The organism is Mesorhizobium australafricanum (assembly GCF_033977265.1).
Classification (GTDB): Bacteria; Pseudomonadota; Alphaproteobacteria; order Rhizobiales; family Rhizobiaceae; genus Mesorhizobium; species Mesorhizobium australafricanum.
The window spans coordinates 1-56,231 of the sequence record NZ_JAVIIT010000025.1; the positions used below are offsets into that span (position 1 = coordinate 1).

A 56,231-nucleotide genomic window follows, 5' to 3' on the forward strand; every position below is an offset into this window, starting at 1 on the left:
AACCCACACACACGCAAAACCGGTAGCTGCAAAAGCCAAAATCCAGCCCGATCAGACCAAGCATTCCGACAAATGTCATCAAAATCGAAAAGGACGCGACTTTTGCAGCAGCCTGTTAAGTCTTTGTTTTGATGCATGTCGTTGTCCCAGAACCGCTGCACACTTCTGGGCGACATGCATTATCTGGTTGGCCCCGCGCACGCCAGGCTGCTGCTGTTCGTCAGAACCCGGTGCTGACGCTGTCGAAACCGCCGGTGCTGCCGGTGTCAAGGCCGCCGGTGCTGCCGGTGTCAGAGCCGCTGGTGCTGCCGGAGTCAGAGCCGCTGGTGGAGTTGCTGCTGCCGCCTTTGGGCTCGGGATGATCGCCGTCAGTGCCGCGCCAAGGCACCGGTCCGGTATCGTTCTGTATCGGCTTGACCGGTGTCCCGAAGACCGTTGGCGTGGGTATGCGGACGACCTTTATCTTCGTGACTATTTTTCGGACGATCTTCGGCTTGCACACCGCGACCGTCTGGGTACTGCGCCCGGCAAGACCGAGAATGCTCATCGAATAGACGTTCTGCCGCTCGATGCCGGCCTTGAGGAAAGCCAAGGCTCTGGCCGGATCGGCGGGCACGCTGTTGCGGCCTTCCTTGAAGATCATGGCGAGATCGGTCATGGCATTGACATGCCCCATCGCCGCAGCCTGGAGCAACAGGTCAAGCCCCTTGCCGGTGTCTCGCTGGACGCCGATGCCATTGAACAAGGCCCGTCCCCAGGCGGCCATCGCGTAGGGATCTCCCTTGTCGGACGCCTTGGAATAGAAGCCGTTCGCTTTCGTCGTATCCATGGCCGTCCCCAGGCCGGACGAGGCGATGTAGCCGAGTTGGAAGACCGCACGGACATGTCCCTTGTCGGCAGCATCTTGAATGGCCTGCCTTGCCTCGTCGACCTTGCCGGCCGCGAGCAATGCCCGCCCTAGCTCGTAATGGAAACGGGCGACATCGGGATAGGTGTCAACCGCCGCCGCGCAAGCCTCCACCGCCCCGCCGCCAATCTCGTTCGGCAACCGGCCGGGGACAACGCCTTGCAGGTCGAGCGGCTCGCCGGCGGCCTGGTCGCAGGGATCGACGCTTGGCGACAGCTTCATCGTCGCTCGCTTGGAGGTGCCGCCGCCGCCGATTTGAAAGCCGATTTCGACGGGAGCCGCCGCGCCGATCTGCGGTTCGTAGCGCAAATCATTGACTTCAGCGGCCATCAGGTCCGATTGCGGCGACAGGACGCGATCCGGCAGCGACAACGTCCCGGTTGCCGGGTAGTTCGCCAGCTTGAGGATGATCGAGGCATCGCTGGCTGCGAGACCAAGTTTCAGCGGAACCGGGCCGACGCCGACCGGGACGCTGATGTCGTGGTCTTCGATCGCCTTGGCGGCGGTGGCGATGCGGATTCCGCGTTCGGTCAACCCCTGTTGCTGCTGTCCGTCGGACGGGGCGATGACTTGCCGAGCCTCGGTGTTCGCACCGCGCATCAGCACCACGTCGTCAATCAGCGAGGAGTTTTCCCACGGCACCTGCTTGCCGTTGGTCGCCTTGACCACATCGCGGCGCACGGCCGCCATGATCGAGCGGATTTCCTGGTTTGGCGCCAGCGCGCGGCGGGAGAAGGCGGACGAAAACGGGCTGAGGTCGCCGCTGCCGTCATAGGCGACGGCGCCGGGCTCGGTGGCGAAGGCGATCAGCGTGTTCTGCGAGCCCGTCACTTGCGCAAGACCGGTGCCGCCGGCGACGATCATTTGATCGCGCAGCCAATAGTCCTTGCGCGGGAAAGGATTGTTGCGGCAGGCATCGAGGATGATCACCTGGATCTTCGATTTCGAGCGCAACTGCTGCAGAACGTCGTTGACCTTGATCGCCTGAACTTCCATGTCGGCCGGGTCCTTCAGCGACGCATCGACCGGGATAAGGAAATTCTCACCGCCGATCTGAAAGCCGTGACCGGAATAGTAGACGACCGCCAGATCGGCCCCGTCTGCTGCCGCGAGATAGTCGCGGAACTGCTCTTCGAACTGAAGCCTGGTCAGATCCTTCCCGGTGAACACCTCGAAGCCGGCCAGCCGGAATGTCTTCGACACATCCTCGGCGTCCTTGTCTGGGTTTTTGAGAGCCGGGATTTCGCGGTATTCCGAATTGCCGATGACGAGGGCGACCCTTCGATCCGCCCGGGCGTCCATCGTCATAAAGGCCACGAGAACCAGGGCCGCAAGGAGCACGCAGCATCGCAGCATGGCAAATCCCCCATCCGTTAGATTCTGGAGGCTTCAAGAAGGCCAATTGCGATGCAATGGTCTGTTAAAGACCTCACAATCCGTAACTATGGATGAAGGAAAATTGCCGCGATAGCGATATTTTCTTATTTACTAAATTTCTTAAAATCGAATTCGAGCGCTGTATCAGGCGGCTTCCGCGAGAAATTCAGGGTTCTGCTTCACCAGCGCCAGCTTCAGTTTTTCCATGGCGCGGGCTTCGATCTGGCGGACACGCTCCTTGGAGATGCCGAGCTGCTCCCCAAGCGATTCCAGCGTGGCGCCGTCATCGCTCAGCCGGCGCTCCTCGATGATCCGGAGCTCGCGGGCGTTGAGTGCGCTGAGCGCGCTCCTCAGCCAGACGGCGCGGCGCTGGACATCGATCCTTTCGCCGACGATCTCGTCGGGAAGCGGGTCTTCGGAGACCAGGAAATCCATCCGCTCGGCGGCACCGTTCTCGTCGGCCAAAGGTGCGTTGAGCGAGCTGTCGGGAGAGGACAGGCGCGAATCCATCATCGCCACGTCGGCTTCCGGCACGCCGAGCGCCACCGAGACCTCGTGGTAGAGCGAGGCATTGGAGATGGGCTCGGCGCCGTTGGCGAGGCGGGCGCGCAAACGCCTGAGATTGAAGAACAGCGCCTTCTGCGCCGAACTGGTGCCGCCGCGCACGATCGACCAGTTGCGCAGGATGTAATCCTGCATCGAGGCGCGGATCCACCAGGTGGCGTAGGTGGAGAAGCGCACTTCGCGCGCGGGCTCGAAACGGGCCGCCGCCTCGAGCAGGCCGACATGGCCCTCCTGGATCAGGTCGCCGAGCGGCAGGCCGTAGTGGCGGAATTTCGAAGCCATTGAGATGACCAGGCGCATATGGGCGACGGTGATCCTGTGCAGCGCTTGCTGGTCGTTCTCTTCCTTCCAGCGCAGGGCAAGGACATGCTCCTCGTCGCGCTCGAGATAGGGAGCCCTCATTGCCGCGCGGACCAGTGTCCGTCCTGCCGCGTCCTCGATCATGCCGGCTCCCTTTGGCGGTGATTGCGATGGTGGCGGTTGAAAAGGCGCCGCCGTGCCCTACAACAGCCATGCAACGTGTCAGGCGCATGGATGGTTCCGCCGCCCGTGGGGGCAAATGTTGCCAGCGGGAACATTTTGTTATCGGGCCCGGAAAGCCGCTTGGCGGATTACCGGATGATTTTGAGCATCAGATTTCTGGCAGAGCCGATTTTTGAAATCTGGTTCCTTAGTTCCCAACCTTCTATCTGTCAGTTTCCGGCTCTCACAATCGAGCCGGGGCACCGGTCAAAACGGGATCACAGAAAAATGAAATGGCTTAAATCGCTCCTTGTCGCCGGAACGCTGCAGGTTCTGGCGGTCACCGCCGGCCATGCCGGCGCCAATCTCGACCAGATCAAGCAGGCCGGCGTGCTCAAGGTCGGCACGGAAGGCACCTACGCGCCCTTCACATATCACGACGAATCCAACGCCCTGGTCGGGTTCGATGTCGAGATCGCCAAAGCCATCGGCGACAAGCTCGGCGTCAAGGTCGAGTTCCTCGAAGGCAAGTGGGATGGCCTGATCGCCGGCCTCGACGCCAACCGCTACGACGCCGTCATCAACGAGGTCGGCATCACCGATGCCCGCAAGGCGAAGTATGATTTCTCCGATCCCTACATCGCCTCGAAGGCCGTGCTGATCGTGCGCGGCGACAACACCGACATCAAGACCTTCGCCGACCTCAAGGGCAAGAAGTCGGCGCAGTCGCTGACCTCGAATTTCGGCAAGCTCGCCGAAACCAACGGCGCCGAACTGGTCGGCACCGACGGCTTTGACCAGTCGATCCAGCTTCTGCTCACCGGCCGCGCCGATGCCACCATCAACGACAGCCTGTCCTTCCTCGACTTCAAGAAGCACAAGCCCGACGCCAATGTGAAGATCGCCGCGCAGGAAGAGAACGCCGACTACTCCGGTGTCATCGTGCGCAAGGGCGATCCGGAACTGGTCGCGGCCATCAACAAGGCGCTGGCCGACATCAAGGCCGACGGCACCTACAAGAAGATCGCAGACACTTATTTCGGCCAGGACGTTTCCAAGTAACCACCGTTCTTTTGTTCGATACCGGCGGGCCGTCTTTGACGGCCCGCCATTTGTTGCGTGACATTCATCGGGGCCGTCTTTGACGGCCCGCCGGTCCTTGCATGATAGTCATTCCGTACGGGGGAGGTGCCGCCGTATCTGGAAAGGAGAAGCGCTCCGTGCCGCACTGGCTGCAATTGATGCTGGAATCGTTGCCGACGCTGTTGTGGGCGGCGCTGATCTTCACCGTACCGCTGACGCTCTTGTCCTTCGCGCTTGGGCTGATCGCCGGGCTGGTGACGGCGCTGATCCGGCTGTTCGGTCCGAAGCCGCTGGTCGCGCTGGTGCGCTTCTATGTCTGGATTTTTCGCGGCACGCCGCTGCTCGTTCAGTTGTTCCTGATCTTCTACGGCCTGCCTTCGGTCGGCATCCTGCTCAATGCCTTTCCCGCGGCGCTGATCGGCTTCACGCTCAACATCGGCGCCTATACGTCGGAGATCATCCGCGCCGTCATCGGCTCGGTGCCGAAGGGCCAATGGGAGGCCTCCTATTCGATCGGCATGACCTGGAGCCAGGCGATGCGGCGCACGATCCTTCCGCAAGCGGGCCGCGTCGCGGTGCCGCCGCTCTCCAACACATTCATCTCGCTGGTCAAGGACACGTCGCTGGCGGCCGCGATCACGGTGCCCGAGATGTTCCAGGCCGCGCAGCGCATCGTCGCCACCACCTATGAGCCGCTGATCCTCTATGTCGAGGCGGCGGCGCTTTATCTGGCGCTGAGCTCGGTGCTGTCGGCGCTGCAGGCGCGGCTGGAGGTGCGGCTCAACCGCTATGGCGGATTCCTGGAGGCCAACGCATGATCGGCCTCACTGCCATCGAAAAGCGCTTCGGCGACAATCTCGTGCTGAAGGGCGTCACCGTCAGCCTCGACGAAGGCAGCGTGACGGCGCTGGTCGGCCCATCGGGCGGCGGAAAAAGCACGCTGCTGCGCTGCATCAACCTGCTTGAAATCCCGACGTCAGGTGCCTTGCGCATCGGCGATGAAGCACTGGAATTCCATCCGGGCGGAAAAGTGCCGGCCAAGGAAATCCAGCGCATACGCCTGCAGACCGGCATGGTGTTTCAGAATTTCCAGCTCTTCCCGCATCGCACGGCGATCGAGAATGTCATGGAAGGGCTGGTGACGGTGCTGAAATGGCCTGAGCCAAGGGCGCGCGAGCGGGCGATGACGCTGCTCGAAAAGGTCGGCATGGCGCATAAGGCCGATGCCTGGCCGTCGACGCTGTCGGGCGGTCAGCAGCAGCGCGTGGCGATCGCCAGGGCGCTGGCGCCGTCGCCGCGCGTGCTGCTGTGCGACGAGCCGACCTCGGCGCTCGATCCGGAATTGGCGCAGGAAGTGGTCGACGTGCTTGGGCAGCTTGCCCGCGAGGGCACGACCATGGTGATGGCCACGCATGATCTGCGGCTCGCCTCCAAGATCGCGCAGGAAGTCGTCTTCCTCGATGCCGGCGCGATCGTCGAGAAAGGTCCGGCTTCGGTCGTGTTCGACAATCCGGAGCGCGAGCGGACCAAACGCTTCATCGCTTCGTTGCGGCAGGAGGAGGCACAGAAGGAATCTGGCGGCTGAGCTCCCTGCCTCCCCCTTGTGGGGAGGTCGGACCGAAGGTCCGGGCGGGGGTCCGCGCCGTAGCCTCGCCCCTGCTTCGCAGCGACTTGCCGGGGCGAGCCACGGGCCTCGCCCGTCCAGCCGGAAAAGCTGCCTATGTGTCAGCGGATCGGGATCTTTCATCCGCTCCAAAGAGAGTCCCGGGATAAGATTGGTTTCTCTGGGGCCCGGCTTCTCCGTCATCTCCAGACAGGTGACGGCATTTGCAAGCTTCCCCTTTGGGGACCAAGGAATATCCCATGGGCAAATGTGGATTGGAGTCATTCGATGTTTCAACAGTTTCCATAGCTATCAACCGGTTGAGATCCGCTGCGCCTCCCCTCGATTTCATGCATCGCAGGAACCGCTGACTTGCGCGAGGAATTTATAGTTAGAGATTGCGCGACAACTCGCGCTGAAGAAAGTCATACAGACATTGCGTTGCGGCCGGTGTCGATGCGGGACTGCGCAATACACTCATCTCCAATTCTCGAATGGACGGAAGCCCGTCGTACCCGCCGATTGTGCGCAGCGAGGGCGGGACGCTGCATCGCGGAAGACCGGCGATGGCAAGACCGGCTTCCACAACAGCGATCAGTCCTGAAAGGCTCGCGCTCGAATAAGCCACACGGTAGGACCGGTTCGCACCTTTGAGCGCTTCCAGAACATGTGCGTGTGCGGGTCCGCAGCCGGCCTCGAACAGCGCAATAGGGAGCGGATCGAGCTCCCAGGTTACGTGATTGGGTGAGGCTACCCAGACTAAGGGCTCTCGCCGCTGAACCGGGAACGTCTCGCCCGGCAGTCGCGTGACAATCGCCAAGTCAATTCGCCCGTTCTGCACGGCGGGGATGAGCTGGCGCGATGCTTCACAGATCAGCTCCACCGCGACCAGCGGATGCTCGGCTGCAAATTGCGCGAGCACCGGCGGCAGAAAATGGGCCACATAGTCCTCCGGTACACCAAGACGCACCGAACCGATCTCCTCTGGCCGAGCGATCGCCGCTCTGGCCGCGTCACTCAATCGCAGCATTTTCCTCGCATAGGCCAACAGCTCCTCGCCAGCGGCATTCGGCCTTGCAGCCTGGGGACGACGCATGAGGAGCTCCCGGCCTACCGACTGTTCCAGACGCTGTATCTGCATGCTCACCGCGGATTGGCTGCGGCCTACCAGCGGTGCGGCATTCGACAAGCTGCCGCTCTCGACGACGGCAACAAAGGTTCTCAGCAGTTCGAGATCAAGTGGAACGGACATATCATCATCAGCATATCGAATACCGGAGCTCAAATATATTCATTTCTCTGAACTCACCTCATCTGCCACATTGATTTCTCCAGCCATGGATATTTTGAAGGCCGATTGATTTTGTCAGCCACATCGTCACCTGTTTCGCTGTCCGAGGACACTGACTCTCCAACCGGATGGCGGGTCGTCGGGGGAGCCCACGCACTGACAGCCGTAACCTTCGGGTCAGCCTATGCTTTCTCGGCTGTGTTTCCCGGTCTTTCCGAGGAATTCGCGGCATCGCGGGGCGAGATCGCGCTTGTCTTCTCGATCTCGGCTTTTGTGTTCTATTCGCTGGGGGCGATCGCCGGCCCCCTTGCTGATCGCTACTCGTCTCGTGCGGTCATAGCGACCGGTTTGATAGCAATGATCATCGGCTATGTCGGAGCCAGCCAGGCAAAGTCGCTGGACTCGCTCTACGTTTGGTATGGTGCCGGCGTGGGACTTGGGATCGGCCTTTCTTATGTTCCCGCGCTGGGGGCCGTGCAATCCTGGTTTGTCCTCAAGCGAAGCCGCGCTTCCGGTATTGCTACGGCTGGCCTCGGTCTTGGCACGCTGCTGTTGCCATTTACAATCGGCCGCCTTGTCCCCGGGCTTGGTTGGCGCGGATGTTTTATCAGTTTGGCGGTTGTCATTGCCGTCATCGGTTTGCCGGCCGCGATGCTAGTGCGCAAGCGCCTGGATGCCAACAGTCCCTCAGAGCCGCAATCCGTCTCCCGGCCCGGCCCTTTCACAGTCTGGCGCGACAGCCAATTCCGTCTATTCTTCCTTATGTTGGTCCTGGCGTCGTTCTGTACCTTCATTCCCTACGTGCATATCGTCCCGGCCGCGCACGATATGGGTCTGTCGCTCGAAAGCGGTACAATCCTTATCGCACTCATTGGCATCGGAAATATCTTTGGGCGCTTCGTGCTGGCGGGCTTGGGTGACCGCATTGGTTCCTTGCGCCTTTTGGCAATCCTTACCTTTGCCGTTGCTTGCTCCTTCCTCTTGTGGTCCGTTGCCAGCGGCTTGGCCATGCTGGTGCTTTTCGCCCTGTCGTTCGGCATGAGCTATGGCGGTTGCGTCGGACTTTATCCGGCCGTTGCCGCCGATCTCTTCGGCACCCGTCATATCGGAACGATACTGGGTTATCTCTACACGGCTGTTGGCCTTGCTGCATTGCTGGGGCCAACAATGGCGGGGCTCGTCTTCGATAAAACCGGTAGCTATCTTGGCCCCATACTGTTCAGCATGGTTGCCGCTCTTGCTGCCAGTTTCCTGACACTGCGACTGCGACAGAAATAGAAAATGCCGCAATGTGCTACGGCGGCCAGATTGAACCTCGTCGTCCGGCTTATGATCGATGAAATCAATGTCGAAAGGAGCTTGTTTGGCCGGCAAACGCGGTGTTCGGAATACCCACGCTCATCTTTGAGCTTCGCGGCCGTCCGGTGTTCGTCGTCCGTTCTACCTTAGCGCAGGATTTTATACCGCTCTTGTCCCGGCCCCTATGTCGAGGCGGCGGCGCTTTATCTCGCGCTGAGCTCGGTGCTGTCGGCGCTGCAGGCGCGGCTGGAGGTGCGGCTCAACCGCTATGGCGGATTCCTGGAGGCCAACGCATGATCGGCCTCACCGCCATCGAAAAGCGCTTCGGCGACAATCTGGTGCTGAAGGGCGTCACCGTCAGCCTCGACGAAGGCAGCGTGACGGCGCTGGTCGGCCCATCGGGCGGGGGAAAAAGCACGCTGCTGCGTTGCATCAACCTACTGGAGATTCCGACTTCCGGCAGCTTGCGCATCGGCGACGAGACGATTGCGTTCCATCCGGGCGGCAAGGTGCCGGCCAAGGAAATCCAGCGCATCCGCCTGCAGACCGGCATGGTGTTCCAGAACTTCCAGCTCTTCCCGCATCGCACGGCGATCGAGAATGTCATGGAAGGGCTGGTGACGGTGCTGAAATGGCCTGAGCCAAGGGCGCGCGAGCGGGCGATGGCGCTGCTCGAAAAGGTCGGCATGGCGCATAAGGCCGATGCCTGGCCGTCGACGCTGTCGGGCGGTCAGCAGCAGCGCGTGGCGATCGCCAGGGCGCTGGCGCCGTCGCCGCGCGTGCTGCTGTGCGACGAGCCGACCTCGGCGCTCGATCCGGAACTGGCGCAGGAAGTGGTCGACGTGCTCGGGCAGCTTGCCCGCGAGGGCACGACCATGGTGATGGCCACGCATGATCTCAGGCTCGCCTCCAAGATCGCGCAGGAGGTCGTCTTCCTCGATGCCGGCGCGATCGTCGAGAAAGGTCCGGCTTCGGTCCTGTTCGACAATCCGGAGCGCGAGCGGACCAAACGCTTCATCGCTTCGTTGCGGCAGGAGGAGGCACAGAAGGAATCTGGCGGCTGAGCTCCCTAAAGCGCGTCGCGCTGAGCCGGATTCAGGCGACGCGCTTTAAGTCTTTGGTTTGATGCATGCCGTTGTCCCAGAACCGCTGCACACTTCTGGGCGACATGCAGTAGCTCCCCCTTGTGGGGAGATCGGACCGAAGGTCCGGGTGGGGGTCCGCGCGGCCGCTTCACAGCAAGCCAGAAACAAAAAACCCGGCGCGAGGCCGGGTTTTTCATACTCCTGGAGCGAAAAAGCTCAGGCAGCTTCTTCCTGTTCAGACTCTTCGTTGTCGGCCTTGGCGCCGCGCTTCGGACCCTTGTTGAGGTTGACCTCGATGAGGCGCACCGCCTCGGTTTCCGACATGCGGTTCACCGCGGCGATCTCGCGGGCCATGCGATCGAGCGCGGCTTCATACAGCTGACGCTCGGAATAGGACTGCTCCGGCTGGTTGTCGGCGCGATAGAGGTCGCGCACCACTTCCGAGATGGAGATCAGGTCGCCGGAATTGATCTTGGCATCATATTCCTGCGCGCGGCGCGACCACATGGTGCGCTTGATGCGGGCGCGGCCCTGCACGACCTTCAGCGCGCGGTCGACATAGTCCTCTTCCGACAGCTTGCGCATGCCGATCGAGGTAGCCTTGGCGACCGGCACTTTCAGACGCATCTTGTCCTTCTGGAAATCGATGACGAACAGTTCCAGCTTGTGACCTGCAACTTCCTGCTCGTCGATCGCCACGATCTGGCCGACGCCATGCGCGGGGTAGACGATGAACTCGCCGGTCTTGAACCCGTGGCGGGCTGCGGTGGACTTCTTCTGCGGGGTGATCGTTGCCATTACGCCCTGAACTCCTTGGTTGTAGCGCCGGCATGGCGGCGCCGGCTGAACTCGTGTGACCGGCGGTAGCCGATCATTAGCCGCACAACAGGCGAACCCACCGGAAAAAGCCGAGACCAGCAAAGCGCACGAATGCGGCCGCCTGTCCCAGATCGCTCTGGTTCGGGTTTGAGAAGCTCACCTTTCAGTGATTTGGGGCGTTAGCGCCATAAATCGACGTTGTGTCACCGGCATGTTTGGCTGATGTAACACAAAAAGTCGGAAGAATCAAGGTTTTGCTGCGTTCGCTAACGCCAAGCGAGACCGCTGCCTGTCAAGACAGTATTTGTATCGGCCCCATTACGCCGCGTCATGCCGGCGTTGCCAACGCCTGCATTAATCGCCTTCGCCGGGCTCCGCCGAGAAATATTTCTCGAACTTTCCGGTCTCACCGTCGAAGGCCTTGGCGTCCGCCGGCGGCTCTTTCTTGGCGGTGATATTGGGCCATTTCTCGGCGTATTCGGAGTTGACCTGCAACCATTTGTCGAGGCCGCCCTCGGTGTCCGGCTTGATCGCGTCGGCCGGGCATTCGGGCTCGCACACGCCGCAGTCGATGCACTCGTCGGGATGGATGACGAGCATGTTCTCGCCCTCGTAGAAACAGTCGACCGGACAGACCTCGATGCAGTCCATGTATTTGCACTTGATGCAATTGTCGGTCACGACATAGGTCATTGCAGGCTCCGGAACGTCCCATTTTGTTGGGCTTTTTGGCTGAGGTAACGCCTTTGCCCGCCGCTTGCAAGGGCAGGACTTGCTGCCCGAGCCGCAGTGGCGGAATGGATTTCCAGCTTTGGAGCGGTTCAGCAATTCATAAAAATCGCCGGCCTGCTCGTCCTCGCAATGGCTGCGGCGAAGTCGCCGAACCTAACCGCCGCGAACTTTCCTGGAATTGCTCCGGACGCGCCGGCATCCGGCTATGTCTCAGTCGTCGCCGAGCAGCCGGTCGGTCTGCCGGCGCTCGCGTTTGGTCGGGCGGCCGCTGCCGGCCTCGCGCAAGGCCGGAATGGCATCCGGGACAGCCTCGCCTTTGGGTGTCGGTGCCGGCGACATGTCCTCGTAAAGCAGGCGCGCCTCGTCGGCCGGGCCGCGCCGCGTGCCGCAGTTCAGCACTTTCCAGACCAGGATACGGCCCTCGAGCGTGATGGTCAGCACGTCGCCTGGCTTCACCAAATCCGAGGCCTGCGCTGCTTTGTCGCGATTGATACGGACGTGTCCGGCGACGACGACCTTTGCCGCCAGGGACCGCGACTTCAGCGCGCGCGAGAAGAACAGCCATTTGTCGATGCGCTGGCGGCCTTCTCCAACCATCGGGGCTAGCTTTGTCGGAGCATGATCTTATCCGAAAACCGGTTCCCACTTTTCGGGATCATGCTCTAGCCTATTTCTTCAGCTGGTCGCGCAAGGCGGCGAGCTTGGCGAAGGGCGAGTCCGGATCGAAGCGCTGCGGGCGTTCTTCGCGCGGCTTGCCCTGGAAGGCCGGCTTGCCGCCCGGAGCGTTGCCCTTGCCGTCCTGCCTGTTGCCCTTCCAGTCGGGCCGGCCCTCGCGGCGGCCCCCTTCGTGGCGATCCGGGCGCTCGCCTTGCGGCCTGCCTTCGCGCCGTTCACCACCCTCGCGCCGGTCGCCCGTCTCCGGCCTCGGCTTGAACTTCGAGCGGTCGAAGCGCGGCTTGCCGGCGCCGTCGCGCTGCTCGCGGCGGCCTTCGTGGGCGGCCTTGTCGCCAGGCTGGCCGGCTGCGGCGCCCGCCTCGCGTGCGGGCTGGCCACCGCGCGGGCGACTGTCACGACGGTTGTCCTGGCGGTGGCGCGGACGCTGATGGTCGAAACGCGCCTGGCGCCACAGGAGGACCGGTTTCGGCTCTTCGGGTTCGACTGCCGACGCGTCGGCTTCACCCTCCCCCTCGTGGGGAGGGTCGGCGCGCAGTGCCGTTGCGGGGCGCGCGCCAGCGGTACCAGTATCTGCATCGTCGGCGCCGTCACCCCCACCCGCGCCGCTTCGCGCCGCGACCTCCCCCATCGAGGGGGAGGCAAGGGCTTCGGCGCTTTCGGTCGACTCGGGCGCTGCCGCAGTGTCCACCGCTGCGGTGTCCTCCACAGGGTGGGCTTCTTCCGCGGCCTCGGCCGGAGCTTCTGCCGGCTCTCCCGCGACAGGTTCCGCTGCCACTTCCGTGATGGCTTCGGCAGCAACTTCGGCGGCGGTCTCGACAGCGGCAGCCGGTTCCGAACCCTCGACCGGTGCCACCGCGACCGCGTCCGTTGCGGCAGCTTCCGCCGCCTGCGCGGCGCGGGCTGCCTCTTCCGCCGCAAGCTTCGCCGCGGCCGCTTCGCGGGCGGCATTGTCCTGCGCTTCGAGTTTCGCCTTCACTTCGGCGGCCGGCTTTGCCTCGGAGCGGTAGCCGAGGCCTTTCAGGATCTCTTCCATATCGTCGGCGGTGGCGCCGAGGATCGACATCATCGGCGGCGTCACCATGAAGGCGTGGCCGTCATAGGCGCCGTCGGGGCGCTGGCCGAGGCCGGGCTTCCAGTTGGTCGCCGGGCGGATAAGGTCGGCAAGCCGCTCGAGGATATCGATGCGCACGGCGCGGCGGCCGAGATTGCGATAGCCGGCGAGCTTGTAGAAGGTCTTGTCGAAGGCCGGGTCGATGACCACCGAGGTGCGGCCGGAGGCCAGCGCATGCACCACATCGCCAAAGCCCGGCTTGTCCTTGCCGTCGTTCCTCAACGCCCAGAGCAGCGTCACCAGGCCAGCCGGCGCCGGCTTGATGAGCGCCGGCACGAAGACATGGTAGGCGCCGAAGCGCACGCCGAGGCGGCGCAGTGCTGCGCGGCCTTCCTGGTCGAGCGACTTCATCTCCTCCGCGATGTCGCGGCGATTGATCAGGCCGAAATGCTCAACCAGCTGGAAGGCGATGCCGCGCGCGATGCCGGTGAGCTGGTCGGCATTCTTCAAATCGACCAGCGGCTTCAACAGTGACTCGATCTGGAAATTGACGAAACGCTCGGCGCGCGCCGCGACCTTGTCGCGGCCAGGGCCAGTCAGCTGTTCGTCGGCAAGCAGGACCAGACGCGGCTTCAGCGCCTCGTCGCCGGCCACCAGCGTGCCGATCGGCGCGCCGATCCAGCGCAAGACGCCGTCGGAGCCCAAAGCCAGATCGCCGTTGGCGCACGCGGCAAAACGTTCGGCGCGCGCCTCGAACTCGGCCGCAAGCGCCTTCTGCGCGGCGGTGCGCACCGCCTTGGCGTCCTCGCCGCCGGCGCTTTGGTCGGCGGTGAAGCGGAAACCCTGCAACTCGCCGACATGATGGCCTTCGACGAGGACGGTTCCGGTTGGGCTGATTTCGGCTTCAGGCATGGTATTTTCTCTAAGGCGCCGCATGAGGACGGAAGTCCTGCGGTCTACAAAGCGTTTCGTCAACCGCTCATGCAGCGCATCCGACAATCTGTCTTCGATTTCGCGCGTCTTTTCCTGCCAGTGTAGCTGATCGGCCAGCCAGCCAGGGCGATTGGAGACGAAAGTCCAGGTGCGGATCTGCGCGATCCGATGCGAGAGCGTGTCGATATCGCCCTCCGTCGTGTCGGCGCGCCGCACCTGCTCGGCCATGTAATTCTCATCGACATGGCCATGGCGGGCAAGGTCCGTATAGATCGAGGCGATGAGGTCGGCATGCTGGGCCGGCGCGATCTTGCGGTAGTCCGGCAGGGCGCAGGCTTCCCAGAGCAGCGCGACGCGCTCCTTGCCGGAGGCGAGGGCGCGGATATCGCCGTCGCGCGACAGATGTTCCAGCGCCTGCGCGTCGACAGCCGGCAGCGCGCGGGTCAGCCCTTCGACCGGCGCATTGGTCTCGATCGAGCGCTTCAGCGCATCGAGGCTGGAAAAGTCAAAATCGGCGGTGCGCCACTGCAGCACCTTCACCGGGTCGAAGTCGTGCGCCTCGATCTTCCTGACCAAATCCTCGTCGAACGGATCGACCTGGCCGGTGACGCCGAATGTGCCGTCGCGCAGATGCCGGCCGGCGCGGCCGGCGATCTGGCCGAGCTCGGCCGCGGTCAGGTTGCGATACTGATAGCCATCGAACTTGCGGTTCTGGGCGAAGGCGACATGATCGAGGTCGAGGTTCAGCCCCATGCCGATGGCGTCGGTGGCGATGAGATAGTCGACGTCTCCGGACTGGAAAATCTCCACCTGCGCGTTGCGGGTGCGCGGCGAGAGCGCGCCGAGCACGACGGCGGCGCCGCCCTGCTGGCGGCGGATCAGCTCGGCGATGGCATAGACCTCGTCGGCGGAAAAGGCGACGATCGCCGTGCGCCGCGGGAGCCGGGTGAGCTTCTTCGAGCCGGCATAGGCGAGATGCGAAAGCCGTGGCCGCGTCACCACCGACACGCCCTTCAGCAGCTTCTGCAGAATGCCATGCATGGTGGCGGCGCCCAGAAGCAGCGTCTCCTGACGGCCGCGCAGATGCAGGATGCGGTCGGTGAAGATGTGGCCGCGCTCGAGATCGCCGGCGAGCTGCACCTCGTCGATGGCGACGAAGGCGGCGTCGGTTTCGCGCGGCATGGCTTCGACGGTGCAGACCGAGTATTTCGCGCCGGCCGGCTGGATCTTCTCCTCGCCGGTGATCAGCGCCACCTTGTGGGCGCCCACCTTCTCGCAGACGCGGGCATAGACCTCACGGGCGAGCAGCCGCAGTGGCAGGCCGATGATGCCGGTCTCATGCGCGACCATGCGCTCGATGGCGAGATGGGTCTTGCCGGTGTTGGTGGGGCCTAGCACGGCCGTCACGTCGCGGCCCGAAAGGATCAGCGGCTGGGAGTGTTTCGGCTGGATATTCATCGGCTCGGAAATAAGTGTTTCTGCCGCTTTTGGTCGGAGGCGCGGCGGCGCCGCCGCGTGTGACAGCCGACACATAGGGATTTAGCACGCGAAGCGAAAGCGGAATGTTCCTTTGGGGACAAGCGAGGCCAGCCGGGGACGGTCGAAATCGGCTGTTGTTAACGGCTGGAACGAGTCTGGAACGAATCAGCGACGAATCGCTGACTCGTTCTGATTCAGGTTTTGTTCACGGCTATATGTGGATTTTCTGACGATGAGTCTCACCAGATGCTGAATCGACAAACTGGCCCGATTCATGCTTGGTCCTCGCTGGACCCAGGCCGTCGTTAACCTTTGCCGGTGAACGGTCGCGGTCGACTTGGGGGTGGCCCTCAAGATTATGAAATCGTTGATTTTTCTTAATCGCTTTTAACGAATTCGGTGATGTTTGCGCCGTCTGTCGTTAACTTTTCGGCCAAAGCCAGAACGAATCGGCGACGAATCAGCGATCCGGTTATTTTCCCGGTTTGTTCACCCCTAGATATGGTGTTATCCACAGCTTGCCCACCGAAAATTCACAGCTTGCGAAGCGGGTTGCGCACAGGGCGTGGCCCGGCCGTTAACTTTTGCGTGCCGAATTGAGGCAAGGTGGCGCGCCGGCCTTTCCGGCGGGCGCGTAAGGCGGCCCAGATGTCAGGGCCGCCCAGAGCACGATCCCTAAAAGTTGCAGGCTTTTAGGGGGAGATCACGCTTCAAAATAAGATCTAGAGCGGGGTGGCGATTCAAAGAAATGCCGTCCCGCTCTGAATGACAATCGGGTATCAGGCGAAGTACTGGCCGCCATTGGCTGACATGGTCGAGCCGGTGATGAAGCCGGCCTCATCGGAAGCAAGGAAGACGACGCAGCGCGCGATCTCTTCCGGTTCGCCGAGGCGGCCGACCGGGATCTGCGGGATGATGCGTTCGTTGAGCACCTTCTCGTCGATCGCCTTGACCATTTCGGTCGCGATATAGCCGGGGCAGATGACGTTGACGGTGATGCCCGCGCGAGCCCCTTCTTGAGCAAGAGCCTTACTGAAGCCGATGTCGCCGGCCTTGGCGGCGGAGTAGTTGACCTGGCCGGCCTGGCCCTTCTGGCCGTTGATCGAGGAAATTGTGATGACGCGGCCGAACTTGCGGTCGCGCATGCCGCTCCACAGAGGATGCGTCATGTTGAAGACGCCGGAGAGGTTGGTGTCGATCACTTCCTTCCACTGCGCGGGCGTCATCTTGTGGAACATGGCGTCGCGGGTGATACCGGCATTGTTGACCAGCACCCCGACCGGACCGAGATCGGCCTCCACCTGCCTGATGCCGGCGGCGCAGGCATCGTAGTCGGCGACGGACCATTTGTAGACCGGGATACCGGTCTCGGCATTGAATTTCGCGGCCGCCTCGTCATTGCCGGCATAGTTCGCGGCGACCGAATAGCCGGCGTTCTTCAATGCGACCGATATCGCCGCGCCGATGCCGCGCGATCCACCTGTGACGATTGCTACTTTGGACATGTGCTCCTCCCTGTTGGTGGAGGAGCGAATAGGGAGTGGCGAATAGCGAGTAGGGATCTATGTCCCGTCGCGCCGACGCCATTTTTCCCTATTCGCTACTCCCTATTCGCTATTGGCTCAGTTCAGCGCTTCGACGCATAGGGCGATGCCCATGCCGCCGCCGATGCAAAGTGTGGCAAGGCCCCTCTTGGCGCCGCGGCGGCGCATCTCGAACACCAGCGTGTTGAAGACGCGGGCGCCGGAAGCGCCGATCGGATGGCCGATGGCGATGGCGCCGCCATTGACGTTGACGATCGCGGGATCCCATCCCATGCCCTTGTTGACGGCGCAGGCCTGCGCGGCGAAGGCCTCGTTGGCCTCGACGAGGTCGAGATCCTTGACCGACCAGCCGGCCTTTTCCAACGCCCGCTTCGAAGCGGGAATAGGTCCGGTGCCCATGATCGCCGGATCGACGCCGGCGGTCGCCCACGAAGCGATGCGCACCAGCGGGGTGATGCCGCGCCGGGCAGCCTCGGCCTCGGTCATCAGCAGCGCGCCGGCGGCGCCGTCATTGATGCCGGAAGCGTTGGCGGCGGTGACCGTGCCGTCCTTGTCGAAAGCGGGCTTCAGCTTGGTCATGGCGTCAAGCGTCGCGCCATGACGAATATACTCGTCCTGGTCGACGACGGTGTCGCCCTTCCTGCCCTTGATGGTGAAAGCGACGATCTCGTCCTTGAACTTGCCAGCCTTCTGCGCGGCTTCCGCCTTGTTCTGCGAAGCGAGCGCGAACTGGTCCTGGTCGTCGCGGGTGATCTGGAACTGGCGGGCGACATTCTCGGCGGTGTTGCCCATGTGGTAGCCATTGAAGGCATCCCACAGGCCGTCCTTGATCATGGTGTCGATCATCTTGTAGTCGCCCATCTTGACGCCGGCGCGCAGATGCTCGGCATGCGGCGACAGCGACATCGATTCCTGGCCGCCGGCGATGATCACCTTGGCGTCGCCGGTGGCGATCTGCTGCATGCCGAGCGCAATCGCGCGCAGGCCCGAGCCGCAAACCTGGTTGAGGCCCCAGGCGGTGGTCTCCTTCGGCAGGCCGGCATTGATCGAGGCCTGGCGCGCCGGGTTCTGGCCCTGCGCGGCGGTCAGCACCTGGCCGAGGATGACCTCGTCGACTTCCGCCGCCTCGACGCTCGCCCGCGCGAGCAATTCCTTGATCACCACGGCGCCGAGCTCATGCGCCGGCGTGGCGGCGAAACTGCCGTTGAAGGAGCCGACCGCGGTGCGGGCGGCGCCGGCGACGACGATTGAATTGGAAGCGGCCATTTTCTTCTCCAGACTTCGAGGGGTCGTGTTTTAGGCTATCGTTGAAGACTTTTCTTGCCCGTTCAAGGGGCCAAGTCAAACCGGAAATGGGCATGGGCGCAATGCGCGGCAAGCAGAGCGCGCACCGGTTGCGGTAACATGACGTTGACCGCGTGGCGGATTTTGCCATGGCCATGCAGCATTAATTGATGCCGCAGTGCACAAACCACTTGGAATTGTGACGCTTTTGCGCATATCCTCGCCAAAGGGCACAATCGTTACCGGCCGCTTACCGCGAGCGCGCCGGTATCCTGGGGAGGATACGGATGGCCGCGAAAGACGACCCGATCGTCATCAAGAAATATGCCAACCGCCGGCTCTACAACACCGGCACAAGCACCTATGTGACGCTCGAGGACTTGGCCGAGATGGTCAAGAAGGGCGAGGAGTTCACGGTCCAGGACGCAAAGACCGGCGACGATATCACTCATCCGGTGCTGACGCAGATCATCTTCGAACTGGAGAACAAGGACGGGCAGAACATGCTGCCGATCCCGTTCCTGCGCCAGCTCATCGCCTTCTATGGCGATCAGATGCAGATGATCGTGCCGAGCTTCCTCGAACAGTCGATGATCGCCTTTTCGAAGGAACAGGAGCGTTTCCGCGAGCAGATGAAGGGCGCCTTCGGCAAGTCGCCGATGGACATGATGAAGATGCCGACGCCGATGAAGGCGCTGGAAGAACAGACGCGCCGCAATGTCGAGATGTTCCAGAACGCCATGCGCATGTTCACGCCGTTCCCGTCCGCCGGCGGCAATTCCGCTGCCCCGGCCGAGCCTGCGAAGAAGGAAGAGAAGTCCGACGATCTGCAGGAATTGAAGGCGCAGATCGCGGCCATGCAGCGCAAGCTCGACACGATGTCCTGACGGGTGTGCCGCCGCTTGGTGGCGGTCGCGAACGCTCGAGATTGGCGGCAAGGCCTATCCCTTCGTCATCCTCGGGCTTGACCCGAGGATCCATGCCGTGACGCCTGCTGAAGGGCACGACGGCGCAGAATTCTGAACCGTAACAACGCCTTAATGGAACGGCATGGATCCTAGGGTCTGCGCGCGTCGCTTCGCTCCTTGCTCCGCCCTAGGATGACAACGTGAGAGACGTTTCCGCTAATCGCAGTTGGCAGCCACAGCCGTCATCCTCTCTCGTCAGGCCCATCGTAACGCGCGCGCGGCCTGATCAGCCTGTTGCTGGTCACCTGCTCGACGGCATGCGCCGTCCAGCCGACGCTGCGGCCGAGCGCGAACAGGCGGAACGGCGCATCGGCGGGCAGGTGCAGGCTGCGCGTCATCGCGGCGAGAGCGAAATCGATGTTCGGATGCAGCCCGGTCGCGGCAAGAATCGCCTTGCGCAGCCGTAGCAGACCGTCATCGATCCTGAAAGCGGCGAACAGGCCTTCGGCGCGCGGGTCGCCTTGCGGATAGAGCGGATGGCCGAAGCCTGGCAGCGGTCGATCGTGAGCGAGCCAGCGGGCGATCGCCTCATCGGGACCCAGCCGCTCCGCATCCTCGACAAGCGCGATCGCCGCCGCACCGGCTCCACCGTGACGCGGGCCGGCAAGCGTCGCCAGGCCGGCGAGCAGGCAGGCCGCGATCGGCGCGCCGGTGGAGGCCGCGACGCGGGCGGCAAAGGTAGAGGCGTTGAGCTCGTGATCGGCAAGCAGCACCAGCGCCTTGCGGATGAGTTTTGCGCCCACAGCGTCAACCGACCAACCCTGCGCTAACCTGTCATGCACGGGTTCGGAGCCCGGCGTCGCGCCAAGCGCCGTGGCCAGCGCGCTGGTGGCGGCGGCGCCGTCGTGCTGCAGCATGGCCGGCCTGCGGCCGAGTGAGGGCCAGCCTTCGGCCGCGAGCGCCGAGAGCCTGGCGAATGCCGTTGGAGTGCCGCTTTGCCGAGCGGCTGAAGGGGTCAGCGGAGCGAACGACACCGGGGAGTCCGAGCCCCACAACAGGGCAGCCGTTTCCTCAAGTGTCGCCGCCGCCGAGAACGCCACCGCATCCTTGCCGCGATAGACGAGGCGGCCATGCAGCACCGTCGAGATGGACGTGGCGATGGCCGGCTCGCCCCAGGCGATGGCGCTTTCGGCTATCGCCTGCGGGCTCCTTCCACGTTCGCGGCGGGTGGCGAGCGCGGCAATGTCATCGGCGCGGTACTGGCTGCGGCGCGGGTCGGCGTCGTCCGGTTTCATGCCGATACGGCCGCGGCTGACATAGGCATAGAGCGTCTGCGGCCGGACGTTCAGCCGCTCCAGCGCTTGCTCCCGCGTCAGCCATTCCGTCATCTGCCGCCTTACATTGATTATATTGATCAAGATTGATGCATTGATTGTGCAGCATTAATTGCAATGCACAAAAGGTCAAGGAGACGATCATGGCAAATGGGCTCGATGATGTTGTGGCGGCCGACACGGTGCTTTCCGACGTCGATGGCGCGGGTGGGCATCTCACCATCCGGGGCCATTCGCTGATGGAGCTCGCCGGCCGCTGGCGATATGCGCAAGTGGTCCGGCTGCTGTTCGACGGGTTCTTCGACGACCTGCCAAGCGATGCCGAACTGGAGAAGGCGATCGGCAACGCGCGCGTCGAAGTGTTCGACCTTGTGCGGCCGATGCTTACCCAGCTTGCGCCGCTCGACATCTACAGCGGCATGCGAGCCGGCATGGCCGTGCTGCCGGACGGTGACGAGCTTGCCGATGCGCTGCGGCTGATCGCGGCGCCGGCGGTGCTGACACCGGCCCTGCTGCGCCTTGGCCGGGGCGAGACGCCGATCGCTCCCGATGCAAAGGCCGATCATGCCGGCGACATGCTGCGGATGGTCTCCGGCACCGCCTCGCCGGTGCTCGCCATGGCGCTGGACAGCTATCTGGTGACGGTCTGCGACCACGGGCTCAATGCCTCGACCTTCGCGACCCGCGTGGTGGCGTCGACGCAAGCCGGACTGACTTCGGCGATCCTGGCCGGGCTCGGCGCGCTGAAAGGCCCGCTGCATGGCGGCGCGCCGGGGCCGGTGATCGAGATGCTGGACGCCATCGAGGCGAGCGGCGACGCCACCGCATGGCTGCGTAACGAGATCGCGCATGGCGAGCGCATCATGGGCTTTGGCCACCGCATCTACCGTGTGCGCGATCCGCGCGCCGACGCGCTGAAGGCGGTCGTACGGCAGCTCGGTTCGCGCAACGAGAAGAGTGGTGGCGAAACGGGCAGCCGGCTGGCCTTCGCCGAGACGGTGGAACAGGCGGCGCTCGGGGTGCTCAAGATCGCCAAGCCGCAGCGCTCGATCCAGACCAATGTCGAGTTCTATACCGCGCTTCTCTTGGAAGCGGTCGGCTTCCCGAAAGAGGCATTCTCCAACGTCTTTGCCGCCGGCCGTGTCGGCGGCTGGATCGCGCACGCGCGCGAGCAGCGGGAGACCGGACGACTGATCCGGCCGCAGTCGCGCTATGTCGGGCCGATGCCCGATCTCGTCGCCTGATATTGCGACGCGCCTTGATGCAATCCCTCCGCTCACTCGAAGCGGAGAGGTTTTCATGACCGAAATTTCATGTGATCACGCTTGTGTGTTCGTGTTCTTGCCTTGGTCCGTCCTTATATGCTGCACTGCAACATTGGCCGGTCGCCAGCTGCTCCGTCCCGTGACGTGGGGTCAGGCTGGTGGCGCATCGAGACAAGGAACGCCATGGCGAAGAACGGCAAGGCGGAGGAAAAGAAGAAGATCAACGTCGCGCTGCAGGGCGGCGGCTCGCATGGCGCCTTTTCCTGGGGCGTGCTCGACCGTCTGCTCGAGGATGGGCGGCTGGACATCGCGGCAGTGTCCGGCACCAGTGCCGGCGCGATGAACGCGGTGGCGCTGGCCGATGGCTTCGTGCGCGGCGGCGTCGAGGGCGCCCGCCAAAAGCTCGACGATTTCTGGCGGGCGGTGGCCTCGAAGGGCCGTTTCAGCCCGGTGCAGCGCATGCCGTGGGACGTGGTCTGGGGCAACTGGTCGATCGAGAACACGCCCGGCTATGTCTTCTTCGACACCATGTCGCGGGTGTTTTCGCCCTATGTCGCCAATCCGCTCGGCCTCAATCCGCTGCGCGATGTGGTGGCGAAGGAGATCGACTTCGACAATGTGCGCGCCTGCAAGTCGATGGAACTGTTCATCTCGGCGACCAATGTCGAGACCGGGCAGCTGCGCGTCTTCTCCGACGGCGAGATCGACCTCGATACGGTGATGGCCTCGGCCTGCCTGCCGCAGCTGTTCCAGGCGGTCGAGATCAAGGGCGTTCCCTATTGGGACGGCGGCTATGGCGGCAACCCGGCGCTCTATCCGTTCTTCAAGACGGCGGCGACCGAGGACGTGCTTCTGGTGCAGATCAATCCCGTGGTGCGCGAAGGCACGCCGAAAAGCGCCAACGAAATCCAGAACCGCATCGACGAGATCACCTTCAACGCCGGGCTCTTGCGCGAATTCCGCTCGATCGCCTTCGTCAAGGAATTGATCGCGGCCGGGCGCCTGCCGCACGGTGAATATCGCGACATCCGCATGCACCGCATCGATGCCGACGAGGCTTTCAAGGACCTGTCGGCATCGTCCAAGGTCAATGCCGAATGGGCTTTCATCGCCTATCTGCGCGACCTCGGCCGAAGCGCTGCCAGCGACTGGCTGGAGGAAAACTACGACGCCGTCGGCCAGCGGGCCACACTCGATCTTTCGGGCGAGCTCGACGACGGCTTCAAGCCGCTGCACGGCCCGGCGCCGGGCCGGCGGGTCAAGGAATTCCTCGCGGCGCGGCTCAAGCCGGAATCCGCGCGGCGGCGGGCTTAATGCATGTCGCCCAGAAGTGTGCAGCGGTTCTGGGACAACGACATGCATCAAAACAAAGACCTAAGCGCATCGCCCGAATCCGGTTCAGCGCGACGCGCTTTAGGCGCCTCCCTGCCTGTCAGCAAGTCTGTCCCGATTGTCAGTATCTTCCCCAGCGGAACCGGCGGGGCGCTGGATCACGCCTTCAGCGCGATGTAGTCTTACGTCGACGTAAACGGGAGGTAGCGATGCTGCAGACCAGACAGAACGCTCTCGGGGTCAGGTTTGAAGCGCAGTGCAGGGCCTTCGAGAAGGAACCTTTCCCGACGCTGGACGTGCGCAGGGACCGGCTGAAGCGCCTCATGGCGCTCACCGAAAAGCACGAGGCCGAGATCTGCGCGGCGATCGACAGTGATTTTTCTGCCCGCTCGGCCCAGGAAACGCGGCTTGCCGAATTGTTCGTCGTGCGCGCCGGCATCAGGCATGCGCTGTCGCATCTCAGTGCCTGGATGCGCGAGCGCGGCGTCGCCACCAGCCTGCCGTTCCTGCCCGGCCGCAACCGCCTCTTGCCGCAGCCGCTCGGCGTCGTCGGTGTCGTCTCGCCCTGGAACTATCCCTTCCAGCTCGCCATCGCGCCGGCGACCGCGGCTTTGGCCGCCGGCAACCGCGTGCTGATCAAGCCGTCGGAGCTGACGCCGAAATTTTCGGACCTGCTCGCCAGCCTGGTTGAGACATATTTCGCCGCCGACGAGGCCAGCGTGATTGTCGGCGATGCCGAGGTCGGCAAGGCGTTCGTGTCCCTGCCTTTCGACCACCTCCTGTTCACGGGCTCGACCGCCGTCGGCCGCCAGGTGGCGCTGGCCGCGGCCGCCAATCTGACACCGGTGACGCTCGAGCTCGGCGGCAAGTCGCCGGCGATCTTCGATCCGTCCTGCGATCTCGACGCGGCGGTCGCCAGCGTCGCCTATGGCAAGCTGCTCAATGCCGGCCAGACCTGCATCGCGCCGGACTATCTCATGGTCCCGCAAGGCCAGGGCGCGGCGGTTGCGGCAAAGTTCGCGGCGGCAATCGCAAAGCTCTATCCGCGCCTGCGCGACAACCCGGACTATACGGCCATCGTCAGCGAGCGACATCATCGGCGGCTGAGCGACATGGTCGCCGAGGCGCGCGACAGCGGCGCCGAAATCACCGAGGTCAATCCGGCGAATGAGAAGCTCGGCGTCACCGACCGCAAGATGGCGCCGGTGCTGGTCCGCAATGCCGGGGAAAATTTGCGGCTGATGCGCGAGGAGATTTTCGGACCGGTGCTGCCGATCGTCGAATATGGCACGGTGGACGAGGCCATCGATCATGTGAACCGGGGCGAGCGTCCGCTGGCGCTCTACTGGTTCGGCAGCGACAGCGTCAATCGCCGGAAGGTGATGCAGGAAACCGTGGCCGGCGGCGTCACGGTCAATGACTGCATGATGCATCTGGTGCAGGAGCGGCAGCCCTTCGGCGGTGTCGGCGACAGCGGCACGGGCGCCTATCACGGCGAATGGGGCTTTCGCACCTTCAGCAAGGAAAAGCCGATCTTCATCCAGTCGAAGCTCAGCGCCGGCGGCCTGCTCCGCCCGCCCTATGGCAGGACCTTCGAGCGGATATTCCGGCTGCTGAACCTCATCACCTGACAGCTTCAATCCGAGAATGGCGCGGCAAGACTGTGCTCCAATCGGGCAATCGCCGTCGCCTATGGAAGTTCTCCGCATCATCCTGACGGCTGCTGCCAGTAACCGTGGGGAAGGATAGAAAATTATCGGCGCGCCCGCAAAAGCGGCGGTCGGCTCGCAGAAAAGCCCGTATTTGTCGAGCTATTGCGTTCCATGATGCAATGCTCATGCAACTTTTCCGACTATATTGCGCCGCAACTTTCAGGTAGAAGGCGCACTTCGCCTATCACGGCAAATTGAACTGGACCCTGCGCGCACCCATATCGGCCGCGCGCCCGAAGTCGGGAGCGCCGACCTCGCCAGGTCCTGCAACGGAAAAATGACGATGCCGAAATTCAGGTTTCACAAGCTTGCAGCCATTGCTGTGCTCATCGGATTCGCGGCCTGGATGGGAACGGGCGAGTTTTCGTCCGTCGGCAGCGCCGCCGACAAGTCGGTTACCACCGACAAGTCGGTTACCACCGATAAGCACGCTGCCGGCAAACAGGTGCAAGCTGACGCCGGCAAGCCGGCGCAGCCTGAAGCCGGGAAGCCGGAGGCCGCCAAGCCGAACACGGCGCAAGCCGAGCCCAAGGCCGCGCCGCGTACCGTCGCTGTGGTGACGCCGCCGCGCAAGACCTATGCACGCGCCATCCGCATCTCCGGCCTCACCGAGGCCGACAAGCGCGCAGTGCTGGCGACGCGGGTTGCCGGCGTCATCGAAAAGCTGCCGGTCAAGCAGGGCGATCACGTCAAGACCGGCGACCTCGTGCTGATGCTCGCGGCCGAGGAAAAGATCTCGATGGTCGACAACGCCAAGCAGCTTGTCGTGCAGCGCAAGGCCGAGATCGATGCCGCGGAGCGGCTGGCCAAGACCGGCAATCTGCCGAAACTGCAGCTCGATACCGCCCGCTCCAATCTGACCCAGGCGCAATCCCAGCTGGATACCGCGCAGGCCGAACTCGACCGCAACGAGGTCAAGGCCCCGTTCGACGGCGTCATCGACCGCATTCCGGTGGAGCTCGGCAGCTCGGTGATGCAGGGCGGCGAGGTGGCGACGATCCTGAAGCTCGATCCGGTGATCGCCCGCGGCGAGATCAGCGAGCGCGACCTGCGCTACGTCAAGATCGGCGACGAGGCCGATGTGCGCCTGGTCAACGACCAGAAGGTCACCGGCACGGTTCGCTACATCAGCCGCGATGCCTCGTCGCAGACACGTACCTTCCGCGTCGAGGTGGCGATCCCCAATGGCGACGGCTCGATCCCCGCAGGCATGACGGCCGAGATCGCGCTCAGCGCCGAGCCGACCAATGCGGTCATGCTGCCGCGCTCGGTGGTGACGCTGGGCGACAAGGGCGACCTCGGCATCCGCGCCGTCGGCAAGGACGACAAGGTGGCGTTCTTCCCGATCGACCTGGTCGACGACACGCCGCACGGCCTGGTGCTGGGCGGCATCCCGGAAGACGCGCGCATCATCGTCGCCGGCCAGGAACTGGTGAAGGAAGGCGACCCGGTGAAGCCCGTCGAGGCCGACCAGGCGACCATCAGCAAGCTGATCGGCGAAGCCACCGCCGGCACGCAGTAAAGCACGACGCGCCTTTGCCGGGGCAGCCCGGCGGCGACCAGTTCGCAGCCCGAAGAATAACAGGCCGAAGTCATGGATATCGTCAGACTCGCCATCAACAATGCCCGCCTCACAATATCGGCGTTGATGTTCCTGCTTGTCGCAGGCTGGGTCGCCTACCAGTCGACGCCGAAGGAAGCGGAGCCCGACGTTCCGATTCCAATGATGTATGTCAGCCTGATCTATCAGGGCATCTCGCCGGAGGATTCCGAGCGCCTGCTGCTGCGGCCGATGGAAAGCAAGCTCAAGAGCCTCAAGGGGCTCAAGGAGATGCGCTCGGCTGCCTTCCAGGGCGGCGGCTACGTGCTGGTCGAATTCCAGCCGCAGACCGATCTGGCGACGGCGCTGCAGGATACGCGCAGCAAGGTGCAGGACGCCAAGGCCGACCTGCCGCAGGCGGCCGAGGAGCCGACGGTCAACGAGGTCAACGTCTCGGAATTTCCTGTCCTCGTCGTCACACTCTCCGGCGATGTGCCGGAGCGTGTGCTGACTGCAGCGGCGCGCGAGCTGCGCGACCGCATCGAGGAGGTGCCCGGCGTGCTCGAAGGCTCGCTGCAGGGCGCGCGCGACGACCTCGTCGAGGTCGTCATCGACCCGGTGAAGCTCTCTTCCTATGGGCTGCAGCTCGACCAGGTGATCCAGGGCGTCGCCTCCTCCAACAGCCTGGTCGCAGCCGGCAACCTCGAAGGTTCGGAAGGCAAATACGCGGTCAAGGTGCCGTCGCTGATCGAGACGCCGGAAGATGTCGCCAACCTGCCGGTGGTCGCCACGCCGAACGCCGTGGTGCAGGCCAAGGACATCGCCACCATCCGCTCGACCTTCAAGGACGCCGAGACGGTGACGCGCCTCAACGGCAAGCCGGCGATCGCCATCGAGGTGAAGAAGCGCATCGGCGCCAACCTGATCGACACGTTGAACCATGTCAGGGAGGTGTCCGACACCTTCATCAAGACGATGCCGGAAGGCATGCACGTCACCTACACGCAGGACAAATCGGTCTTCGTCAACCAGCTGCTGGGCGACCTGCAGAACCATGTGATGATCGCGGTCATCCTGGTGTTCATCGTCATCCTCTATGCGCTGTCGGGCCGCGCCTCGCTGCTGATTGGCCTTGCCATCCCGTCGTCGTTCCTGATGGGCATCCTGCTGCTTGCCATGATGGGCTACACGATCAACATGATCGTGCTGTTCAGCCTGATCCTGGCGGTCGGCATGCTGGTGGACGACGCCATCATCGTCACCGAATTCGCCGAACGGCGCATGAGCGAGGGCATGCCGAAGGCGGACGCCTTCGCTTTAGCCGCCAAGCGCATGGCCGGCCCGGTGATCGCGGCGACGATGACGCGCATCGCTGCTTTCTCGCCGCTGCTGTTCTGGCCCGGCATCATCGGCGACTTCATGAAGTACATGCCGATCACGCTGATCGTGACGCTGTCGGCCTCGATGCTCTACGCGCTGGTCTTCGCGCCGACGCTGGGCGCGATCTTCGCCAAGGCGCCGGAGCATCACGAGGACGATCATCGCGACGGCTGGTACATGGCTTTGGTCAAGCAGGCGGTGCGCTTCCCGATCACCGTCATACTGCTCACCGTCGGCCTTCTGGTCGGCGTTGGCTTCGCCTATTCGAAATATGGCGCCGGCGTCGAGTTCTTCCCTAGCGTCGAGCCGGATTACGGCCTGCTCTATGTCCATGCCCGCGGCAACCTTTCGCTTGCCGAAATGGACGTCGCGACCAAGACGGCGGAAAACCGCCTGCTCGGCTGGCCGGGGGTGAAGTCGGTCTATACGCGCGTCGGCAAGGCGCAAGGCGGCGGCCAGGATGTTCCAGAAGACGTGGTCGGCGTGATCCAGTACGAGTTCGTCGACTGGCGCGAGCGCAAGTCCGCCAACCAGATCCTCGACGATCTGCGCGGCGTGATGGCGGGCATTCCCGGCGTCGATGTCGAGGTGCGCGTGCCGGAAGCCGGGCCGCCGACCGGCAAGCCGATCCAGATCAGGCTGTCGGCCGCCGACCCGGCCGGGCTCGACGACAAGGCGCGCGCGGTGGCGGCGCGCATCGGGAAGATACCCAACGTCATCGACATTTCGGACGGCCTGCCGCCGCCCGGCGTCGACTGGGCAATCGATGTCGATCGCGCCAAGGCGGCGCAATATGGCATCAGCCCGACTTCGGTCGGCACGGTGGTGCAGCTGGTGACCAACGGGCTCAAGCTGTCGGAATACCGGCCGGCCGGCGCCGATGACGCGGTCGACATCCGTCTGCGCCTGCCGGAGGACCGGCGCACACTTTCGACGCTCGACGAGCTTCGGGTGCAGACCTCGCAAGGGTCGGTGCCGATCTCGAACTTCGTCGTGCGCAAGCCCGAGCCGACCGTCGGTATCCTGAACCGCATCGACGGCGCGCGCACCGTGGTGGTGCAGGCCAATGTCAGCGCCGGCGCGCAGGTCGCGGCGGTGCAGGAGCAGGTCACCAAGGCGGTCGCCGACATGGATCTCGGCAGCGGCATCCGCTGGAAGCTTGCCGGCTCCAACGAGGACAGCGCGGAGGCCAGCGCCTTCCTCGGCAAGGCCTTCGGCGCGGCGCTCTTCCTGATCTTCCTGGTGCTGCTGGCGCAGTTCAACAAGTTCACCAGCGTGTGGCTTGTCTTGTCCTGCGTGGTCATGGCGACGATCGGCGTGTTCCTCGGATTGCTTTTGACGGGCGAGGCCTTCGGCATCGTCATGTCGGGCATCGGCGTCATCGCGCTCGCCGGGGTGGTGGTGAACAACAACATCGTGCTCATCGACACCTATGACCGGCTGCGCGAGGAGGGCTGGGACAAGATGGACGCGGTGCTGCAGACCTGCCGCGAGCGCGCCCGGCCGGTGGTGCTGACGGCGGTGTCGGCCATTCTCGGCGTGCTGCCGATCGCCTTCGGCCTCGGCCTGGAAATCTTCCATCACGAGACGACGATCAACGCGCCGTCGACGCAATGGTGGATTTCGCTGTCCTCGGCGATCGTCTTCGGCCTGTCCTTCGCCACACTGCTGACGCTGGTGGTGACGCCGTCGATGCTGATGGTGTTCACCCGCGCCAAGGTGAAGCCCGGCCAGCGGCGCAACTGGCTCGGCCGCCTGTTCCGGCGCGGCAAGGGCAAGGTCTCGACCGACGAACCGGCCAGCGAGGCCGGCGCCGAGCCGGCGGTCGCCTTCCCGAAAGCCGCGGAATAGTGCGCTTTCACAACCCCAAGGATAAAAGCCGCCCGGGAACTACCCGGCGGCTTTTTGCATTGTCCCTTCGATTTCAATCAGAAGGCGAGGGTTTGTCATGACGATAAGTACTATTCTCGTAATCATCCTGATCCTGATCCTGATCGGCGCCGTTCCGGCCTGGCCGCATTCACGCTCTTGGGGCTACGGCCCGTCGGGGATTGTCGGCGTTATTCTGGTTGTTCTGCTGATTATGTTGCTGTTGGGCCGGATCTGACCTGTTCCTCGACCCAGGGATTGTCGGGAGGCTTCAGCCAATCTCCAAGGCATGCCATCTGCCAACGCAGGCATAGCCGACCGATCTTTGTGGTTGGCAGCCGGGCTGCCGGATCGGCCGCTTTTTGGCATGTTGCGATCAGGCGGCCAGGCGTGCCGACCCCACTTTTAAGCCGATATCCTGCAGCGCTTCCTTCACGGCCTGGTCGAGCGGGGTGTGGGGGATTTCGCCGATGACCGCTTCCAGCCGCGTCGAGACCAGCCGGTGCGCCTCGAAGCGCAGATAGGACATGGAGACGATCTCGCGCCACATGGCAACGAACGGGCTGCCGGCGCGCAGCACCCACCAGGGCATGAAGGAGAGCTTAAGCTTGCCGCCGAGCGCCTTCTCGGCCGCGGCCTTGATGTCGAGGTCGGTGATGGCGTGGCCAGGGAAGTTGATGGCCTCGTAGAAGCCGAGCTTGTCGAGATTGCGCGCCAGGCCGACGAAGGCCACGGCGAAGTCCGGCAGGTAGGCCCATTCATGGGTAAGGTCGGCCGGGCCGGGCGCGGTGTAGACGCCCTTCTCCATCTTGGCGGCGACGACGAGGTCGAACCAGGAGCCTGAGCCGGTGCCGCCGAAGAAATCGCCCGCGCGCAGGACAACCGTGCGCACCCGGCCGGCCTCGGCCTCACCGTGGAACAGGTTTTCCATGGCGCAGCGGATGCGGCCCTTTTCGGTGGTCGGATGGAACGGGGTCTCCTCGGTGATCACCTGCGGCATCGGCGAGCCGTAATTGTAGACGGTGCCGGGGAAGAGATGCAGCGTGTTGTTCGCGCGGCAGGCGGCCATGACGTTTTCGGCCATCGGCATGCACTTGCCCCAGTCGGTGTAGACCGGGTTCAGGCCGTTGAAGACGATGTCGACGCCTTCGGTGGCGCGGACCAGGGATTCGCGGTCCAGCGCGTCGCCGGCAACGGCCGTGGCGCCCTTGAGCTCAGCCGGTACCTTGCCGGTGCGGGTGACGGCGCGGACCTCGAAGCCGGCGTCGATGAAAGCCTTGCCAACCACGCGGCCGAGCCGGCCATTGGCGCCGAGGATTGCGATCTTGGTCATTGTTCGTCTCCGTTGTCTGTGCTTGCCCGGCTAATCTGGTATGTTCACAGGCGAATTGAAATTGACTAAGACTGGCGATCTGTTATTCAAAAATGAATGAAAGAATTCGACTGGAACCTGATCAAGAGTTTTGTTGCGGTCGCAGAAACCGGCAGCCTTTCGGCCGCCGCGCGCAGGCTTGCGGCCAGCCAGCCGACGCTCGGCCGCCATATCGCCGAGCTTGAGCAGGCGCTGGGTGTCACGCTGTTCCGGCGTGGGCGACGCGGCTACGAACTGACCGAGGCGGGCAGCACGCTCTATGAGCGCGGCCGGGCGGTCAGCGAGCAGGCCAATGCATTCTCGCTGCTGGCGCTGGGTTCGGTCGAGGCGATCGAGGGCACGGTGCGCATCGCCGCCTCGGAGGTGGTCGCCGCCTTCGTGCTGCCGGACATGATGGCGCGGCTTGGCGAGGAAGAGCCGGGCATCGAAATCGAGATCGTCGCCTCGAACCAGGTCGAGAACCTGCTGCGTCGCGACGCCGACATCGCCATCCGCATGGTCAGGCCGGGACAGAACGAACTGGTGGCGCGCAAGGTCACCGACATCCCGCTCTGCCTATGCGCCGCCAGCTCCTATCTCGACCGGCGCGGCCGCCCCGAGAAGCCCGCCGACCTCATCGATCACGCGCTGATCGGGTTCGACCGCAGCGACGAGATCATTCGTGGGTTCACCTCGATTGGCATTCCGGTCGGCCGCAGCCATTTCCGTTTCAGGACCGACAACCAGATCGTGTTGTGGGAAGCAGTGCGGACCGGCAACGGCATCGGTATCGGCCAGGAGCCGTTGGCCGCGCGCGATCCGAACCTGGAAAAGCTGTTGCCGGGCGTGCCCTTGCCGAACCTGCCGGTCTGGCTCGCCATGCATCGCGACGTGCGCACCAGCATGCGCATCCGCCGCGTGGCGGATTTCCTGCATGAGGAGTTGAAGCGTTACTCGGCCGGTACGGGCTAGAGCATGATGCCGAAAAGTGTGAAGCGGTTTTCGGACGACATCATGCTCTATTTCTCTGATCCTAGAGCCGGATGATTTCAGGTCGATCCGACCTGAAATCATCCGGCTCGGGGGCGAATTCGGCCCGGTAAGCCATTCCGGCCATCAAGAGCACGATGACGAGCAGTCCGGATAGCGCGATGAAGATCGGGCCGAAGCTCGAATGCTCGGCGACGAAACCGATCGCCGACGGCGCCACCAGGATGCCGGAATAGCCCATGGTGGTGACCACGCTCATGCCGGTGCCTGACGACATGCCTTCCTGATTGCCGCCGGCGGAGAAGAGGATCGGCACCATGTTGGCAATCCCGAAGCCGCAAAAGGCGAAAGCTGCAATGGCAAGGTAAGGCGAGGGCGAGAGACCGGCGACCAGCATGCCGGCGGCCGCGACGAGCGCCGAGCCTCGCAGCGTCGCCACCGCGCCGAACCGGTTGCGCACGCCGTCGCCCAGGAAGCGCATCAGCGCCATGACACCGGAGAAGGCGGCATAGGCGAGGCCGGCGATCGCGAGGTCGGCGCCCAGCTCCTGATGCAGGAAGAGCGCCGCCCAGTCGAGCACCGCGCCCTCGGAGATCATGGTGAGCAACGCCATCAGCCCGACGAGGTAGACGGCCGTGTGCCGCGGCAGCGTGAATTTCTGATGCTCGACGGCCTGCGGCCGGTCCTCGGCGACCAGATAAGGGATGGCAATAGCGATGACGGCGAAGGCGATCACCGTGACCGCTATGGCATGGGAGAGATAACCGTAGTTCTGGATGGAATAGCCGCCGAGCGCGCCGCCGGCGAAGCCGCCAAGGCTCCAGAAGCCGTGCGAGGAGGACATGATTGCCCGGGAGAGTTTTCTTTCCACCACCACGGCATTCGAGTTCATCGCGACATCCATGCCGCCGATCGAGCCGCCGAAGACGAGCATGGCAATGGCCGCCAGAGGAACATCGGGTGCGAGCGACACGATCAGCAGGCCAAAGCTGCCGCAGATGCCGAACAGCTGAGTCACGGTGCGCGATCCGTGCCTGGAGATGAGGTGGCCGCACAAGGTCATGGCGATGACCGCGCCGACGCCGAACAGAAGGATCAGCAGGCCGAGCGTGAATTTGGTGATGTCCAGCCTGGTCAGGAACACGGGGATCTGCGGCGCCCAGCTGCCGGTGAGAAAACCATTGGCCAGGAAGATACCGGCGACGGCCCAGCGGCCGCGCGTCGCGACTTGCATCGTGGTTTGCACGCTCATGGTGAAGTCCGCTAGGTCAATGGCTTTGCGCGGCAAATTAGATCGATTCAATTTCTAGTCAAGGACCGCACCAAGGAAGTACTTGGACCAAGGAGCGAACAGGGTCGGTCCCATTCGTGGCATGCTGCGGCTTTGGAGGTTGGCAGAAACGCCTCTCCGTTCGTCATCCACGGGCGGAGCAAGGAGCGAAGCTACGCGGCGTAGACCCGAGGATCCATTCCGTGACCTTCGATGTGGAGTGCAACCGTGCAGAATTCTGTAACCGCTGCAACGCCTTAGCGTAACGGCATGGATCCTAGGGTCTGCGCTCCGCTTCGCGTCGCTACGCCCTAGGATGACGACGTCGTAGGCGACTGCGCCCTAGTGATCCTTCGGCCGCCTTGCCTCGAACTCGGCCTTCTTGGCCTCCGACGCTTCGGTCTGGTTCAATGCCTGCCATTCGGCATAAGGCATGCCGTAGATGATCTCGCGCGACTGGTCCTTCGACAGCGCCACGCCTTCGGCGTCGGCGGCTTCGCGGTACCAATTGGACAGGCAGTTGCGGCAGAAGCCGGCGAGGTTCATCAGGTCGATGTTCTGGACATCGCCGCGTTCGCGCAGATGCTTCACCAGCCGGCGGAAAGCGGCTGCCTCGAAGTCGCGCTTCTGGTCATCGCTGAGTTCGGTCATCTCGGGAAACTCCCGGCCTTGGCGGCCTTTTCACGCAAATGCCAGGCCTTTCGGCCCTTCATGCCGGCCCGGTGCGCGAGCCGAACATTTTTACGGCATGTATATCGGCACGGCGATCGATTGCGTCAACGATCGGCGCCAGCCGTTCGGCCCAGGCGAGAGCGCCGGCACGGTCGGCGATCAGGTCCTGGCGGATCTCGATCAGCGCGTGCGCATAGCCGTTGACGATGGCGTGACGGAACATGGTGTCGCCGCGCAGCGCGCCGTCATAGGGTTCGTTGTCGCCGACGAAGAGGGACTTGTCCTGCGCCAACATATCGATCAGCGGCCGCGCCACGCGGTCGTCAAGGTCCCACAGCACGCCGACGTGCCACGGGCGGACAAAACCCTGCATCACCGGCGTGAAGGAATGCACGGACAAGATGAACGGCGCCTTGCCCGAGGCATGGGCTACGGAGGCGATCATCGCGCCGACGGCGTCATGGTAGGGCCGGTAGAAGCGGTCGAGCCGCCTCTCGCGTTCCTCCTGGGCAATCGGATAGTTTCCCGGCACCACGGTGCCGTCATAGAGCTGACGGATCATGGTAGGGTCGTCCTCGCCCCGGTTGGGGTCGATCAGCAGCCGCGAGAAGCCGGCAAGCACGGCCGGCACGTCGAGCACTGCTGCGAGCTCGCGCGTCACCGTCTCGACGCCGATGTCATAGGCGATATGGCGGTCGAATTCGGATGCCGGCAAACCGAGACTGCCATATTCCTCTGGGAGATCGCGGCGGGCGTGGTCGGCGAGAAGCACGACGCCTTTCTTGCGGTCGCCCTCGACAATGTCGAATGGCGTGAAAACTGTGGATCGGGTCATCAGCTGAAAAGGGGGTGGCGGCTGCGATGTGGTATCGTCATTCCACGAAGAGGACGCTGGCGCAATGCCGTTGTTTGGCCAAGGTTTCCGCAAAAAATCCCCGATGGGAGGAGAATATGCGCGACGGGCCCTTCTAAATCGATTGGAATTGAACAAAACGGCGCGTTGACATGCGACCGGAGTTTGCTGAAAAGGGGCGTCGAGAGATGCAAATGTGGTTCGCAAGGGGATCTGCGATGGGTTTTGGCGGTCGGTTGCGCAAGCGCCTGGCCATGCCGTTGCTGATCGTCGGCGCGGGATTATGCGCCATTGGCGCGACCTCTCCGGCCCGGGCCGACTTCCGCGTTTGCAACGCAACGCAAAATCTGGTGGGCGTCGGCATCGGCTATCGCGCCAAGGCCGGCTGGATCACCGAGGGCTGGTGGCATATCGAAGGATCGACCTGCAAGACGCTGATCGAGGGTCCGCTGTCATCAAGGTTTTACTATCTTTATGCAGAAGACGCCGAACGCGGCGGGCGCTGGGACGGCCCGACCAACATGTGCGTCGCCGAAAAAGAGTTCAAGATTGCCGGCGTGAATGATTGCGTCGCCCGGGGCTTTCAGCGCGCCGGATTTCAGGAATATGACACGGGCGAGCAGGCTAGCTGGATGGTCCAGCTGACCGACGAGCCCGCAACGGGAGGCACGCCAGCGGCCCCCGCTCCGGGAACAAACAGTCAATGAGACGTAACCGCAAGGTCAAGATCCTCGCCACCATCGGTCCAGCGTCCTCCTCCGAGGAAATGCTGAGAAAGCTCTTCGAAGCCGGCGCCGATGTCTTCCGCATCAATATGAGCCATACCGATCACGAGCTGATGCGCACGCTGGTCGGCCGCATCCGAGCCGTCGAGGCGGCGGTCGGCAGGCCCATCGGCATCCTTGCCGACCTGCAGGGGCCGAAGCTCAGGGTGGGCAAATTCGCCAATGTCAAGGAAACGCTGACGGCAGGGCAAACCTTCACGCTCGACGACAATCCGGAGCCTGGCACGTCGAAGCGGGTTTATCTGCCGCATCCGGAAATCCTGAGCTCGGTCGAGGCCGGTCATCGTCTATTGATCGACGACGGCAAGCTTGAGCTGAAGGCGCTGAAGAGCGACGGCAAGTCGATCACCTGCACCGTCGTTGCCGGCAGCGGCATTTCCGACAAGAAGGGCGTCAGCCTGCCCGACACGGACCTGCCGGTCGGCGCGCTGACCGAGAAGGACCGCGCCGACCTCGACGCGGTGCTTGCCACCGGCGTCGACTGGGTGGCGCTGTCCTTCGTGCAGCGGCCGGAGGATCTGGCGGAGGCCCGCAAGATCGCACGCGGGCGCGCGCTGATCATGGCCAAGATCGAAAAGCCGCAGGCGGTCGCCCGTTTGGGCGAGATCATCGAACTCTCCGACGCGCTGATGGTCGCCCGCGGCGATCTCGGCGTCGAGATGCCGCTGGAAGCAGTGCCCGGCATCCAGAAGCAGATCACGCGCGCGGCTCGCCGTGCCGGCAAGCCGGTGGTGATCGCCACGCAAATGCTGGAATCGATGATCACCGCCCCTGTGCCGACCCGCGCCGAGGTCTCCGACGTGTCGATCGCCGTGTTCGAGGGAGCCGACGCGATCATGCTTTCGGCCGAATCCGCGGCCGGCGCCTATCCGGTCGAAGCGGTCGCCATGATGAACCGCATCGCCACCAAGGTCGAAACCGACCCGACCTATGCCGGCATCATCAACGCGCAGCGCTCGGAACCGGAGGCGACAGGCGCCGATGCGATTTCGCTCGCCGCGCGCGAGATCGCCGAGACGTTGAAGCTGTCGGCGATCATCACCTACACCGCTTCCGGCACAACCGGGCTCCGTGCCGCGCGCGAGCGCCCGCAGGTGCCGATCGTGGCGCTGTCACCGATCCTCAACACCGCGCGCCGGCTATCGTTGCTGTGGGGCACGCATTGCGTGGTTTCGGAAGACGCCATCGACCTCGACGACATGGTCGACCGGGCCTGCAGGATCGCGCTCGACGAAGGTTTCGGCAAACCGGGCGACCGTGTCATCATCACCGCCGGCGTGCCGCTGAGGACGCCAGGATCGACCAACATGCTGCGCATTGCCTATGTCGGGTCGGATACGCATTAGGGTGCGTTGATATGCGGGTGAGGCCGGTCTGCAAATGACGGCTTCCTGCGCTTCCGGTGCTCACGTACGAAAAGTACGCTCCGCTCCGGCCTTCGCCGGCCGAAGCCCTCACAAGTGTCTCCGTCCGTGAAGGCTACGGCCGGCGTAGGCCGGTTCTCGGAATCCGCCATTTTCGACTCGGCCTGACCCGAATCTCAACACACCCTGGAGCACTTCCACCGGCGGGCTTGGCTAGCCTGGCGCGAGTTCGGCGTCCGGCACCTTGAGCTCGGGGCATTTGCCGGCGCCCTGCCCGTCGCTGGCGATGCGCCTTTCCACAACTCTCGCCATCGCCTGCAGGTCGACCGGCGCGCCGGCCGCTTTCTCGATGGCGCCGACCACCAGGTCGGGCGCGATCCAGTCCGGCTTATGGCCGAGATTGTGGACCCAGATCAGTTCGGCGCCGGGAATGTCGCGCTCCAGGCCGACGGAATGGACTGTCGCGTAGACCACCTTGTCGCGGTCGCCCGATATGATGACGGTCGGCGCCTTGATCTCGCGGTAGGTCGGCGAGGCGACGCGGACATAGTCGTAGAGCTGGGCGACATCGCGGGCGTTGGCGCGGAAGGCCGATGGCCTCAGAACCAGCGGGATCGAGGCGTTGCCGACATAGTCGGCCGGCGGGTTGTTGGGCGAGAAGACGCAGGCTGTCGCATCGCCGATCCGCAGCATGCCGGCCGGATAGGCGAGCGTTTCGGAAAACAGCCAGCCGATGACCGGCATGGCGGCGAGCTTGTAGTACCAGGCGGTCGCGCCGCCCGGCCAGGGGTGCGTGGCAGGCGAGACGAAGACGAGGCCGAGCGTCTTTTCCGGATGCTGGCGGGCGAAGGCCGTGGTGATCGCGCCGCCGAAGGAATGCGCGACGATGATGGCTTTTTCGATGCCGAGGCGGTCCATCAGCGCAGCGATCGTATCGGCCTGCGCTGCCAAGGTTTCGTTGTCGCCGCGCTCCGACCAGCCGAAGCCCGGACGGTCGAGGAAAAGCATCTCGGCGCGGCCTGCGAGCAAGGGCTTCAGCGGCAGCATCTGGTCCTTGAGGTTGGCGCTGGCGCCATGGATGAAGACGACCGGGGGCAGGTCGGCGCCGGCAGACGCCGGGATATGGACGTAATGGATGCGCATGCCGTTGATCTCGGCAAACGCGCCGGCAGGCGGGCTGCGTCGCTCGATCGACCAGACGCCGACGCGGGTGACACCGGCGAGGGCAAAAAGGAACGCGATGAGGAAGAGGAAGGCGGCGCCGATGAGGTTCATGCGGGGAGTAGGGGAGTAGGGGAGTAGGGGAGTAGGGGAGTAGGGGAGTAGGGGAGTAGGGGAGTAGGGGAGTAGGGGAGTAGGGGGGAGCATTTCCGAGTGCCGTTCTATGACGCTTAGAACATACTCCCTTACTCCCCTATTCCCTTACTCCCTCAGATACCCTCGCCGGCAAGTTCTTCCGAAAGCGTCGAGACCTGGTCCTGGGCGCTGCGCATCATCGGATAGATCGTAAGCACCTTTTGCCAGGCCTCCAGCGCCGACTGCTTGTGGCCGGTCTCGGTCATGATCTGGGCGAGGCCCGAGAGCGCGCCGAAATGGCGTGGTTCGAGTTGCAGGGTGCGGTCGATGTCGGCCATCGACTTCCCGTAATTCTTCATCAGGAAGTGGACGGTGGCGCGGCGGTTCCAGCCTTCGGCATAGTTGGGCTGCAAGGTCACGACCTGGTCGAGGAAATCGAGCGCGACGTCGAATTTCTGGTCTTCCGTCGCCTTTTGCGCCCATTGCATCATCAGGTCGATCGAGGCGCTGCCGGACTGGTTCCACTCGTTCCAGATGCGGCCGGCGATGCGCTCGGCGGCCTTTTCGTTGCGCTCGCGCTTCAAGTCGGTGAAGAGCTGGTCGAGGCGACCCTGCCTGGTTGGGGCGGCCGGCGGCGGTGTCATGGCGGGAGGCGGCCCGGCGTCCGGAGGCAGCGCGCCTGGCACCTCTTCTGCTCCAGCAGGAAAAGCTGTTCCGGCCAGCAAAAGAGCGGTGAAAAATGCAAAACGAATCCGCATCACCGGAATCTAATCCCGGGGGGCGGATCGTCCAAATGATTTTAGCGTGAGAGGGCCGGCGAACCGGCAATCGACATCAGCGCGGCGCGGCTTCATGCAGGTCGTTCGACGTGCATAGCGCCGCGCGCAAGGCTCAGCCCTGGCGCGCCTTGTAGCGCGGAGCGGTCTTGTTGATGATGTAGATGCGTCCCTTGCGGCGAACCAGCTGGTTGTCGCGGTGACGCGCCTTGAGCGCCTTGAGCGAATTCTTGATCTTCATGGTCTTGCCTGTTCAGTCGGGGCCCGTCCCGGGCCGAATTTTAAAGGCGCGCCCGGAAAAAGCGCGCCTTTGAACTTGCGTGGCTCATAAACGAGGAGCCTTGCCCCTGTCAACCACATGCGCATGCCCGAATGCCACAAGTGGCGCGGCATATCAAATATTCGCCATCCACCTGGCACGGCATTGCGCGACTCAAAGGCGACTGGAATGGTGGGGCGGCTGGGATAGTGATCCACGCCCAAGCGACTGGAGATCCCCATGCGCCGCCTCTTTCTATCCGCCTGCCTTGTCCTTCTGGCGACAGCTCCTGCAGCCTTTGCCGAGGATTGCGACCGCAATGACGACAGCCAGTCGATGATGAACATCTGTGCCGATGCCGACTATCAGGCGGCCGACGCCAAGCTCAACGCCGCCTACAAGGAGCTTGTCAGCCGCAACGATCAGGCCTCGAACAAGCTCTTACAGACGGCGCAGCGCGCCTGGATCGCTTTCCGCGACGCCGAATGCACCTATTCGACCGCCGACAGCGAAGGTGGCTCCATCCATCCGATGGAGGTGTCGCAGTGCCTGACGCGGCTTACCACCGAGCGCACAAAGCAGCTCGCCTCCGACGCCAACTGTAAGTTGAGCGATCCGAGCTGCGCCAACCCGGACGGCGACGACGACCAGGATTTGCAATAAGCGAAGCTTACCGCGCCCGGATGAGGCGCGTGAAATGGCCCATCTTGCGGCCGGGGCGCGACTCGGCCTTGCCGTAGAGATGCAGCATCAGGTCGGGCTCGGTGAGCAGCGCCGGCACTTTCAGCATGTCGTCGCCGATCAGGTTTTCCATCACGCAGTCGAAATGCCGGGCAGGCGAGCCCAGCGGCAGGCCGGCGACGGCGCGAATATGCTGCTCGAACTGTGAGACGATGCAGGCGGCCTCGGTCCAATGGCCGGAATTGTGCACGCGCGGCGCCAGCTCGTTGGCCAGAAGCGAGCCGTCGGCGAGGACGAAGAACTCGACGCCGATGACGCCGACATAGTCGAGCGCGGAAAGGATTTTCGAGGCGGCATCCTTGGCGGCGGCAGCCGTTTCCGGGCGGATGGCCGCCGGCAAGGTGGAGCTGCGCAATATGCCTTCGCGATGGACATTCTCGGCCGGATCGAAGGCGGCGACAGATCCGTCGAGACCACGCGCGGCAATCACCGAAATCTCACGCTCGAAAGCGACGAGCGATTCCAGGATCAGCGGCGCATTGCCCATCGCCTCGCAGATGCCGGCAAAGCCAGCCGTCTCCATGTTGCGGAAGACGCGCTGGCCCTTGCCGTCATAGCCCATGCGGCGGGTCTTGAGTACGCCGCTGCCGTTGAACTTCTTCAGGGCTTCGGTCAGCTGATCGTCATTGTCGACCGGGCAGAATTCGGCTGTGGGAATGCCGATGCCGTTCAAAAAACTTTTCTCGGTGACGCGATCCTGCGCCACTTCGAGCGCGCGGGCCGGCGGATAGACCGGAACTTTTGCGGCAAGCGTTTCGGCGGCGGCGACCGGGACATTTTCGAATTCGTAGGTGACGGCGGCGCTGGCGGCCGCCAATTCGGCGAGCGCTGCCGGATCGTCATAGGCGGCGATGATCTGCCGGTTGGCGACCTGAGCGGCCGGGCAGTCGGCCTGGGGTTCCAGCACGACGACGCGGTAGCCGAGGCGGGCGGCGGCCATTGCCAGCATGCGGCCAAGCTGGCCGCCGCCGATGATGCCGATGGTCGATCCGGGAGCCAGGCTCACGGCGCGTCCGTCGGCTCGGTGGCGACCTTGGCGGTCTGCGCCGAGCGCCAAGCGTCGAGCCGGGCGGCGAGCTTGTCGTCGTTGAGCGCCAGAACGGCGGCCGCGAGAAGTGCGGCATTGGCGGCGCCGGCCTTGCCGATGGCCAGCGTGCCGACCGGGATGCCGGCCGGCATCTGCACGATGGAAAGCAGCGAGTCCTGGCCCGACAGCGCCTTGGATTCGACAGGAACGCCGAAGACCGGGAGGGGGGTCATTGCCGCCGTCATGCCGGGTAGATGCGCCGCCCCACCGGCGCCGGCGATGATGACCTTGAAGCCGGCGGCCTTGGCGCCCTTGGCGAATTCATAGAGGCGGTCGGGCGTGCGGTGGGCGGAGACGATCAGCCTTTTGTGCGGGATGCCCAGCGCCTCCAGCGTTTCCGCCGCCTGGCGCATCGTCGCCCAGTCGGATTGGCTGCCCATGATGATGGCGACGTCGGCACGGTGATCGGTCAATTGTGTGCTCCCCGGCAAAGGCGCGCCTTAGCGGAATTCGCCGACAGTCGCAAGGATTGCGGTGACCGCTAATCGCATCTCAGGCCGTGATTGCAGCCCGTGACCCTCAACGTTCGCGATCAGCGATAGACGACATTTTCGAGAGTGCTGTCAGCATAGGCATCCGAGTTTGTGAGATGCCCATCATAGGGACCAATTTTATTGACGACGTGACCGTTTTTGAAAACGATCTGCAGGCCATGCTCGGGCTCCCAGTCACAATTGCACTCAAGCGATATGTATATGCCATTGTCACGTTGCCGCCGACTGACGAAGGCCTCTTCGCCAAGCTGAACGAATTTCCATATCTCGGAAGGTGAACCAATGGACGGAAAATCGTCTTCTGGTTCGACGCTCTCTTTGACGTCCAGATAATATCTGAAGATATGCGGTTGCGCCGACGTGAGAACGGTATTCGGCGCCTTCAGGAAATTTGCGATTGCGTCATCGAAATCCCCCACAGGAGGCTCTTCATCGTATCCTTCAACAAGCACCGTGCACTTTTTTCCATTCAGAACCGGCAGAGAGATAGGCTTGCTGACATAGCAGCCTTGGTCTTCATCAAGCTTGCATTCGCCAAGCCCTGCAATTTCCATTGCGCTCCTCCCGACAAGTGATTGTATCACCGTTAGTGCGCCATCCCGCAAGTAGTCGATTGGACGCCGCGAACCTAGTCCGGCCAGCGCAGTGAGCCCGACGAATCCTTGCGGGCGATTTTCAACGCATCGGCGGGACGCTCCTTGGCGGTCAGCACGACGCGCAGCCGATCGGCGACGATTTCGGCCTCACCGGGATGCAGGTTGCAGGGGTCGAGGAAGAAATGGCCGCGCTCGACCTCGTGGTTGCGAACGATGACCGGCGGTGAGCCGGCGGCTAAAGCCGAGGCAAGGCCGGCAGCGGTGAAGCGGCTTTCGGGGCGCACGAAGACCTGGAGGCGGTCGAGCGGATTGTTGGTCGGGTCGGGTATAATCTGCGCGCCGATGCCGGGAATGCCTTGCAGCGCGTCCTGCCAAAGGTTGAGCGCCGCTTCCTCGCGCCGGCGGATGCCGGCATGGTCGCGCTTCTCCCAGGCGTCGAGCGCCGCCATTGTGCCGGCGATGCTTTCCTTGCCGACCTTCATGGCCCGCGCCACGCCGCGGTTCTGCAGATAGGCGGAGCGCACCAAGTCCTTGCGTCCGGCGACGATGCCGCTGGTCGGGCCGCTCAGGAATTTGTGGCCGCTATAGACGACGATGTCGGCGCCGCGCGCCAGGAAGCTGCGCAGATCATATTCCGAGGCCGCGTCGACGATCACCGGCACGTCCTTGGCGTGGCAGATCTCGCAGAACTCCTCCAGCGAAAGCATGCCGTATTGCACGGTGTGGTGCGCGACGACGTAGAGCGCCGCCGCCGTGCGTTCGTTGATCGCTTCGCGCACGTGATAATCCTGCGTCACGCTGACGGTGCCCGCCGGAATGACCTTGGCGCCGGCGACGCGGATCGACTGGTCGATGGGCGCGCCGTAATTGACGATATGGCCGAGCTGGATGACGACCTCCGACTTCAGGCCTTCGGTGTCGTCCGGCAGGCGTTCGATCGCCAGCAGATTGTTGCCGGTCATCGCGCCGGCGATCGCCATGGTGATGCCTGAGGCGCAGCAGGCTGTGATGAAACCGGCTTCGCCGCCGGTAAGACGCGCGACGACAGAACTCGCGGCGCGCTGCAGATCGTCCATCTCCACCCATTGCGAGGCGATCTCGGCCATGGCGCTGATCGCCTCGGGAACGATGATCGAGGCGCCCAGCGTCGTCATGGTGCCGGAAACGTTGATGATGGGCCTCAGCCCCAGACGCTCGCGGATCGTGGTGTTGGAGCCGATGTCGGAATAGGTTTTCATTTGAGTGGGTTCCATTTGGTCAGGCTGCGATCTCGACGACCGCTTCAATTTCGACAGTGATGTTTCGCGGCAGCGAGCCGACGCCGATCGCCGAGCGCGCATGGCCGCCGATCTTGCCGAAGACATCGGCGAAGAGATCGGAGCAGCCATTGACCACCTTGGGATGATCGCTGAAGGTCGGGGTCGCGTTGACGAAGCCGAGCAGTTTCACCACACGCACGATGCGGCCGAGATCGCCCGCCGCCGCATGCATGACGGCAAGCAGGTTGAGACCGGTGAGGCGGGCATGCTCATAGGCCTGCTCGACGGTGACGTCGTCGCCGACCTTGCCGGTGCAAAGCGTGCCGTCGGCGCGCAGCGGTCCCTGTCCCGACAAGAAGATCAGCCGGCCGCTTTCGGCATGGGTAACGAAGTTGGCGATGGGCGTCGGCGGCTCGGGCAGCGTCAGGCCGAGTTCGGCGAGCCGTTTGTAAGGCGACATGAGAAAGGTACTCCTTGGATGGCCGAGGCCATCCGCGTTCAGAAATGCGAGGCGCGGAAGCGCGCCAGGAATGTGCGAAGGCGCTCGTTGGTGGTCTCCGCGGCAAGGACCTCCTTCGGCGGTCCGACGGCCGAGACGCCGCCGTCGGCCATGAAGACGATGCGGCTGGAGGCATCGCGGGCGAAGGCCATCTCGTGCGTCACCATCACCATGGTCATGCCGTCTTCGGCGAGGCTCCGCACCACGGCCAGCACCTCGCCGACAAGCTCGGGGTCGAGCGCCGAGGTGATCTCGTCGAGCAGCAGGATTTTCGGTTCCATGGCCACCGCGCGGGCAATGCCGACGCGCTGCTGCTGGCCCCCGGAAAGCTCGGCGGGCAGGCTGTCGGCCTTGTGGCCGAGGCCGACGCGGCTCAGCCAATGTTCGGCGATCGAGCGCGCTTCCGTACTGCTCTTGCCGCGCACCTTGGTCAGGCCAAGCATGATGTTGCCGGCCGCCGTCAGATGCGGGAACAGGTTGAAGCTCTGGAACACCATGCCGGTCTCGGCGCGCATAGCGGCCAAGTCGCGCTCGCTGCGCCGCTGGCGGGTGCCGGAGTTGCGAGCAGGACCGGGGCGAAAACCGACCTCCTTGCCGTCGATGCGGATTGAGCCGCTGTCATAGCTTTCGAGGAAGTTGACACAGCGCAGCAGCGTGGTCTTGCCGCTGCCGGACGGGCCGATGACGGTGACCACTTCGCCCTTCGCAACCGTCAGGCTGACCGAGCGCAGCACCTCGACCGAGCCGAAGGACTTCGAGACCTCGGCAATATCGAGAAGCGCGGTGCTGTTGTTCGAACTGGTGGCCATCGGCTTAGTCCCGGATGAAAGCGAAGCGCCGTTCCAGCCGCCGGCTGGCGGAGGAAAGCGCATAGTTGACGGCGAAATAGATGAGCGCGCCGAGGATATAGAGCGGCATCGCCTCATAGGTGCGGCCGATCACCTGGTTGATCGCCTGCATCAGGTCGGTGATGCCGAGCAGCGAGACCAGCGCGCTGCCCTTGACCGCATCGGTGACGCCGTTGATCCAGGGCGGCAGGAAGCGGCGGAAAGCCTGCGGGAAGATGACGTAGGCGAGGCGCTGGCGGAAGGTCAGGCCGATCGCCATCGCCGCTTCCGACTGGCCTTTCGGAATGGAGCCGACGGCGCCGCGCAGATATTCGACGACCTGGGCGGTCTTGAACAAGGTCAGCGCCAGCACCGCGGCCCAGAAGGACTGCAGGTGAACGCCGACCGCGGGCAGGCCGTAATAGACGAAGAAGATCAGCACCAGGATCGGGATGCCGCGGATGGTGTCTGAGAAGATGCGCACGGCCCAGCGCACCGGCGCGGGTCCATAGACCAGGCCGACGCCGAGTATGACACCGGCGATCAGCGACAGCATCACGACCAGGAGCGATACCCAGAGCGTCAGCGCGAAGCCTTGGGCGAGGAACGGCAGGGCGTAGGCGATCTGACCGAACATCTCAGCGTGCCGTCCTGTACCAGCGCTCGACCAGCCGCAGCGCGAAGAGCAAGGCGTAGCCCGTCACCAGATACATTGCCGTCACGACGAGATAGACCTCGACGATGCGGAAGGTGTTGAAGTTGATCCACTGCGCGCCATAGGTCAGCTCCGGCACGGAGATGACGGAAGCGACGGACGTGTCCTTGAACAGCGAGATGAAGGTGTTCGACAGCGCCGGCAGCGTTATGCGCATCATCGTCGGCAGGCGCACATGCAGCAGCCGCTGCCAGGGCGTCAGCCCGATCGCCTTGCCGGCGTCGAGCTGGCCGCGCGGCACGGCTTCCAGGCCGGAGCGGAACACCTCGACCAGATAGGCGCCGCTATAGAGAGCGAGCGTCGCGACGAAAGAGGTCTGCGCGCTGTAGGCGAGATCGACGACCGTCGGCAGGCCGTAGAAGACCAGATAGACCAGCAGGATCAACGGCACGTTGCGGATGAATTCGACGTAAGCCGCGATGATGCCGCGCACCACGCGTCCGGCCGAGACATACCAGACCGCCAGCACCAGGCCGATGACGATGCCGATGGCGATCGAGATCACGGCGAGCTCGAGGCTGAGCAGCAGGCCGCCCCACAGCTTGTCGAAATGCCGCCAGATCAGGTTGAAGTTGAGCGTATAGCCCATGCGCCTCTCTCGGTGCCGAGCGCTTCAAGGATAGGCTGCGAGGGAAGAACGCTCAAGGCGCTCTTCCCTCGGCTGGGTCAGATGACCGGGAAGCCGGGATGGCGTGCCGGCGGCTCCTGGCCGAAATAGTCCTTGAAGGCGGCGTCGTAGAGCGCCGTCTCATGGCCGAACATGGCGATGGTGAAGGTCTGATTGACATAGGTCAGCCAGTCGAGGTCGCCTTGCCTGACGGCCGCGCCGTAAAGCATCGAGTACCAGCTCTTGCCGGCGTCGAAATACTTGTCCGGGTTGCGCGAGGCGAGCCAGCGAACTGTCGAGAGGTCGACCGCGGCGGCGTCGACGCGCTTCGATTCCAGCGCCTGCAGCACGTTGGCCTGGGTGTCGATCTGCATCACCTGCGCCTGCGGCAAGGCGAAATGCACCGAGCTTTCGGCGTCGACGTTCTGCAGGATCGAGATGCGTGTTGCGGCGCCGTTGGCCAAGAGCTTGTCGAAGGTCTTGTTCTCGGAGCCGGGCAGCGTCAGCAGCGCGACGCCTTCGACATAGTAGGGTCGCGAGAAGTGGATCAACTGCGAGCGCTGCGCCGTCATGGTCATGAACTGGATGGTGATGTCGACCTTGTTGGTCGTCACATTCGGGATGCGCTGCGCCGGATCCTGCATGACGAATTCGACCTTGGTCGGGTCGTCGAAGAGGCCCTTGGCGAGGATGCGGCCCATGGTGATGTCCATGCCGACGAGCTCGCCGGCATCGTTCTCGAAATGCCACGGCGCGTTGGTGCTGCCGGTGCCGACGATCAGCTTGCCGCGATCGAGCGCGGTGCGCAGCACGCTGTCGGACGCGGCTTGCGCCGCCGCCTTCTCGGCGCTGATTGCGGTGAGCGCGCCGGCGGTGGCCAGTCCCGCCATTCCCAGTTTCAGAAAATCACGTCTGCCGGATGTGTCGTTCACGGCGACCTCCTTTGATGGTTTGTTCCCCAATGCAGCAGAGATACGCATCGCAATGGCGATTGTCTCTTACAAGAGACGTGTGTATCCTGTACAAGACAGATACTAGCATCAGGAATCAGCAATGCAAGATAGTGAAATGCTGAGCGTGTGGCCGACCGAGGGCGCCGGTGAAGAGCGGCCGGCGGGCTCGCGCGAGAAGGGCCTCAACAGGGTCTTGAACATGCTGGAGTTCCTGCATGCCAACCAGCGCGCGATCGGCATCGGCGAGCTGGCCAAAGGGCTCAACGCGCCCCGCTCGACGACCTACACGCTGGTGCGCGAGCTGGTCGAAGCCGGGCTGCTTGAAATGGCCGGCGACGGCAACCGCGTTTATTTCGGCAAGAAGCTCTATCTTTATGGAATGGCCTATATGCGCGGCAACGATCTGCTCAGGCGCGGCCGCCAGGAGGTCGACACGCTGTCGCGCGAGACCGGCGAGACCTCGGAGCTCTGCATGCTGCAGAGCGGCCGCTACACGATTGTCCATTCCAGCCCTGGCACCAGGCCGTTCCGCATCAGCTCGGCTACCGGCCTGCAGATCCCGCTGCCCTGGACTGCGTCGGGCCGGCTGCTGCTTGCCGGCCTCGATCGCGGCCGGATCGAGGCGATGGTCACGGAAGACGACCTCGTGCTGCCGGATGGCCGCAAGCTCGTGCTCGAGGACTTCATCGACGACATCGCGCGGGCGCGCGTCACCGGCTATTGCGTCACGTCAGGCCTGGTCGATGCCTACACCAAATGCCTTGCGGCGCCCGTCTTCTCGGCTCCCGGCAAGGTCGAGGCGACGATGTGCCTGGTGGTGCCGATCGACACGTCCGGGGAACGGACCGGCGAACTTCTTACCGTGCTGCGCGAGCGCGCGGCGCGGCTTTCGATCTCGTGACGGAGAGGGGCGGTTAGAGCAATTCCAGGAAAAGTGCGTTCCGGTTTTCCGTCCGGAATTGCGCAATCCGCTAATGCATGTCGCCCAGAAGTGTGCAGCGGTTCTGGGACAACGACATGCATCAAAACAAAGACTTAAAGCGCGTCGCCTGAGTCCGGTTCAGCGCGACGCGCTTTAGGCGATGATGTCGGGAATGATGCGGTCTTCCAGCGCCGAGAGCCGGTCTTTCAGCATCAGCTTCTTCTTCTTCATGCGCTGGATCTGAAGCGGGTCGCAGCCCGTGGCGATCATCGCGTTGATGGCGGCGTCAAAATCGGCGTGTTCCTGTTTGAGCCGGGAAAATTCGAGGCGTATTTCAGCCTGTTCCTGTTCGGACATTATCTACCGTTTAGCGTATGCATCGCCCAATCGGGCTGTCTGGGCGGGGCCGGTTGGGCTTGTCTGTTTGTGACCGGCGCGCAGCCCTTATCACATTTCACTTTGTCGTGGAATGCTACCACGTGGCATTCGACATCGAGATCGGTTGGTGGCAAACTGTCATTGTGCCGTCACAGTCGCAACCTGCGGTGGATGCGCCCGCGATGGCTGCAATCGAGGAAACCATGAAAGGGAGAACCAATCATGTCTCTTGCGTCCCATCTTGATGAGCTGCAGCGGAAACACGGTGACATCGAGCGTGAGATCACCGATGCGATGAACCATCCATCGGTCGACGACCTCGAAATCGTGAATCTCAAGCGACGCAAGCTGGCAATCAAGGACGAGATTGAAAAGCTGAAGGGAAGCCCGACGACACACTGAAGCTCCTCTGAGTAAACGTCGCCGCACCCGCCGCGGTGATCTCTCCGGTGGCAAGAAATGCCACCGGCACGGTCTTTTACACTGACATCACCTGACCGTTTGGGCGTGCAGCGTGCGGCCCGGCTTGCTTCGCTGACCCGCACGGGGAGCGATCAGGCGCGGCCGATTTGCCGACCTTGCCTGACGCTTGCCATTGACAAGCCATCTTTGCTCCGCCACCTCATGCCCGGAACTCCCAGATGAAGGCGGCCGGCATGACCGGATATTTTTCTTCTCCTTTCCCGCGGCGCATGTCGGTCGGCGTGTCGGTCGGCGGCGTGATGGTCGGCGGCGGCGCGCCGGTCGTCGTGCAGTCGATGACCAATACCGACACGGCCGATGTCGACCGGACCGTCGCCCAGGTGGCGGCGCTGCATCGCGCCGGCTCGGAAATCGTGCGCATCACCGTCGACCGCGACGAGAGCGCCGCGGCGGTGCCGCGCATCCATGAGCGGCTGTTGCGGCTCGGCGTCGATGTGCCGCTGGTCGGCGACTTCCACTATATCGGCCACAAGCTGCTTGCCGATCACCCGGCCTGCGCCGAGGTGCTGGCGAAATACCGCATCAATCCCGGCAATGTCGGCTTCAAGGAAAAGAAGGACCGCCAGTTCGCCGCGATCGTCGAAATGGCGATCAAGCATGACAAGCCTGTGCGCATCGGCGTCAACTGGGGCTCGCTCGACCAGGAGCTGCTGACCCGGCTGATGGACGAAAACCAGGACAAGGGTTTTCCACTGACGGCGCAGGAAGTCACGCGCGAGGCGATCGTCCAGTCGGCGATCCTGTCGGCCGAGATGGCGGAAGAGATCGGGCTTGGCCGCGACAAGATCATCCTGTCGGCCAAGGTCAGCGGCGTGCAGGATCTGATCGCGGTCTATACCGAGCTTGCCACCCGCTCCAATCACGCGCTGCATCTCGGCCTGACCGAGGCCGGCATGGGCACCAAGGGCATCGTCGCCTCATCCGCCGCCATGGGCATCCTCCTGCAGCAGGGTATCGGCGACACGATCCGTATCTCGCTGACGCCGGAGCCGAATGGCGACCGCACGCGCGAGGTGCAGGTGTCGCAGGAACTCCTGCAGACCATGGGCTTCCGGCAGTTCGTGCCGATCGTCGCGGCTTGCCCCGGCTGCGGCCGCACGACGTCCACCGTGTTCCAGGAACTTGCCCAGAACATCCAGGCCGACCTCAGGAAGAACATGCCGGTCTGGCGCGAGAAATATCCAGGTGTCGAGAACCTCAAGGTCGCGGTGATGGGCTGCATCGTCAACGGCCCCGGCGAATCCAAGCATGCAGATATCGGCATATCGCTGCCCGGCACCGGCGAGACGCCGACGGCGCCTGTCTTCATCGACGGCAAGAAGGCGGCGACGCTGCGCGGTCCATCCATCGCGCAGGATTTCGAGAAGATGGTCGGCGACTATATCGAGCAGCGGTACGGACACGGCAAAGCCGCCGCGGAATGAGTTGATGCAGCGTTTCCTGAAGGCAACGCTGCTCTTGCTTTTCGTGCTGATCCTTGCCGGTCAGGCGTTCGCCGATCCGCCGCAGTCGCAATCGGCCGCAAAACGGCTGCTTTCCCGCGTCTGCGATCTGATCGAGATCCAGGCCCAGCAGAATGGCCTGCCGAAGGATTTCTTCGCCCGGCTGATCTGGAAGGAGAGCCGCTTCGATCCGAACGCGGTAAGCCCGGTGGGCGCCGAAGGCATTGCGCAATTCATGCCCGGGACCGCCAAGATGCGCGGCCTGGCCAACGCCTTCGACATCGAGCAGGCGATTCCCGCCTCGGCGAAGTATCTTGCCGAGATGAAAGCCGGCTACGGCAATCTCGGCCTCGCGGCGGCGGCCTACAATGCCGGCGAGAACCGGGTGTCGCGCTGGCTTGCCTCCGGCGGCTTCCTGCCGATGGAGACGGAAAGCTATGTCTTCGACGTCATGGGCGAGCCGGTCGACAAGTTCTCGGACACCGCCTATGCCGGCACCGTCCAGCCGCTCGACCCAAAGATGAGCTTCGCGGTTGCCTGCCGCAGGCTGCCGGTGATCATGTCGCGGACCGTCGCCATGGCCTCGATCAACGTCAAGCCGTGGGGTGTCCAGGTGGCGGGGAATTTCCGCCGTTCGGCGGCGATCAGCCAATGGCTGAGGGTCAGGGGCCGGTTCCCGGCCTTGCTCGCCAGCCGTGACCCGGTGGTCAGCCGGGTGCGCACGCCGATCGGCCGGCGCGGCATCTATGCGGTCAGGATCGGCGCCGATTCGCGCAGCGAGGCCAACGGCATCTGCAACAAGCTGCAAAGCGTCGGCGGCGCCTGCGTCGTGATGCGCAACCGGTGATGTGAAGAGGGCGCTGGCAATATTAGCGCGTGCACAAAGGTGTCGCTTACGATCTCGAAGTCGACACCGGCCGGCTCACGCCACTCGAATGCACCAATTTCATCCAGCAGAGATTCAGACTGTAGCGGCGGGCATTTCTTGTGGTGGCTCGATCTTCCCTGGCCGCCAACAACGCCGATAGCCAATTGCTAATGTTGCGGCGAGAATCCGCTTGCCAGGGCGGTGGCGGTTAAATCTTAATGCGCTTTGCCATAGTAAGAGCGGGTTCAGTATTTGCAGGGCGTATTCTTATTCGCGATCTTACAAGGGGGAGCATCGTGCCTGAGGGGAATTTTCTTAAAAGGGTTATCGGCGAGCTCGAAACGCCGCGAACCAAGCGGCCATTCGGTTCCGGCTGGCTGTCCGGCTCGATCGCATTGCTTGCCGGCATCACCGGCCTCTTGATGGTCATCGTGTTGCGCTATCCATCGCTGACGTCGATGCCGGATCTGGCTCCCATCCACCAGATGCTGTTCTTCAAGCCGGTGCTCTATTTCGTGCTCATCTCCGGCTACATTCTGGCCATCCTGAGCATGATGCTGCGCAGGGAAAAGACGCTCGGCGCGGCGGCGATGGTAACCGTGCTGCTGGCCTCGCTCATCGGCATGCTGCCGGCGCGTCATGAACTGCGGATCGAGGGGGTGTTCTTCGGTCTCGATTTCTTCATCCTGAACGCCCTGTTCATGGGCGTGCTGTTTGTTCCGCTCGAGCGCATTTTTGCCCGCAACAAGGCTCAAACGGTGTTCCGCGACGAATGGCGCGAGGACCTGTTCTACTATCTGGTCTCGTCGCTGCTCGTGCAAATACTGACCTACCTGACCCTGGCGCCGTCCAATTTCGTCAATGCGCAAGGCGGTCTTGGGTCGGTGCGCGCCTGGGTCCACGACCTGCCCTGGAGCGTGCAGTTGCTGGCGGTGATGTTCCTGACCGATCTTGCCCAATATTGGGTGCACCGGGCTTTCCATCGCATCCCGTTCCTGTGGAATTTTCATGCCGTGCATCATTCGGCCAAGTCGATGGACTGGATTGCCGGCGCGCGGATGCATTTCCTGGAAATCATCGTGCTGCGCAGCCTGACCGCCACGCCGATGTTCGTGCTCGGCTTCGATGGATCGGCGATCCAGGCCTATATCCTGATCGTCTATGTCTATTCGTCCTTCATTCATTCCAACATCGGAACGAGCTTCGGCCCGGTTGAAAAGGTACTGGTGTCGCCGCGCTTCCATCACTGGCATCATGGCCTCGAGAAGGAGGCGATCGACGTCAACTTCGCCATCCATTTCCCGCTGCTCGACCGGCTGTTTGGCACCTATCATCTGCCCGAGGGACGGTGGCCGAAAGGCTACGGCATTCACGGCCATCCGGTGCCGAAAGGATATTGGCGGCAATTCCTCTATCCGTTCAGGCGGGGCTGAAGTTCGAAAAGAAGTTGGTTTCAGAGTCGGCGGGCCAGAGGGGGGGTTGGCGGGAACTCGGCAGTCGATCTTTATCGCGAGCCGTCCTCGTTCGGCAAAACGCTCAGGCCGTCTTTGCCGCCACGGTCTCGCTGAGCCAGGTGCCGATCTTGGCGCCGAGGCGGTCAGGCGAGACCGGCTTCGGCAGGTAGTCGTCCATGCCGGCCTCGATGCATTTTTCGCGGTCGCCCTTGAGCGCATGGGCGGTGACGCCGATGATCGGCGTGCGATCGCCGTTGTGCTCTTCGATCGCACGGATGGCGCGGGTCGCCTCATAGCCGTTCATCTCCGGCATGGAGACGTCCATCAGCACCAGGCGGGGGCGCAGCGAACGGTACATCTCGACCGCGGTGCGGCCGTTACCGGCGATGCGGTAGCTCAGACCGAAACCGTTGAGGATCTGGCCGAAGACCAGCTGGTTCACGTCATTGTCCTCGGCGATCAGGATGTCGATCGGGCCGCTCGGCGCGGCGGTCGATTCCGGCGCGGCCAGGACCGGAACAGCCGGGCCCCGGATGACGGTGAAGGCCGGCGGGGCCGCCTGGGCCACGACCGGCTCGCGCACGAAATGCGCCCTGGCGCCTTGCGTGCGCGCCTTCTGGATGGCCGAAATCACCGTGCCCAGCAGCACCGCCGAACGCGCCGGCTTGGTGAGATGCGCGACAATGCCGAAATCGATCACCATCCTGCCGAAATCGACCTGGTCGACCGAGGTGAGCAGCACGACCGGAATGGAGGAAAGGCGGCTGTCGGCGGCGATAGCCCTGGCGACATCGGCGCCGTTCATGCCGGGCATCTGGTAATCGAGGATGATGCAGTCGACCGAGGCGCCGAGCTGGCAGGCACGGTCGAGGAAAGCAAGGCCGACGGCGCCGCTTTCGGCGGCCGCGCAGTCGAAGCTCCAGCTTCTGAGCTGCTCCAGCAGGATCTCGCGATTGACCGGATTGTCGTCGATGACCAGCACCCGGGCACCGGTCACGTCGACCGGTACCAGCTTGTCGCGCGCCTCCTGATTGTGCGCCGGCAGCGGCACGGCGAACCAGAAGACGGAGCCGCGGCCGATCTCGCTTTCGACGCCGATCTTGCCGCCCATGAGGTCGACAAGCCGGGCGCCGATCGCAAGGCCAAGCCCGGTGCCTTCGTGGCGGCGGGTCGAGGAGCCGTCGACCTGGGCGAATTTCTCGAACACGCTTTGCAGTTTTTCGGCCGGGATGCCGATGCCGGTATCCTCCACACGGACCTTGAGCTGGACCACGCCGTCGACGACATCACCGCCGACATCGACCAGCACATGGCCCTTCTCGGTGAACTTCACGGCGTTGCCGAGCAGGTTGGTGACAATCTGGCGGAAGCGCCCGGCATCGCCGACGACGAAGGCCGGCAGGCGCGGGTCGACGCGCACGATGAGCTCAAGGTTCTTTTCGGCTACGCGCGCCGACACCAGCGTCGCCACATCCTCGACTGCTTCCGCCAGGCGGAAGGGGGCGGGGTCGAGCGTCAGCTGGCCGGCATTGATCTTCGAGAAGTCGAGAATGTCGTTGATAATGGTGAGCAGCGCATTGCCGGATTTGACGATGACGTCGGTGAAAGTCTTCTGGCGCGGGGTCAGCTCGGTCTTGGCGAGCAGCTCGGCCATGCCGAGCACGCCGTTCATCGGCGTGCGGATCTCATGGCTCATATTGGCGAGGAATTCCGACTTGGCGCGGTCGGCTGCCTCGGCCTTGAACAGCGACGCGGCGCTCTCGGCGAAGGCGCGGCGGATCGCATCCTCCATCGGCCGAAAGATCCAGATCGCGGCAATGGCGAGCACGGCGAACAGCAGGCCGCTCGCCCACAACAGCAGCCGGTCGCTGGAAGCATCGGCGAGGCGGCGCTCGTCGTCGAGCGCGGTGCGCACACGCACCAGCATCGGCTGGGCAAAAAGGTCGTTCTGGTTGCGGATCTCGCGGTAGCTCCACTCGTCGACCTTCTGGGCGGTCGACATCAGGTTGAAGTTGCGCACCATGTCGCGCGTCGACCAGAACAGGTCGCCGTTGACCGAAGAAGAATCGAGCGCATTGATCGTGTTCCGGGACAGTTTCGGCCTGATCGCCGCAAGCTCTGCGTTCAAGGCCTCGATCTCGCCCGTCAGGCGTTCGGAGTGGCCGCGCGCGGCGACCGTCAGCGCATCGCGCGTCTCGCTGCGCCAGGCGGTGCCGGTCGTCTCGGCGAAATTGGTGGCGTTGCGCAGGTCGCGGGCGAAGATGACGACATTGCCGCTGAGAGCATCGACCTCGTGACGGAAGGAGTTCACCCGGTTGAGCGCGTACATCACCGCGGCCGAAGCCAGCGCAAAGATCAGCAACCCCGAAATGTAGCGGATCCGGATCGACCGGACGAAGGAGGAGTATTCCGGCATGCGCAACCCCAACACATACGCACAATTTTAATGGTCGGGATTACGCTTGATTTACATTAAGATTTCGTTGGTGGCGGGCGATGACCGGCGTATCGATGGGTCAAGTCGCGGCAGGCGACTCGCCCCGTTCAAATCAGGCGGTGTCCTTGGCCCGGTAAGCGTCGGGAAGAATGAAGACTTCGTCGGCGCGGCCGTAACCTCCGTCGGGAACTTCTTCGATCAGCACCATGGTATAGGGGCGCACACCTTCGCCGAAATAGTCGACAAACATCTGCGTGGTCTTGTGGATGAGGTCTTCCTTTTGGGCTTTTGTGAGGGCGGCCTTGGGCATCTTGAAGTTGGCAAAGGGCATGTCCAGGTTCCTTTCGGGTTGGATTTCACGGCACTGCGCGGAGGAAGTCGCCGATGCCATCATCGGACGGATCGATCCCCGTGCGTTGTCCTGGAGCGGATATAGATTGCTGCGGATGCCGGATAATCACCCTGCTGCCGACAGCAGTATTCGGACAGGGCGAACAATCAGAGCCGTTGTCGGCGCTCTATCTAGGCAAGGCCGTGACGATCGGAACGGTGCCTGGCTGGCATAGTCTGGCTAGGCCACAGTTTAGCTATTCCGCACCGCCACGAACGTCGCCGCCGCCTTCAGCAGCGTGGCCGCTTCGCCGTAGGGTTCCAGCAGCGCATGCGCCTGCTCGATGAGGCCGTGGAGCTGGCCGCGCGCCCAGTCCGGGCCGTGCAGCGCGGCAAGCGTTGCCTTGCCGGCGGCGGCGTCCTTGTTCGTTGCCTTGCCCATCTGCTTTGCGTCGGCGGTCAGGTCGAGCAGGTCGTCGGCGAGCTGGAAGGCAAGGCCGATCGCCGAGCCGAATTCGGCCAGCCTCTCGCGGTCGGCGGGCGGCGCGCCGGCGACGATCGCACCGGCCTCGCAGGCGAAGCGGATCAGCGCGCCGGTCTTCATCGCCTGCAAGGTAATGATGCCGGTCTCGTCCGGCCGTTTGCGCTCGGCTTCGAGATCGAGCGTCTGGCCGCCGACCATGCCGCCGGCGCCGGCCGCACGCGCCAGCGCCAGCACGAGCGCTGCCCGGCGGTCTGTCGGCAATGCCGTTGCGTCATCGGCGATGATGTCGAAGGCCAAGGTCAAGAGCGCGTCACCGGCGAGGATCGCGGTCGCCTCGTCGAAGGCCTTGTGCACTGTCGGCTGGCCGCGCCTCAAATCGTCGTCGTCCATGGCCGGCAGGTCGTCATGGATCAGCGAGTAGCAGTGCACGCATTCCAGTGCAGCGGCGATGCGGAGCGCCGCGTCGTTATCGGCCGAAAACAGCGCCGCGCTTTCCATGACCAGAAAAGGG

The 56,231-nt window shown here is 63.6% G+C and carries 52 protein-coding genes and 1 pseudogene (1 of these 53 running past the window's edge); 23 read left to right on the plus strand and 30 right to left on the minus strand.

The features are described 5' to 3' along the window. Positions 1 to 220: 220 nt before the first annotated feature. Positions 221 to 2,215 carry a caspase family protein gene (locus RFM98_RS29100; protein ID WP_320311982.1) on the minus strand — a complete coding sequence of 665 codons (1,995 nt, stop codon included), beginning with the start codon at positions 2,213 to 2,215 and terminating at the stop codon, positions 221 to 223. Positions 2,216 to 2,428: 213 nt separating this feature from the next. Beyond that, entirely contained in the window at positions 2,429 to 3,292 is an 864-nt protein-coding gene (locus tag RFM98_RS29105; protein ID WP_320311983.1) for an RNA polymerase factor sigma-32, read from the minus strand. A gap of 306 nt (positions 3,293 to 3,598) precedes the next feature. On the opposite strand from RFM98_RS29105, the gene RFM98_RS29110 reads away from it, so the two are divergent. The 3 genes from RFM98_RS29110 to RFM98_RS29120 all read left to right on the plus strand — a co-directional run bounded on the left by RFM98_RS29110 (position 3,599) and on the right by RFM98_RS29120 (position 5,978). Beyond that, positions 3,599 to 4,372: an amino acid ABC transporter substrate-binding protein gene (locus RFM98_RS29110; RefSeq protein WP_320311984.1), complete on the plus strand. Its 774-nt coding sequence runs from the start codon at positions 3,599 to 3,601 to the stop codon at positions 4,370 to 4,372. Between the two features lie 158 nt (positions 4,373 to 4,530). Then, on the plus strand, positions 4,531 to 5,211 hold the full coding sequence (locus RFM98_RS29115; protein WP_320215558.1) for an amino acid ABC transporter permease: 681 nt from the start codon (positions 4,531 to 4,533) through the stop codon (positions 5,209 to 5,211). Then, positions 5,208 to 5,978, plus strand: coding sequence for an amino acid ABC transporter ATP-binding protein (locus tag RFM98_RS29120; protein ID WP_320311985.1), 771 nt, complete (start codon positions 5,208 to 5,210; stop codon positions 5,976 to 5,978). Before RFM98_RS29115 ends, RFM98_RS29120 begins: the two co-directional genes overlap by 4 nt. Before the next feature lie 409 nt (positions 5,979 to 6,387). On the opposite strand, the gene RFM98_RS29125 is transcribed toward RFM98_RS29120, so the two are convergent. Beyond that, a complete protein-coding gene (locus tag RFM98_RS29125; protein WP_320311986.1) occupies positions 6,388 to 7,248 on the minus strand; it encodes a LysR substrate-binding domain-containing protein in 861 nt (286 codons plus the stop codon). A gap of 105 nt (positions 7,249 to 7,353) precedes the next feature. On the opposite strand from RFM98_RS29125, the gene RFM98_RS29130 reads away from it, so the two are divergent. The 3 genes and pseudogenes from RFM98_RS29130 (at position 7,354) to RFM98_RS29140 (ending at position 9,650) form a co-directional block, all read left to right on the plus strand. Further along, on the plus strand, positions 7,354 to 8,565 hold the full coding sequence (locus RFM98_RS29130; RefSeq protein WP_320311987.1) for an MFS transporter: 1,212 nt from the start codon (positions 7,354 to 7,356) through the stop codon (positions 8,563 to 8,565). A 204-nt stretch (positions 8,566 to 8,769) separates the two neighbouring features. Next, a pseudogene (locus RFM98_RS29135) lies at positions 8,770 to 8,883 on the plus strand (cysteine ABC transporter permease); the annotation flags it as partial. After that, entirely contained in the window at positions 8,880 to 9,650 is a 771-nt protein-coding gene (locus RFM98_RS29140) for an amino acid ABC transporter ATP-binding protein (protein ID WP_320311988.1), read from the plus strand. The pseudogene RFM98_RS29135 and the gene RFM98_RS29140, both read left to right, overlap by 4 nt. Positions 9,651 to 9,887: 237 nt before the next feature. Here RFM98_RS29140 and RFM98_RS29145 read toward each other — a convergent pair whose 3' ends face one another. The 6 genes from RFM98_RS29145 to RFM98_RS29170 form a co-directional block, all read right to left on the minus strand. Next, the gene (locus RFM98_RS29145) at positions 9,888 to 10,469 is read right to left on the minus strand and encodes a CarD family transcriptional regulator (protein WP_095816705.1); all 582 of its coding nucleotides are present in this window, start codon (positions 10,467 to 10,469) and stop codon (positions 9,888 to 9,890) included. A gap of 375 nt (positions 10,470 to 10,844) precedes the next feature. Continuing rightward, positions 10,845 to 11,183 (minus strand): ferredoxin FdxA, encoded by a 339-nt coding sequence (fdxA, locus tag RFM98_RS29150; protein WP_320215564.1) that lies wholly within the window; start codon positions 11,181 to 11,183, stop codon positions 10,845 to 10,847. A 249-nt stretch (positions 11,184 to 11,432) separates the two neighbouring features. Then, positions 11,433 to 11,819, minus strand: a complete 387-nt coding sequence (locus tag RFM98_RS29155; RefSeq protein ID WP_320311989.1) for an RNA-binding S4 domain-containing protein — start codon at positions 11,817 to 11,819, stop codon at positions 11,433 to 11,435. 70 nt (positions 11,820 to 11,889) lie between these two features. Next, positions 11,890 to 15,339, minus strand: coding sequence for a helicase-related protein (locus RFM98_RS29160; RefSeq protein WP_320311990.1), 3,450 nt, complete (start codon positions 15,337 to 15,339; stop codon positions 11,890 to 11,892). 800 nt (positions 15,340 to 16,139) lie between these two features. After that, positions 16,140 to 16,865: an acetoacetyl-CoA reductase gene (gene phbB / locus RFM98_RS29165; RefSeq protein ID WP_320311991.1), complete on the minus strand. Its 726-nt coding sequence runs from the start codon at positions 16,863 to 16,865 to the stop codon at positions 16,140 to 16,142. Positions 16,866 to 16,982: 117 nt separating this feature from the next. Further along, a complete protein-coding gene (locus tag RFM98_RS29170) occupies positions 16,983 to 18,170 on the minus strand; it encodes an acetyl-CoA C-acetyltransferase (protein WP_320311992.1) in 1,188 nt (395 codons plus the stop codon). 305 nt (positions 18,171 to 18,475) lie between these two features. On the opposite strand from RFM98_RS29170, the gene phaR reads away from it, so the two are divergent. Further along, positions 18,476 to 19,075, plus strand: coding sequence for a polyhydroxyalkanoate synthesis repressor PhaR (phaR, locus tag RFM98_RS29175; RefSeq protein WP_320311993.1), 600 nt, complete (start codon positions 18,476 to 18,478; stop codon positions 19,073 to 19,075). Between the two features lie 263 nt (positions 19,076 to 19,338). On the opposite strand, the gene RFM98_RS29180 is transcribed toward phaR, so the two are convergent. After that, complete coding sequence (locus RFM98_RS29180) at positions 19,339 to 20,484, minus strand: citrate synthase (RefSeq protein ID WP_320311994.1); 1,146 nt, start codon at positions 20,482 to 20,484, stop codon at positions 19,339 to 19,341. A gap of 89 nt (positions 20,485 to 20,573) precedes the next feature. Here RFM98_RS29180 and RFM98_RS29185 point away from each other — a divergent pair, with 89 nt between their 5' ends. From RFM98_RS29185 to RFM98_RS29210, 6 genes are all read left to right on the plus strand, one after another. Beyond that, positions 20,574 to 21,674 (plus strand): citrate synthase/methylcitrate synthase, encoded by a 1,101-nt coding sequence (locus RFM98_RS29185; protein WP_320311995.1) that lies wholly within the window; start codon positions 20,574 to 20,576, stop codon positions 21,672 to 21,674. 204 nt (positions 21,675 to 21,878) lie between these two features. Then, positions 21,879 to 23,009: a patatin-like phospholipase family protein gene (locus RFM98_RS29190; protein ID WP_320311996.1), complete on the plus strand. Its 1,131-nt coding sequence runs from the start codon at positions 21,879 to 21,881 to the stop codon at positions 23,007 to 23,009. Positions 23,010 to 23,236: 227 nt separating this feature from the next. Beyond that, positions 23,237 to 24,658 (plus strand): coniferyl aldehyde dehydrogenase, encoded by a 1,422-nt coding sequence (locus RFM98_RS29195; protein ID WP_320311997.1) that lies wholly within the window; start codon positions 23,237 to 23,239, stop codon positions 24,656 to 24,658. A 364-nt stretch (positions 24,659 to 25,022) separates the two neighbouring features. After that, positions 25,023 to 26,261 (plus strand): efflux RND transporter periplasmic adaptor subunit, encoded by a 1,239-nt coding sequence (locus RFM98_RS29200; RefSeq protein WP_320311998.1) that lies wholly within the window; start codon positions 25,023 to 25,025, stop codon positions 26,259 to 26,261. Between the two features lie 72 nt (positions 26,262 to 26,333). Next, the gene (locus RFM98_RS29205; RefSeq protein WP_320311999.1) at positions 26,334 to 29,510 is read left to right on the plus strand and encodes an efflux RND transporter permease subunit; all 3,177 of its coding nucleotides are present in this window, start codon (positions 26,334 to 26,336) and stop codon (positions 29,508 to 29,510) included. A gap of 97 nt (positions 29,511 to 29,607) precedes the next feature. Then, complete coding sequence (locus RFM98_RS29210) at positions 29,608 to 29,766, plus strand: DUF3309 family protein (protein ID WP_320312000.1); 159 nt, start codon at positions 29,608 to 29,610, stop codon at positions 29,764 to 29,766. A 138-nt stretch (positions 29,767 to 29,904) separates the two neighbouring features. Here the strand turns inward: RFM98_RS29210 and RFM98_RS29215 are convergent, their stop codons facing one another. Next, positions 29,905 to 30,861 carry an SDR family oxidoreductase gene (locus RFM98_RS29215; protein ID WP_320312001.1) on the minus strand — a complete coding sequence of 319 codons (957 nt, stop codon included), beginning with the start codon at positions 30,859 to 30,861 and terminating at the stop codon, positions 29,905 to 29,907. Positions 30,862 to 30,957: 96 nt separating this feature from the next. On the opposite strand from RFM98_RS29215, the gene RFM98_RS29220 reads away from it, so the two are divergent. Continuing rightward, complete coding sequence (locus RFM98_RS29220; protein ID WP_320312002.1) at positions 30,958 to 31,851, plus strand: LysR family transcriptional regulator; 894 nt, start codon at positions 30,958 to 30,960, stop codon at positions 31,849 to 31,851. Positions 31,852 to 31,912: 61 nt separating this feature from the next. On the opposite strand, the gene RFM98_RS29225 is transcribed toward RFM98_RS29220, so the two are convergent. The 3 genes from RFM98_RS29225 to RFM98_RS29235 form a co-directional block, all read right to left on the minus strand. Continuing rightward, positions 31,913 to 33,121: an MFS transporter gene (locus RFM98_RS29225; RefSeq protein WP_320312003.1), complete on the minus strand. Its 1,209-nt coding sequence runs from the start codon at positions 33,119 to 33,121 to the stop codon at positions 31,913 to 31,915. A 360-nt stretch (positions 33,122 to 33,481) separates the two neighbouring features. Then, positions 33,482 to 33,790, minus strand: a complete 309-nt coding sequence (locus tag RFM98_RS29230) for a DUF1244 domain-containing protein (protein ID WP_320215679.1) — start codon at positions 33,788 to 33,790, stop codon at positions 33,482 to 33,484. A gap of 58 nt (positions 33,791 to 33,848) precedes the next feature. Continuing rightward, positions 33,849 to 34,646 carry an N-formylglutamate amidohydrolase gene (locus RFM98_RS29235; RefSeq protein ID WP_320312004.1) on the minus strand — a complete coding sequence of 266 codons (798 nt, stop codon included), beginning with the start codon at positions 34,644 to 34,646 and terminating at the stop codon, positions 33,849 to 33,851. A gap of 236 nt (positions 34,647 to 34,882) precedes the next feature. Here RFM98_RS29235 and RFM98_RS29240 point away from each other — a divergent pair, with 236 nt between their 5' ends. Both RFM98_RS29240 and pyk read left to right on the plus strand, forming a co-directional pair. Beyond that, complete coding sequence (locus tag RFM98_RS29240; protein WP_430681789.1) at positions 34,883 to 35,371, plus strand: DUF1036 domain-containing protein; 489 nt, start codon at positions 34,883 to 34,885, stop codon at positions 35,369 to 35,371. Continuing rightward, the gene (pyk, locus tag RFM98_RS29245; RefSeq protein ID WP_320312005.1) at positions 35,368 to 36,795 is read left to right on the plus strand and encodes a pyruvate kinase; all 1,428 of its coding nucleotides are present in this window, start codon (positions 35,368 to 35,370) and stop codon (positions 36,793 to 36,795) included. The genes RFM98_RS29240 and pyk overlap by 4 nt, the downstream gene beginning before the upstream one ends. Positions 36,796 to 37,026: 231 nt before the next feature. On the opposite strand, the gene RFM98_RS29250 is transcribed toward pyk, so the two are convergent. The 3 genes from RFM98_RS29250 to ykgO form a co-directional block, all read right to left on the minus strand. Further along, entirely contained in the window at positions 37,027 to 38,088 is a 1,062-nt protein-coding gene (locus RFM98_RS29250; RefSeq protein ID WP_320312006.1) for an alpha/beta fold hydrolase, read from the minus strand. Positions 38,089 to 38,243: 155 nt separating this feature from the next. Continuing rightward, on the minus strand, positions 38,244 to 38,867 hold the full coding sequence (locus RFM98_RS29255; protein WP_320312007.1) for a tetratricopeptide repeat protein: 624 nt from the start codon (positions 38,865 to 38,867) through the stop codon (positions 38,244 to 38,246). Between the two features lie 133 nt (positions 38,868 to 39,000). After that, positions 39,001 to 39,126 (minus strand): type B 50S ribosomal protein L36, encoded by a 126-nt coding sequence (gene ykgO / locus RFM98_RS29260; RefSeq protein WP_006203764.1) that lies wholly within the window; start codon positions 39,124 to 39,126, stop codon positions 39,001 to 39,003. A 258-nt stretch (positions 39,127 to 39,384) separates the two neighbouring features. Between ykgO and RFM98_RS29265 the strand changes: the two genes are divergently transcribed. Further along, positions 39,385 to 39,807: a lysozyme inhibitor LprI family protein gene (locus RFM98_RS29265; RefSeq protein WP_320312008.1), complete on the plus strand. Its 423-nt coding sequence runs from the start codon at positions 39,385 to 39,387 to the stop codon at positions 39,805 to 39,807. A 7-nt stretch (positions 39,808 to 39,814) separates the two neighbouring features. Here the strand turns inward: RFM98_RS29265 and RFM98_RS29270 are convergent, their stop codons facing one another. The 9 genes from RFM98_RS29270 to RFM98_RS29310 all read right to left on the minus strand — a co-directional run bounded on the left by RFM98_RS29270 (position 39,815) and on the right by RFM98_RS29310 (position 46,901). Next, positions 39,815 to 40,891 carry a 5-(carboxyamino)imidazole ribonucleotide synthase gene (locus RFM98_RS29270; RefSeq protein WP_320312009.1) on the minus strand — a complete coding sequence of 359 codons (1,077 nt, stop codon included), beginning with the start codon at positions 40,889 to 40,891 and terminating at the stop codon, positions 39,815 to 39,817. Beyond that, complete coding sequence (purE, locus tag RFM98_RS29275; protein WP_320312010.1) at positions 40,888 to 41,385, minus strand: 5-(carboxyamino)imidazole ribonucleotide mutase; 498 nt, start codon at positions 41,383 to 41,385, stop codon at positions 40,888 to 40,890. Before purE ends, RFM98_RS29270 begins: the two co-directional genes overlap by 4 nt. Positions 41,386 to 41,504: 119 nt before the next feature. Further along, positions 41,505 to 42,020, minus strand: a complete 516-nt coding sequence (locus RFM98_RS29280; RefSeq protein WP_320312011.1) for a DUF6985 domain-containing protein — start codon at positions 42,018 to 42,020, stop codon at positions 41,505 to 41,507. Between the two features lie 74 nt (positions 42,021 to 42,094). Next, positions 42,095 to 43,300 carry an aminotransferase class V-fold PLP-dependent enzyme gene (locus RFM98_RS29285; protein ID WP_320312012.1) on the minus strand — a complete coding sequence of 402 codons (1,206 nt, stop codon included), beginning with the start codon at positions 43,298 to 43,300 and terminating at the stop codon, positions 42,095 to 42,097. Positions 43,301 to 43,319: 19 nt separating this feature from the next. Then, positions 43,320 to 43,781: a RidA family protein gene (locus tag RFM98_RS29290; RefSeq protein ID WP_320312013.1), complete on the minus strand. Its 462-nt coding sequence runs from the start codon at positions 43,779 to 43,781 to the stop codon at positions 43,320 to 43,322. Positions 43,782 to 43,819: 38 nt separating this feature from the next. Beyond that, positions 43,820 to 44,629, minus strand: a complete 810-nt coding sequence (locus tag RFM98_RS29295; RefSeq protein ID WP_320312014.1) for an amino acid ABC transporter ATP-binding protein — start codon at positions 44,627 to 44,629, stop codon at positions 43,820 to 43,822. A 4-nt stretch (positions 44,630 to 44,633) separates the two neighbouring features. Then, positions 44,634 to 45,284, minus strand: a complete 651-nt coding sequence (locus RFM98_RS29300; protein WP_320312015.1) for an amino acid ABC transporter permease — start codon at positions 45,282 to 45,284, stop codon at positions 44,634 to 44,636. Position 45,285: 1 nt separating this feature from the next. After that, complete coding sequence (locus RFM98_RS29305; protein ID WP_320312016.1) at positions 45,286 to 45,951, minus strand: amino acid ABC transporter permease; 666 nt, start codon at positions 45,949 to 45,951, stop codon at positions 45,286 to 45,288. A gap of 77 nt (positions 45,952 to 46,028) precedes the next feature. Continuing rightward, complete coding sequence (locus tag RFM98_RS29310) at positions 46,029 to 46,901, minus strand: transporter substrate-binding protein (RefSeq protein WP_430682360.1); 873 nt, start codon at positions 46,899 to 46,901, stop codon at positions 46,029 to 46,031. A gap of 121 nt (positions 46,902 to 47,022) precedes the next feature. On the opposite strand from RFM98_RS29310, the gene RFM98_RS29315 reads away from it, so the two are divergent. Continuing rightward, positions 47,023 to 47,823 carry an IclR family transcriptional regulator gene (locus tag RFM98_RS29315; RefSeq protein WP_320312017.1) on the plus strand — a complete coding sequence of 267 codons (801 nt, stop codon included), beginning with the start codon at positions 47,023 to 47,025 and terminating at the stop codon, positions 47,821 to 47,823. 174 nt (positions 47,824 to 47,997) lie between these two features. Here the strand turns inward: RFM98_RS29315 and RFM98_RS29320 are convergent, their stop codons facing one another. After that, a complete protein-coding gene (locus tag RFM98_RS29320; RefSeq protein WP_320216735.1) occupies positions 47,998 to 48,201 on the minus strand; it encodes a YdcH family protein in 204 nt (67 codons plus the stop codon). Positions 48,202 to 48,444: 243 nt separating this feature from the next. Between RFM98_RS29320 and RFM98_RS29325 the strand changes: the two genes are divergently transcribed. From RFM98_RS29325 to RFM98_RS29345, 5 genes are all read left to right on the plus strand, one after another. Next, on the plus strand, positions 48,445 to 48,624 hold the full coding sequence (locus tag RFM98_RS29325; protein ID WP_320216734.1) for a YdcH family protein: 180 nt from the start codon (positions 48,445 to 48,447) through the stop codon (positions 48,622 to 48,624). A 254-nt stretch (positions 48,625 to 48,878) separates the two neighbouring features. Further along, positions 48,879 to 50,129, plus strand: coding sequence for a flavodoxin-dependent (E)-4-hydroxy-3-methylbut-2-enyl-diphosphate synthase (ispG, locus tag RFM98_RS29330; RefSeq protein WP_320312018.1), 1,251 nt, complete (start codon positions 48,879 to 48,881; stop codon positions 50,127 to 50,129). A 4-nt stretch (positions 50,130 to 50,133) separates the two neighbouring features. Next, entirely contained in the window at positions 50,134 to 50,994 is an 861-nt protein-coding gene (locus tag RFM98_RS29335; protein WP_320312019.1) for a transglycosylase SLT domain-containing protein, read from the plus strand. 29 nt (positions 50,995 to 51,023) lie between these two features. Further along, complete coding sequence (locus RFM98_RS29340) at positions 51,024 to 51,119, plus strand: hypothetical protein (RefSeq protein WP_320312020.1); 96 nt, start codon at positions 51,024 to 51,026, stop codon at positions 51,117 to 51,119. Positions 51,120 to 51,311: 192 nt separating this feature from the next. Further along, a complete protein-coding gene (locus RFM98_RS29345; RefSeq protein ID WP_320312021.1) occupies positions 51,312 to 52,448 on the plus strand; it encodes a sterol desaturase family protein in 1,137 nt (378 codons plus the stop codon). A gap of 103 nt (positions 52,449 to 52,551) precedes the next feature. On the opposite strand, the gene RFM98_RS29350 is transcribed toward RFM98_RS29345, so the two are convergent. From RFM98_RS29350 to RFM98_RS29360, 3 genes are all read right to left on the minus strand, one after another. Continuing rightward, positions 52,552 to 54,885, minus strand: a complete 2,334-nt coding sequence (locus RFM98_RS29350; protein WP_320312022.1) for a response regulator — start codon at positions 54,883 to 54,885, stop codon at positions 52,552 to 52,554. A gap of 133 nt (positions 54,886 to 55,018) precedes the next feature. Continuing rightward, on the minus strand, positions 55,019 to 55,237 hold the full coding sequence (locus RFM98_RS29355) for a tautomerase family protein (protein ID WP_320312032.1): 219 nt from the start codon (positions 55,235 to 55,237) through the stop codon (positions 55,019 to 55,021). 252 nt (positions 55,238 to 55,489) lie between these two features. Beyond that, positions 55,490 to 56,231 carry the 3' portion of a polyprenyl synthetase family protein gene (locus tag RFM98_RS29360; RefSeq protein ID WP_320312023.1) on the minus strand. 176 nt of this gene lie beyond the right edge of the window, so only the last 742 of its 918 coding nucleotides appear in the window; the start codon falls outside the window, past its right edge; the stop codon is at positions 55,490 to 55,492.

Excerpts from the sequence above, each read along its gene's own strand:
- RFM98_RS29100 (WP_320311982.1), bottom strand. The coding sequence starts at position 2,215 with ATGACGATGGACGCCCGGGCGGATCGAAGGGTCGCCCTCGTCATCGGC.
- RFM98_RS29105 (WP_320311983.1), bottom strand. The coding sequence starts at position 3,292 with ATGATCGAGGACGCGGCAGGACGGACACTGGTCCGCGCGGCAATGAGG.
- RFM98_RS29110 (WP_320311984.1), top strand. The coding sequence starts at position 3,599 with ATGAAATGGCTTAAATCGCTCCTTGTCGCCGGAACGCTGCAGGTTCTG.
- RFM98_RS29120 (WP_320311985.1), top strand. The coding sequence starts at position 5,208 with ATGATCGGCCTCACTGCCATCGAAAAGCGCTTCGGCGACAATCTCGTG.
- RFM98_RS29125 (WP_320311986.1), bottom strand. The coding sequence starts at position 7,248 with ATGTCCGTTCCACTTGATCTCGAACTGCTGAGAACCTTTGTTGCCGTC.
- RFM98_RS29140 (WP_320311988.1), top strand. The coding sequence starts at position 8,880 with ATGATCGGCCTCACCGCCATCGAAAAGCGCTTCGGCGACAATCTGGTG.
- RFM98_RS29145 (WP_095816705.1), bottom strand. The coding sequence starts at position 10,469 with ATGGCAACGATCACCCCGCAGAAGAAGTCCACCGCAGCCCGCCACGGG.
- fdxA (WP_320215564.1), bottom strand. The coding sequence starts at position 11,183 with ATGACCTATGTCGTGACCGACAATTGCATCAAGTGCAAATACATGGAC.
- RFM98_RS29155 (WP_320311989.1), bottom strand. The coding sequence starts at position 11,819 with ATGGTTGGAGAAGGCCGCCAGCGCATCGACAAATGGCTGTTCTTCTCG.
- RFM98_RS29160 (WP_320311990.1), bottom strand. The coding sequence starts at position 15,339 with ATGAATATCCAGCCGAAACACTCCCAGCCGCTGATCCTTTCGGGCCGC.
- phbB (WP_320311991.1), bottom strand. The coding sequence starts at position 16,865 with ATGTCCAAAGTAGCAATCGTCACAGGTGGATCGCGCGGCATCGGCGCG.
- RFM98_RS29170 (WP_320311992.1), bottom strand. The coding sequence starts at position 18,170 with ATGGCCGCTTCCAATTCAATCGTCGTCGCCGGCGCCGCCCGCACCGCG.
- phaR (WP_320311993.1), top strand. The coding sequence starts at position 18,476 with ATGGCCGCGAAAGACGACCCGATCGTCATCAAGAAATATGCCAACCGC.
- RFM98_RS29180 (WP_320311994.1), bottom strand. The coding sequence starts at position 20,484 with ATGACGGAATGGCTGACGCGGGAGCAAGCGCTGGAGCGGCTGAACGTC.
- RFM98_RS29185 (WP_320311995.1), top strand. The coding sequence starts at position 20,574 with ATGGCAAATGGGCTCGATGATGTTGTGGCGGCCGACACGGTGCTTTCC.
- RFM98_RS29190 (WP_320311996.1), top strand. The coding sequence starts at position 21,879 with ATGGCGAAGAACGGCAAGGCGGAGGAAAAGAAGAAGATCAACGTCGCG.
- RFM98_RS29195 (WP_320311997.1), top strand. The coding sequence starts at position 23,237 with ATGCTGCAGACCAGACAGAACGCTCTCGGGGTCAGGTTTGAAGCGCAG.
- RFM98_RS29200 (WP_320311998.1), top strand. The coding sequence starts at position 25,023 with ATGCCGAAATTCAGGTTTCACAAGCTTGCAGCCATTGCTGTGCTCATC.
- RFM98_RS29205 (WP_320311999.1), top strand. The coding sequence starts at position 26,334 with ATGGATATCGTCAGACTCGCCATCAACAATGCCCGCCTCACAATATCG.
- RFM98_RS29210 (WP_320312000.1), top strand. The coding sequence starts at position 29,608 with ATGACGATAAGTACTATTCTCGTAATCATCCTGATCCTGATCCTGATC.
- RFM98_RS29215 (WP_320312001.1), bottom strand. The coding sequence starts at position 30,861 with ATGACCAAGATCGCAATCCTCGGCGCCAATGGCCGGCTCGGCCGCGTG.
- RFM98_RS29220 (WP_320312002.1), top strand. The coding sequence starts at position 30,958 with ATGAAAGAATTCGACTGGAACCTGATCAAGAGTTTTGTTGCGGTCGCA.
- RFM98_RS29225 (WP_320312003.1), bottom strand. The coding sequence starts at position 33,121 with ATGAGCGTGCAAACCACGATGCAAGTCGCGACGCGCGGCCGCTGGGCC.
- RFM98_RS29230 (WP_320215679.1), bottom strand. The coding sequence starts at position 33,790 with ATGACCGAACTCAGCGATGACCAGAAGCGCGACTTCGAGGCAGCCGCT.
- RFM98_RS29235 (WP_320312004.1), bottom strand. The coding sequence starts at position 34,646 with ATGACCCGATCCACAGTTTTCACGCCATTCGACATTGTCGAGGGCGAC.
- RFM98_RS29240 (WP_430681789.1), top strand. The coding sequence starts at position 34,883 with ATGGGTTTTGGCGGTCGGTTGCGCAAGCGCCTGGCCATGCCGTTGCTG.
- pyk (WP_320312005.1), top strand. The coding sequence starts at position 35,368 with ATGAGACGTAACCGCAAGGTCAAGATCCTCGCCACCATCGGTCCAGCG.
- RFM98_RS29250 (WP_320312006.1), bottom strand. The coding sequence starts at position 38,088 with ATGAACCTCATCGGCGCCGCCTTCCTCTTCCTCATCGCGTTCCTTTTT.
- RFM98_RS29255 (WP_320312007.1), bottom strand. The coding sequence starts at position 38,867 with ATGCGGATTCGTTTTGCATTTTTCACCGCTCTTTTGCTGGCCGGAACA.
- ykgO (WP_006203764.1), bottom strand. The coding sequence starts at position 39,126 with ATGAAGATCAAGAATTCGCTCAAGGCGCTCAAGGCGCGTCACCGCGAC.
- RFM98_RS29265 (WP_320312008.1), top strand. The coding sequence starts at position 39,385 with ATGCGCCGCCTCTTTCTATCCGCCTGCCTTGTCCTTCTGGCGACAGCT.
- RFM98_RS29280 (WP_320312011.1), bottom strand. The coding sequence starts at position 42,020 with ATGGAAATTGCAGGGCTTGGCGAATGCAAGCTTGATGAAGACCAAGGC.
- RFM98_RS29285 (WP_320312012.1), bottom strand. The coding sequence starts at position 43,300 with ATGAAAACCTATTCCGACATCGGCTCCAACACCACGATCCGCGAGCGT.
- RFM98_RS29290 (WP_320312013.1), bottom strand. The coding sequence starts at position 43,781 with ATGTCGCCTTACAAACGGCTCGCCGAACTCGGCCTGACGCTGCCCGAG.
- RFM98_RS29295 (WP_320312014.1), bottom strand. The coding sequence starts at position 44,629 with ATGGCCACCAGTTCGAACAACAGCACCGCGCTTCTCGATATTGCCGAG.
- RFM98_RS29300 (WP_320312015.1), bottom strand. The coding sequence starts at position 45,284 with ATGTTCGGTCAGATCGCCTACGCCCTGCCGTTCCTCGCCCAAGGCTTC.
- RFM98_RS29305 (WP_320312016.1), bottom strand. The coding sequence starts at position 45,951 with ATGGGCTATACGCTCAACTTCAACCTGATCTGGCGGCATTTCGACAAG.
- RFM98_RS29315 (WP_320312017.1), top strand. The coding sequence starts at position 47,023 with ATGCAAGATAGTGAAATGCTGAGCGTGTGGCCGACCGAGGGCGCCGGT.
- RFM98_RS29320 (WP_320216735.1), bottom strand. The coding sequence starts at position 48,201 with ATGTCCGAACAGGAACAGGCTGAAATACGCCTCGAATTTTCCCGGCTC.
- RFM98_RS29325 (WP_320216734.1), top strand. The coding sequence starts at position 48,445 with ATGTCTCTTGCGTCCCATCTTGATGAGCTGCAGCGGAAACACGGTGAC.
- ispG (WP_320312018.1), top strand. The coding sequence starts at position 48,879 with ATGACCGGATATTTTTCTTCTCCTTTCCCGCGGCGCATGTCGGTCGGC.
- RFM98_RS29335 (WP_320312019.1), top strand. The coding sequence starts at position 50,134 with ATGCAGCGTTTCCTGAAGGCAACGCTGCTCTTGCTTTTCGTGCTGATC.
- RFM98_RS29350 (WP_320312022.1), bottom strand. The coding sequence starts at position 54,885 with ATGCCGGAATACTCCTCCTTCGTCCGGTCGATCCGGATCCGCTACATT.
- RFM98_RS29355 (WP_320312032.1), bottom strand. The coding sequence starts at position 55,237 with ATGCCCTTTGCCAACTTCAAGATGCCCAAGGCCGCCCTCACAAAAGCC.